The sequence below is a fragment of the Clostridioides sp. ES-S-0123-01 genome, assembly GCF_020658415.1.
Lineage (GTDB): Bacteria > Bacillota > Clostridia > Peptostreptococcales > Peptostreptococcaceae > Clostridioides.
Genome location: NZ_JACVWD010000007.1, coordinates 57,672 through 115,342 on the forward strand (window position 1 = coordinate 57,672; position 57,671 = coordinate 115,342).

General features: G+C 28.5%; 60 protein-coding genes and 4 tRNA genes (2 of these 64 cut by a window edge). 9 read left to right on the top strand and 55 right to left on the bottom strand.

Going from position 1 to position 57,671, the window contains the following annotated elements:
* Positions 1-733 carry the 5' portion of an amidohydrolase family protein gene (locus tag IC175_RS16135; RefSeq protein ID WP_227851725.1) on the bottom strand. The gene continues 452 nt to the left of window position 1, outside the view, so 733 of the gene's 1,185 nt are visible here — the first part of the coding sequence; the start codon lies at positions 731-733; its stop codon lies off the left edge, out of view.
* A 43-nt stretch (positions 734-776) separates the two neighbouring features.
* On the opposite strand from IC175_RS16135, the gene IC175_RS19725 reads away from it, so the two are divergent.
* Positions 777-884, top strand: coding sequence for a hypothetical protein (locus IC175_RS19725; protein WP_227436595.1), 108 nt, complete (start codon positions 777-779; stop codon positions 882-884).
* Here IC175_RS19725 and IC175_RS16145 read toward each other — a convergent pair.
* The 5 genes from IC175_RS16145 to IC175_RS16165 all read right to left on the bottom strand — a co-directional run bounded on the left by IC175_RS16145 (position 876) and on the right by IC175_RS16165 (position 5,074).
* Entirely contained in the window at positions 876-1,793 is a 918-nt protein-coding gene (locus tag IC175_RS16145) for a SufB/SufD family protein (protein ID WP_227436436.1), read from the bottom strand. The genes IC175_RS19725 and IC175_RS16145 overlap by 9 nt on opposite strands.
* A gap of 21 nt (positions 1,794-1,814) precedes the next feature.
* Positions 1,815-2,543, bottom strand: a complete 729-nt coding sequence (locus IC175_RS16150; protein WP_227825061.1) for an ABC transporter ATP-binding protein — start codon at positions 2,541-2,543, stop codon at positions 1,815-1,817.
* A 194-nt stretch (positions 2,544-2,737) separates the two neighbouring features.
* The gene (locus tag IC175_RS16155) at positions 2,738-2,938 is read right to left on the bottom strand and encodes a hypothetical protein (RefSeq protein ID WP_003420681.1); all 201 of its coding nucleotides are present in this window, start codon (positions 2,936-2,938) and stop codon (positions 2,738-2,740) included.
* 124 nt (positions 2,939-3,062) lie between these two features.
* On the bottom strand, positions 3,063-3,443 hold the full coding sequence (locus tag IC175_RS16160; RefSeq protein ID WP_227851726.1) for a VOC family protein: 381 nt from the start codon (positions 3,441-3,443) through the stop codon (positions 3,063-3,065).
* 272 nt (positions 3,444-3,715) lie between these two features.
* A complete protein-coding gene (locus IC175_RS16165) occupies positions 3,716-5,074 on the bottom strand; it encodes an MATE family efflux transporter (protein ID WP_227436441.1) in 1,359 nt (452 codons plus the stop codon).
* A 511-nt stretch (positions 5,075-5,585) separates the two neighbouring features.
* On the opposite strand from IC175_RS16165, the gene IC175_RS16170 reads away from it, so the two are divergent.
* Complete coding sequence (locus IC175_RS16170; RefSeq protein ID WP_227436443.1) at positions 5,586-6,038, top strand: staygreen family protein; 453 nt, start codon at positions 5,586-5,588, stop codon at positions 6,036-6,038.
* Positions 6,039-6,197: 159 nt separating this feature from the next.
* Here IC175_RS16170 and IC175_RS16175 read toward each other — a convergent pair whose 3' ends face one another.
* The 6 genes from IC175_RS16175 to IC175_RS16200 form a co-directional block, all read right to left on the bottom strand.
* Complete coding sequence (locus tag IC175_RS16175; protein ID WP_227483295.1) at positions 6,198-6,815, bottom strand: DUF488 family protein; 618 nt, start codon at positions 6,813-6,815, stop codon at positions 6,198-6,200.
* Positions 6,816-6,862: 47 nt separating this feature from the next.
* Positions 6,863-7,468 (bottom strand): hypothetical protein, encoded by a 606-nt coding sequence (locus IC175_RS16180; protein WP_227483296.1) that lies wholly within the window; start codon positions 7,466-7,468, stop codon positions 6,863-6,865.
* Positions 7,469-7,752: 284 nt separating this feature from the next.
* Positions 7,753-8,565 (bottom strand): MerR family transcriptional regulator, encoded by an 813-nt coding sequence (locus tag IC175_RS16185; RefSeq protein ID WP_227851727.1) that lies wholly within the window; start codon positions 8,563-8,565, stop codon positions 7,753-7,755.
* An 81-nt stretch (positions 8,566-8,646) separates the two neighbouring features.
* Positions 8,647-10,059, bottom strand: coding sequence for a potassium/proton antiporter (locus IC175_RS16190; RefSeq protein ID WP_227436450.1), 1,413 nt, complete (start codon positions 10,057-10,059; stop codon positions 8,647-8,649).
* Between the two features lie 473 nt (positions 10,060-10,532).
* Positions 10,533-11,441 (bottom strand): DUF2268 domain-containing protein, encoded by a 909-nt coding sequence (locus IC175_RS16195; protein ID WP_227825064.1) that lies wholly within the window; start codon positions 11,439-11,441, stop codon positions 10,533-10,535.
* Positions 11,442-11,719: 278 nt separating this feature from the next.
* Positions 11,720-12,124, bottom strand: a complete 405-nt coding sequence (locus IC175_RS16200) for a pyridoxamine 5'-phosphate oxidase family protein (protein WP_227436455.1) — start codon at positions 12,122-12,124, stop codon at positions 11,720-11,722.
* A gap of 232 nt (positions 12,125-12,356) precedes the next feature.
* On the opposite strand from IC175_RS16200, the gene IC175_RS16205 reads away from it, so the two are divergent.
* Positions 12,357-12,683, top strand: coding sequence for a winged helix-turn-helix transcriptional regulator (locus tag IC175_RS16205; protein WP_227436457.1), 327 nt, complete (start codon positions 12,357-12,359; stop codon positions 12,681-12,683).
* Positions 12,684-12,773: 90 nt separating this feature from the next.
* Here IC175_RS16205 and IC175_RS16210 read toward each other — a convergent pair whose 3' ends face one another.
* From IC175_RS16210 to IC175_RS16310, 22 genes are all read right to left on the bottom strand, one after another.
* The gene (locus tag IC175_RS16210; RefSeq protein WP_227851728.1) at positions 12,774-14,609 is read right to left on the bottom strand and encodes a glycerophosphodiester phosphodiesterase; all 1,836 of its coding nucleotides are present in this window, start codon (positions 14,607-14,609) and stop codon (positions 12,774-12,776) included.
* Positions 14,610-15,101: 492 nt separating this feature from the next.
* Positions 15,102-15,551: a GNAT family N-acetyltransferase gene (locus IC175_RS16215; protein WP_227436460.1), complete on the bottom strand. Its 450-nt coding sequence runs from the start codon at positions 15,549-15,551 to the stop codon at positions 15,102-15,104.
* 314 nt (positions 15,552-15,865) lie between these two features.
* A complete protein-coding gene (locus IC175_RS16220) occupies positions 15,866-16,270 on the bottom strand; it encodes a YmaF family protein (protein WP_227436462.1) in 405 nt (134 codons plus the stop codon).
* A gap of 116 nt (positions 16,271-16,386) precedes the next feature.
* Positions 16,387-17,253 carry a pentapeptide repeat-containing protein gene (locus IC175_RS16225; protein WP_227845252.1) on the bottom strand — a complete coding sequence of 289 codons (867 nt, stop codon included), beginning with the start codon at positions 17,251-17,253 and terminating at the stop codon, positions 16,387-16,389.
* Between the two features lie 350 nt (positions 17,254-17,603).
* Positions 17,604-17,843, bottom strand: a complete 240-nt coding sequence (locus IC175_RS16230) for a hypothetical protein (RefSeq protein ID WP_227851729.1) — start codon at positions 17,841-17,843, stop codon at positions 17,604-17,606.
* Between the two features lie 104 nt (positions 17,844-17,947).
* Entirely contained in the window at positions 17,948-18,292 is a 345-nt protein-coding gene (locus IC175_RS16235) for a zinc ribbon domain-containing protein YjdM (protein WP_227436468.1), read from the bottom strand.
* A gap of 326 nt (positions 18,293-18,618) precedes the next feature.
* On the bottom strand, positions 18,619-21,129 hold the full coding sequence (locus IC175_RS16240) for a diguanylate cyclase domain-containing protein (protein WP_227851730.1): 2,511 nt from the start codon (positions 21,127-21,129) through the stop codon (positions 18,619-18,621).
* Between the two features lie 1,000 nt (positions 21,130-22,129).
* The gene (locus IC175_RS16245; RefSeq protein WP_227483304.1) at positions 22,130-22,555 is read right to left on the bottom strand and encodes a helix-turn-helix domain-containing protein; all 426 of its coding nucleotides are present in this window, start codon (positions 22,553-22,555) and stop codon (positions 22,130-22,132) included.
* A gap of 283 nt (positions 22,556-22,838) precedes the next feature.
* Positions 22,839-23,471, bottom strand: coding sequence for a ketohydroxyglutarate aldolase (locus IC175_RS16250; RefSeq protein ID WP_227851742.1), 633 nt, complete (start codon positions 23,469-23,471; stop codon positions 22,839-22,841).
* A gap of 105 nt (positions 23,472-23,576) precedes the next feature.
* Entirely contained in the window at positions 23,577-24,482 is a 906-nt protein-coding gene (gene dapA / locus IC175_RS16255; protein ID WP_227851743.1) for a 4-hydroxy-tetrahydrodipicolinate synthase, read from the bottom strand.
* Between the two features lie 4 nt (positions 24,483-24,486).
* Positions 24,487-25,089, bottom strand: a complete 603-nt coding sequence (locus IC175_RS16260; RefSeq protein WP_227436474.1) for a KpsF/GutQ family sugar-phosphate isomerase — start codon at positions 25,087-25,089, stop codon at positions 24,487-24,489.
* A 63-nt stretch (positions 25,090-25,152) separates the two neighbouring features.
* The gene (locus IC175_RS16265) at positions 25,153-26,424 is read right to left on the bottom strand and encodes a PTS ascorbate transporter subunit IIC (RefSeq protein WP_227825068.1); all 1,272 of its coding nucleotides are present in this window, start codon (positions 26,422-26,424) and stop codon (positions 25,153-25,155) included.
* 27 nt (positions 26,425-26,451) lie between these two features.
* Positions 26,452-26,739, bottom strand: a complete 288-nt coding sequence (locus tag IC175_RS16270; protein WP_227436477.1) for a PTS sugar transporter subunit IIB — start codon at positions 26,737-26,739, stop codon at positions 26,452-26,454.
* 15 nt (positions 26,740-26,754) lie between these two features.
* On the bottom strand, positions 26,755-28,836 hold the full coding sequence (locus IC175_RS16275; protein WP_227825069.1) for a BglG family transcription antiterminator: 2,082 nt from the start codon (positions 28,834-28,836) through the stop codon (positions 26,755-26,757).
* Between the two features lie 494 nt (positions 28,837-29,330).
* Entirely contained in the window at positions 29,331-29,852 is a 522-nt protein-coding gene (locus tag IC175_RS16280) for a cysteine hydrolase family protein (RefSeq protein ID WP_227436482.1), read from the bottom strand.
* Positions 29,853-30,080: 228 nt separating this feature from the next.
* Positions 30,081-30,323, bottom strand: coding sequence for a MerR family transcriptional regulator (locus IC175_RS16285; protein ID WP_227851731.1), 243 nt, complete (start codon positions 30,321-30,323; stop codon positions 30,081-30,083).
* 15 nt (positions 30,324-30,338) lie between these two features.
* Positions 30,339-30,467, bottom strand: a complete 129-nt coding sequence (locus IC175_RS19490; RefSeq protein ID WP_255615864.1) for a hypothetical protein — start codon at positions 30,465-30,467, stop codon at positions 30,339-30,341.
* Positions 30,468-30,663: 196 nt separating this feature from the next.
* On the bottom strand, positions 30,664-31,518 hold the full coding sequence (locus IC175_RS16290) for an acetyl-CoA hydrolase (protein ID WP_227851732.1): 855 nt from the start codon (positions 31,516-31,518) through the stop codon (positions 30,664-30,666).
* A 31-nt stretch (positions 31,519-31,549) separates the two neighbouring features.
* Positions 31,550-32,062 carry a DUF1097 domain-containing protein gene (locus IC175_RS16295; protein ID WP_227436486.1) on the bottom strand — a complete coding sequence of 171 codons (513 nt, stop codon included), beginning with the start codon at positions 32,060-32,062 and terminating at the stop codon, positions 31,550-31,552.
* Entirely contained in the window at positions 32,055-32,324 is a 270-nt protein-coding gene (locus IC175_RS16300; RefSeq protein ID WP_227436488.1) for a hypothetical protein, read from the bottom strand. Before IC175_RS16300 ends, IC175_RS16295 begins: the two co-directional genes overlap by 8 nt.
* A gap of 50 nt (positions 32,325-32,374) precedes the next feature.
* Complete coding sequence (locus IC175_RS16305; protein WP_227851733.1) at positions 32,375-33,331, bottom strand: NAD(P)H-dependent oxidoreductase; 957 nt, start codon at positions 33,329-33,331, stop codon at positions 32,375-32,377.
* A 26-nt stretch (positions 33,332-33,357) separates the two neighbouring features.
* Positions 33,358-34,746 (bottom strand): LVIVD repeat-containing protein, encoded by a 1,389-nt coding sequence (locus IC175_RS16310; RefSeq protein WP_227483309.1) that lies wholly within the window; start codon positions 34,744-34,746, stop codon positions 33,358-33,360.
* 342 nt (positions 34,747-35,088) lie between these two features.
* On the opposite strand from IC175_RS16310, the gene IC175_RS16315 reads away from it, so the two are divergent.
* The 3 genes from IC175_RS16315 (at position 35,089) to IC175_RS19495 (ending at position 36,431) form a co-directional block, all read left to right on the top strand.
* Positions 35,089-35,970: a LysR family transcriptional regulator gene (locus IC175_RS16315; RefSeq protein WP_227851734.1), complete on the top strand. Its 882-nt coding sequence runs from the start codon at positions 35,089-35,091 to the stop codon at positions 35,968-35,970.
* A gap of 108 nt (positions 35,971-36,078) precedes the next feature.
* The gene (locus IC175_RS16320; protein ID WP_255606218.1) at positions 36,079-36,312 is read left to right on the top strand and encodes a transposase; all 234 of its coding nucleotides are present in this window, start codon (positions 36,079-36,081) and stop codon (positions 36,310-36,312) included.
* Positions 36,309-36,431 (top strand): hypothetical protein, encoded by a 123-nt coding sequence (locus IC175_RS19495; protein WP_413926954.1) that lies wholly within the window; start codon positions 36,309-36,311, stop codon positions 36,429-36,431. Before IC175_RS16320 ends, IC175_RS19495 begins: the two co-directional genes overlap by 4 nt.
* A 308-nt stretch (positions 36,432-36,739) precedes the next feature.
* Here the strand turns inward: IC175_RS19495 and IC175_RS16325 are convergent, their stop codons facing one another.
* From IC175_RS16325 to IC175_RS16365, 9 genes are all read right to left on the bottom strand, one after another.
* Positions 36,740-38,047, bottom strand: a complete 1,308-nt coding sequence (locus IC175_RS16325; RefSeq protein ID WP_227851735.1) for a M20 family metallopeptidase — start codon at positions 38,045-38,047, stop codon at positions 36,740-36,742.
* Between the two features lie 63 nt (positions 38,048-38,110).
* Positions 38,111-38,590, bottom strand: a complete 480-nt coding sequence (locus IC175_RS16330; protein WP_227831481.1) for an L-2-amino-thiazoline-4-carboxylic acid hydrolase — start codon at positions 38,588-38,590, stop codon at positions 38,111-38,113.
* A 46-nt stretch (positions 38,591-38,636) separates the two neighbouring features.
* The gene (locus IC175_RS16335) at positions 38,637-39,500 is read right to left on the bottom strand and encodes a PTS system mannose/fructose/sorbose family transporter subunit IID (RefSeq protein ID WP_227436499.1); all 864 of its coding nucleotides are present in this window, start codon (positions 39,498-39,500) and stop codon (positions 38,637-38,639) included.
* Positions 39,500-40,255, bottom strand: a complete 756-nt coding sequence (locus IC175_RS16340; RefSeq protein ID WP_227851736.1) for a PTS sugar transporter subunit IIC — start codon at positions 40,253-40,255, stop codon at positions 39,500-39,502. The genes IC175_RS16335 and IC175_RS16340 overlap by 1 nt, the downstream gene beginning before the upstream one ends.
* A gap of 27 nt (positions 40,256-40,282) precedes the next feature.
* A complete protein-coding gene (locus IC175_RS16345) occupies positions 40,283-40,771 on the bottom strand; it encodes a PTS system mannose/fructose/N-acetylgalactosamine-transporter subunit IIB (RefSeq protein WP_227845248.1) in 489 nt (162 codons plus the stop codon).
* A gap of 17 nt (positions 40,772-40,788) precedes the next feature.
* Complete coding sequence (locus tag IC175_RS16350) at positions 40,789-41,190, bottom strand: PTS sugar transporter subunit IIA (protein ID WP_227436503.1); 402 nt, start codon at positions 41,188-41,190, stop codon at positions 40,789-40,791.
* A gap of 2 nt (positions 41,191-41,192) precedes the next feature.
* Positions 41,193-41,690 (bottom strand): PTS sugar transporter subunit IIB, encoded by a 498-nt coding sequence (locus IC175_RS16355; protein ID WP_227831482.1) that lies wholly within the window; start codon positions 41,688-41,690, stop codon positions 41,193-41,195.
* A 23-nt stretch (positions 41,691-41,713) separates the two neighbouring features.
* Positions 41,714-42,118, bottom strand: coding sequence for a PTS sugar transporter subunit IIA (locus tag IC175_RS16360; RefSeq protein WP_227436507.1), 405 nt, complete (start codon positions 42,116-42,118; stop codon positions 41,714-41,716).
* A 230-nt stretch (positions 42,119-42,348) separates the two neighbouring features.
* Entirely contained in the window at positions 42,349-44,916 is a 2,568-nt protein-coding gene (locus IC175_RS16365) for a sigma 54-interacting transcriptional regulator (RefSeq protein WP_227851737.1), read from the bottom strand.
* A 165-nt stretch (positions 44,917-45,081) separates the two neighbouring features.
* On the opposite strand from IC175_RS16365, the gene IC175_RS16370 reads away from it, so the two are divergent.
* Positions 45,082-45,825 (top strand): PHP domain-containing protein, encoded by a 744-nt coding sequence (locus tag IC175_RS16370; protein WP_227834988.1) that lies wholly within the window; start codon positions 45,082-45,084, stop codon positions 45,823-45,825.
* A gap of 827 nt (positions 45,826-46,652) precedes the next feature.
* Here the strand turns inward: IC175_RS16370 and IC175_RS16375 are convergent.
* From IC175_RS16375 to IC175_RS16395, 5 genes are all read right to left on the bottom strand, one after another.
* On the bottom strand, positions 46,653-46,934 hold the full coding sequence (locus IC175_RS16375) for a hypothetical protein (RefSeq protein ID WP_227851738.1): 282 nt from the start codon (positions 46,932-46,934) through the stop codon (positions 46,653-46,655).
* A gap of 204 nt (positions 46,935-47,138) precedes the next feature.
* Positions 47,139-47,618, bottom strand: a complete 480-nt coding sequence (rlmH, locus tag IC175_RS16380) for a 23S rRNA (pseudouridine(1915)-N(3))-methyltransferase RlmH (protein WP_227436517.1) — start codon at positions 47,616-47,618, stop codon at positions 47,139-47,141.
* Positions 47,619-47,686: 68 nt separating this feature from the next.
* Positions 47,687-49,789 carry an EAL domain-containing protein gene (locus IC175_RS16385; protein WP_227851739.1) on the bottom strand — a complete coding sequence of 701 codons (2,103 nt, stop codon included), beginning with the start codon at positions 49,787-49,789 and terminating at the stop codon, positions 47,687-47,689.
* Between the two features lie 12 nt (positions 49,790-49,801).
* Positions 49,802-50,599 (bottom strand): MBL fold metallo-hydrolase, encoded by a 798-nt coding sequence (locus IC175_RS16390; RefSeq protein WP_227436522.1) that lies wholly within the window; start codon positions 50,597-50,599, stop codon positions 49,802-49,804.
* Between the two features lie 84 nt (positions 50,600-50,683).
* Positions 50,684-52,147, bottom strand: a complete 1,464-nt coding sequence (locus IC175_RS16395) for a M1 family metallopeptidase (RefSeq protein WP_227436524.1) — start codon at positions 52,145-52,147, stop codon at positions 50,684-50,686.
* Positions 52,148-52,271: 124 nt separating this feature from the next.
* On the opposite strand from IC175_RS16395, the gene IC175_RS16400 reads away from it, so the two are divergent.
* Together IC175_RS16400 and IC175_RS16405 are read left to right on the top strand one after the other, a co-directional pair.
* A complete protein-coding gene (locus tag IC175_RS16400; RefSeq protein WP_227436525.1) occupies positions 52,272-53,330 on the top strand; it encodes a DnaD domain protein in 1,059 nt (352 codons plus the stop codon).
* 8 nt (positions 53,331-53,338) lie between these two features.
* Entirely contained in the window at positions 53,339-54,331 is a 993-nt protein-coding gene (locus IC175_RS16405; protein WP_227436528.1) for an ATP-binding protein, read from the top strand.
* A 365-nt stretch (positions 54,332-54,696) separates the two neighbouring features.
* On the opposite strand, the gene IC175_RS16410 is transcribed toward IC175_RS16405, so the two are convergent.
* The 7 genes from IC175_RS16410 to dnaB all read right to left on the bottom strand — a co-directional run.
* Positions 54,697-54,771 (bottom strand) — tRNA-Thr (locus IC175_RS16410).
* Between the two features lie 26 nt (positions 54,772-54,797).
* A tRNA-Val gene (locus tag IC175_RS16415) sits at positions 54,798-54,873 on the bottom strand.
* A 4-nt stretch (positions 54,874-54,877) separates the two neighbouring features.
* Positions 54,878-54,952 (bottom strand) — tRNA-Glu (locus tag IC175_RS16420).
* A gap of 6 nt (positions 54,953-54,958) precedes the next feature.
* Positions 54,959-55,034: transfer RNA gene (locus IC175_RS16425), tRNA-Lys, on the bottom strand.
* A 308-nt stretch (positions 55,035-55,342) separates the two neighbouring features.
* Positions 55,343-56,632, bottom strand: a complete 1,290-nt coding sequence (locus tag IC175_RS16430; RefSeq protein WP_227436530.1) for an adenylosuccinate synthase — start codon at positions 56,630-56,632, stop codon at positions 55,343-55,345.
* Positions 56,633-56,713: 81 nt separating this feature from the next.
* Complete coding sequence (locus tag IC175_RS16435; RefSeq protein WP_227436532.1) at positions 56,714-57,022, bottom strand: hypothetical protein; 309 nt, start codon at positions 57,020-57,022, stop codon at positions 56,714-56,716.
* A gap of 204 nt (positions 57,023-57,226) precedes the next feature.
* A protein-coding gene (gene dnaB, locus IC175_RS16440) for a replicative DNA helicase (protein ID WP_227483326.1) crosses the window boundary here: on the bottom strand, positions 57,227-57,671 show its 3' portion. Its footprint extends 884 nt past the window's final position; 445 of the gene's 1,329 nt are visible here — the last part of the coding sequence; its start codon lies off the right edge, out of view — the gene reads right to left on this strand; it ends in the stop codon at positions 57,227-57,229.

Here is a 57,671-nt window from a genome sequence, read left to right on the forward strand (position 1 = left end):
TTAATACAGATTCTCTCAAACTGCCAGATTCATTAAATATTCCATTTGTGCTATTTCCATATACAGGCGTAACTACATCTCCCTTTCCCAAAATATTCATTACTTCATCTATATATGATGGATACTCCCCTATATATACCACTAATGGTAAATTTAATTTTTCTGCAATTTGCTTTGACTTCTTAATTATATCTATACCATCTGTACTAGATTGAAATTTACTTGCTTTTACTTTTATACCTTTTATCTTTTCCATGTTTTTTTCTACAATAGACTCAATGTTATCAAAATTTATAACATCTAAAGATGTTGATTCATTCAATATATTTAATCCCTCATTAGTTACATTTAAAAATGAATACACTTCAGTCTTACATTCATCCATATATTTTTTCTTAAAATCGTAGTAATTTACAGGACCTGCTGTACCTGCATCAAATATAACTGTTGAACCTTTTTCAATTCCAATTGAATCAGAATCCATACCTGTAGGTAATTTTCTCTTATAACAATGGGTATGAACATCTATAAATCCAGGAGAAATATACATGTTGTTAGCATTTATTATCTCAAACTCTTTGTTTATGAGTATTTTTTCTTTTCTTATCATTTCTTTAAGATTTAATCCAATATCACATATCTTTCCATGTAAAACCAAGATATCTCTTTTCTCAAATTTGATACCATCTTTTGGAGATATTATTGTGCCATTTCTTATAAGTAAGTTTTTCATTTATTCCACATCCTAATTACAGTATAATTTCTCTAATAGTTTTATCTTACATAAAGAAAATAAGTCTAAAAATAAAAAAATTTTAGACTTATTCATTATATTATACTATATTAATTATATTAAATTAAATAAAAACTTGGACTTACTTTAAAAAACAATTTAATATTTGTTGTTCTGCTTCTTCTTCTGTAAGTCCTAATGTCATCATCTTTAAAATTTGGTCTCCTGCAATCTTTCCAATTGCTGCTTCATGTACTAAAAGAGCATCTGGATGGTTTGCAGCAATTTCAGGTATAGCACTAATTTGAGAATTTCCCATAATTATTGAGTCACATTGAACATGTGCAGAGCAAAGAGAATCCCCAATAACACAAGGATTAAATTTTTGTTTAGAGTTGTCTTGACCAACTGTACGAGAAATTACTTGAGCAGAAGAATTTTCACCTTCCAATATAACCTTCATATTAGATTCTGCAACTTGATTTCCATGAGTTAACAACTTTTCAAATACAACTATCTTTGCTCCTTTACCTAAAGTGGCATCCATTTCTCTTTTAGTTGAATCAACGCCTTTAATCTGAATTGTTTCCATTTCACAATATGAATCTTCACCCATATTAACAATCGTAACTGGATTTAAAATTCTTTTTCCTTCTCCATCACCTTCGCCATAATGTTTTTCCACATATTTTAGACGAGCTCCTTTATGTAAGAAGAATCTATGTATTCCATTGTGTTCACTGTCATCATTACCACAATTATGTATACCACAACCAGCAATTATAACAACATCTGCATTTTCTCCAATTTCAAAATCATTATAAACCATGTCTTGTACACCAGCTTCTGTTACTATTACTGGTATATGAACATTTTCTCCTTTAGTGTTTGGTTTTACTATAATATCAATTCCAGGTTTATCAGTCTTTGGAGCTATAGTTACATTTTCAGTTGAATGTCTTTCTATACCTTGTCCATTTTTACGTATATTGTATGCTCCTAATGGAGTTCCACGAAGTTCAGCAACTTTTTCTAAAAGATTTAAGTCTATTTTGTTCATTTAATTTGCCTTCCTTTCTAATTAATTCATATCTTTCATTAATTCACAGTTTGAATTAACTTGGCACATGATTTCAGGTAATATAGCATCTTTTGTTCCATGGCTTTTTACTGAACCATCTTGTAAAACAATTATTTCATCAGCTAACTCTAGTATTCTTTCTTGGTGAGAAATTATGATTATAGTTTGGTCAGATTCCCCATGAATTTTCTTAAAACTTTCATTAAGCTTTCCAAAACTCCAAAGGTCTATACCTGCTTCAGGTTCATCAAATATAGAAACCTTTAAATCTCTAGCAAAAAGAGTTGCTATCTCGATTCTTTTCATTTCCCCTCCAGAAAGAGAGTTATCAACTTCACGATTTAAATAGTCTTTTGAGCACAATCCAACATCTGTAAGATATTGACAACACACATCAGTAGACAATGGTTTTCCATGAGCAAGAGTAAGCAGGTTTTCAACTGTCATACCTTTTATTCTTGGTGGTTGTTGAAATGCATATCCTATTCCTTTTTTTGCTCTTTCTGTGATGCTAAGATTAGTTATATCTTCTCCATCTAAAAGTATTTGACCGCTAGTGGCTTTTTCAATTCCCATAATAAGCTTAGCAATTGTGGATTTTCCTCCACCATTTGGTCCTGTGATAACAATAAGTTTGCCTTTTTCAAATGAAAGGCTAACATCATTTATTATTCCTAGCTCCTCATTGTTAGACTCAACATTAAAGGAAAGATTTTTTATTTCAAGCATAATACCCCTCTTTTCTGTAAAATATTACATTTATATCCATTCTTTTATTATATCAGTACTTTTTATATCTCAGCAACTCTAAGGGATAAAATATATATTAAATATAAAACAAAGTTATGAAAAAATAAAAAAGATGAGTTTTCATAACTCATCTTTAAAAATCAGTATTATTTAATTATATATGTATCTAAAAATTAACCTTCTATATACTCTAATATTATTTTTTGATTATCTTTTAACATGATTTCTTCTTTTTTAGATTCAATCCCATTCTTTTTTATTTTTACTTCAGCTACAAAAGCGTCATTACCTTCAACCATTTCTAATAATTCATACGCTTTTTTACGTCCTATTTTAGTTGCTATATCTTTTAGTACTGCCATTTTCTTAAACATTTTATCACCTCTACTCAAATTTTACAATTGATTTTTAATTATATAATTATCGTTTAATACTAAATTATAATAATTATTGTATCTAATTATATCAGATATTGAGTAAATTTAACACTTTGCAAAATTATTTATCTTCTCTGACTAAGTAAGAATTTCCATCTTGGTCTTTAAAAGAAAACATTCTTCCATAAGGCATCTCCATTAATTCCCCTACTTCAACTTTATTCTTTGCTATCTGTTCATAAGTTCCATTAATATCTCTTGTACTTAAAATTATTGATGGATGAAATAAATTTACATCTTGATTTTGCTTCATCATCAGATTTTTATCATACAATACAAATGTTGTAAATTCATTTTTACTTGGTGCTACTTCCACCCATTTCATATCTGGACCCATTTCTTTTTCATAAGTTACCACAAAATTTAATTTTTCTGTCCAAAACAATTTCGCATCCTCTTGATTATTTACATAGAGAGTTATTTTTCCTATTTTATTTATCATAAAAATACCCACCTTTATTATTAAATAAATATCTAATATTTTTTATATTTAATAATATACCCATATATATTATTAAATATAGATATATATTTCTAATATTTGTCGCCAAATTATGTAATTCTCTACAGTATATAATTTATAGTGTCCATATAATTATATACTTAATTTACATATTTTAATTTTTCTATATATCATACTTATAATTATGATATTCTCTAAATAAAAAATCACTTTTAAATAGAATTTACTATCTAAAAGTGATTTTTTATTTTCTATGCAACTTTGTGTTTTAGCCACTTCGTTCCTCTTAATCTCAAACAATATAATGTTCCTCTAACAAGCCAATCTGTATACATACCTATCCAAATTCCTAGCACTCCAAATTCTAATACAACCCCTAATACGTAACCTGTAAAAATTCTAAAAATCCACATTCCTATTACGGCTGTCATCATTGTATATCTAGTATCTCCAGCACCTTTCAGCCCTGCTGATAATACAAAGGATATAGGCCATATTACCATAGCTAAACAATCACTTCGAATCAATTGTGTTGATACATCAATTACATTCGAGTTTTGAGTATACATGCTTGAAATCCATGGTGCAATTGGTATAAATATAGCACCTACTGCAAATAAGCAAACCGTTGCAAATTTAGTTAGATACAATAAAGTACTCTTAGCCCCTTTGATGTCTCCCCGTCCTATATATTGCCCCACCAAAGTAGTAGCAGACAAGGCCAATGCATTTCCAATTACATTTATAATAGATGCAATTGACATTCCTATTGCATTTGATGCAATCGCTGATGTTCCCATAGTAACTATAAATATTTGAACAATCAATTTACCTGCATTAAAAAGTAATTGTTCAACCCCTGCTGGTATACCTATATTGAATATAGATTTTTGAGTTTCAACATCAATCTTAAATGGAAATATTTTACCTATAGATATAAATTCATTCCCTTTAAACAAAGCCCTTACAATAACTATACATCCGATTATTCTGGCTATGGCAATAGACATAGCTGCTCCTGTTATGCCATAAGAAGGTGTCTGTAAATTTATTCCTAAAGTATTTAAATCAACACCATATATAAGTATATATCCTAATGTTACATTTACTATATTCATAAACATAGTCACATACATAGGTTTCTTTACATCTCCACAACCCCTTAGAATACCATTTGCTATCTGCTGTGTTGCAATAAATGGATAGGTGAATAATGTAAACTCTATGTATAGTTTTGCATTTGATTTTACCAATTCTTCTGCTGAACCATAAAACAAATTGATTACACCTGTTCTAAAAATCCACATTAATACTGTTATTGTAAATGATAATATTACACCAGATATTAATGCTTGCTTGATAGTTTCATTTACTTTTTCATTATCTCTTTTCCCTATTTGTTGAGCTACAACAACAGTAGCACCAACAGATAGCGCAGCAAATACAGATATAAATATATTGTTGATTGAATCAACCATTCCAACTGCAGATACAGCCTCTTCCCCAATATGACCTGCCATCATTGTATTAAATACCCCTAAAAGCATAACAAATGTCTGCTCTATCATTATAGGAATTGCTAATCTTATAACATTCTTCCTTATAAACATTCCTTTTCCTCTTTTCCCTCTTTATATAAATTTAATTTTTAATTAGTTTATCAAACTATGAATTGATATCATAAGGTTTAGAATTGTATTTTCAACGTTATAATATACTGTATTCAAATAATATAAATCTTGTTTAATATCATTTGAACACAGTATATCTTTATAATTATCTTATGTTTATTATTCTTTATGGATACTAGATTTAAAATATTTATGAGTTAAATTAACCAGTTAATATAGCTGGACATCAAACGCAATCACTGTATTTCGATAATATTGTACCACTATTGTACAATAATAACAATTTCATAATATTATCACATATAAGTCCTGTAATAACAATTTGACACTATTACCAACCTGTACCTATTAGTGTAGAATATCTTATTAGGCTTGTTAATTCACTTTGTATCCTAATTCTAATCATTTATAAAATCTTATAAGATATCTGTAACAAAATCACATCAATTTAAATATTGTATCTTATAGACTATTTTTAGGATGTGATACTTTGGTTAATTTGAATGCGAATAATTTAAATGTAAATATGGTTTACCCTATTTCTGCCACAGCACCTATACGTTTCAGAAGATATACTGTTTCATACTTAGAAAACATGGAAAATATTTATTTAACTATAGCAACATACTTTGATACACTTGGTTTAGGTACAGTAAGTATTGACAAAGTTTATGGTCAATGGGCTTGGTTCGTTGATGATATATATGACTTAAATCTATTTGTTTTTGTAGGAAACTATCCTTATCAAATTGCTAAAAGTAGATATGATACATTTGTTGATATTTTACCAGTGGCTATTACTTCTATTGTCAATGGAGACAGAGTGTTTTTAACTTCGAATCCTTGTTTATTAAACTCAAAAATTACAGTTAGATTTATATCTAGCCATCCTACTCTTAATAGAACAGTTGATTATGGTAATATTAGAGATTTTATTTTTTAACAGTACAACATGATGTGCTATTTAAAACAATGTAACCTTTTAGATAATGATATTAATTTAACATAAAAACCTTAGCTAGTACATCATGTTTAACTGTTACAAATTTATAATAATTTTTCTTATCAAATGGTGTTTAAGTTTTTGGGTAGTTCATATATTTTACTTACCTATTTTTTCTGTTCTATATCCTATTTCTTTATTAGCTAATCTATAGCCTTCTTGTATCATATCTTCTCTTGTTAATGCATTTCCTAATAAATTATCAATACTCAGTTGTTTTCTATCACTAAAATACTTATCTAATAATGACTCTTCTATATCTTCTTGAGATGCTAAATGTCCTTCATGCATTATATATTTTACATTGAAACCTTCTTTATTTAATATTTTTCCTAGTAAAATACTTCTATGACACCTTATAGGCTCTTGCATTGCACCTAATAAAACTATTTTATAACCCATTTGACATCCCTTTTTTAATCTTTCGATTCCTTTTAAAAATACTTCTTCCTTTATTACCTCTTCAAAATCTGCATAACCTTCTTTTGTATATACATCTTTATTAGTTCTTTTTGCCCCAAATTCCTTGCCCATGTATATATATACAAATCCAGCCTTTCTCAAGGATTCATTGAATGCCTCCCTATTATACTGAATATTATATTTAGAATATGGTGTTTCTCTAATGTCAACTACACAGTTTATATTATATTTTTTTATCATATTAATAAGCTTATCAAATGGATAATTTGAATGACCTATTGCAAATATTTCCATACAATCACCTACTATTCTTAAAATTACTATTTTATACAATTGATAATCTATCTTACATACAAGCCCTCTACATTGCAAATATACTTAACTATATCTATACTTCCATTTAACCCTATATATACATTGCTAAATAATCCATTTATTTCTAATCCTATTCCCAAATCCAACATATATATAGAGAAATAAACTCTTTCTCTTAGTGCCAACTTCATAAGAGCATCAATTATATAGTAATTATACCCTATTTCTTTAAAATCAAATAAGGTATCGCTTAATTGTTCTAGATATGTACTCTCCTTTTTACTTAGTACTCTTTTTATATGTTTTTTATTTTCACTTACAAAATATTCACTTACAATTATTATTTCTTTACTGTAACTCATTATAATTAATAGTGCTCTTAAAAACTTATTTTCCTGTATAAAATACTTATCCTTTACTTTATCTAAATCCCAAAATACATCAAGGATACTATGTGGAGATTCCTTATCCATCGTTTTAGGAAAACTATCTATTTTAAAATACCTTTCATTTAGTATTATCTTGTCAGTCCTATCTAAATCTATATATGGTAAATCTTCATTTTCATAATCAATATAAAATCCATTAAATACTTGTTTTACTTTATCAGTTAATACTTTATATTTTTCCACTTTATCACCTCAACGAAAATATACAACTTTATAAATAAAATATCAATATATTTTATTTATAAAGTTGTATATTTTCATATCCTATCATTAATTAATTAAAATTAAACAATTAATTGTATTTCTTATGTTAGACCAGTTTTTCCAAGCTTAGTTGTATAAAACTCTATTTAAAATTACATATTTTAATACATAAAAATCTAGTAAAATATATTAAATATAAAAATAAGGTCTATCTTTTTATTTAGACAGACCTTACTTAATTACTTATATATTATTTTAATTTACTATAAAATATGTTTCACAGGTATCTGGATTTCTGTTAACCATTCTTCTTCATTTTCTTTATTCCATATACCATCTATATAAGATTCCCTAAAATGCCCTATTACTTCATATTTATTATCTTGTATCCATTTAAATGCATCTGCATAATTTTTTCCTAATGTTGAATATGGTCCATTATGCAATATACAAACTGCATTTTCAACTTCGTCTATTTCTTTAAATTTTAATAAATCTGTGTCTTCTTTTAGGTCATTTATCGCCTGACACATCTCAACATCCATATCTGTTTCTCTATATTCACCATCATGATATATATTAAAACAATAGTCTGGAACCATACATGTACACCCTGATTTCATCATTTCTCCAGCCATTACATTTGGAAACAAATTGAAAAGCTCATCATAATTCTTTAATACTTTTCTCATAGAAGCAATTTTAACTTTTGGTAGAGACTTAATAATTACATTATTCATATCGACTTCTCCTTTTAAGTTTTTAAGGTAATTACGTAGTTTAATAAGCTTATATTCTTCATTCCTCATTACATCTAATATCTCTTTTTCTTTGTTTATTAAAATCCTTTCCACTTCTTCAGGCTTTTCTATTATTTCTTTTATTTCAACTAGTGATATGCCCATTTGTTTTAAGGTGATTATTTGATGCAATTTTGGCAATTGTTCTGTTGTATAGTATCTGTATTTTGTAAATTCGTCTACGTATTCTGGCTCTAACAGCCCTATATCTTCATAATACCTTAATGTCTTTGTAGTTATTTTATTTATTTTAGAAAACATTCCTATAGAAAACATCTCATCACCTGCGCATTAGATTTGATTAATTTAAGTTTAAACCTTACCCTTAGGTCAAAGTCAATATTAAATAAATTATAATTATATTAATTCTTCAATTTTGTCTCCACTTAATACTAAAATATCCCCTCTTTTTATAACAGTTGACCCTTTAGGTACTAAAACCTGCTCTTTTCGTTTTATCATAACTATTAATATCTCTTCTGGTATATTAGAATCCATTATACTCTTGTTAACCCACTTATTATCATCATCTATATTTACTTCTATAAGTTTAGAACTAATTTCACCATCATAGTCATTAAATGTTTTTAATACAGGTGTATTATCATCAACTAAGTCTAACTTCCTTGCTACAGTTGGTATCAACGTACCTTGTAGTCCTACTGAAAGTAACGCTATGAAAAATATTATATGAAATATATCATTCTCTATGACTACTCCTTGAGTAACTGCATAAATTGCAAAAACTACTGATGCAGCACCTCTAAGACCTACCCATGATATAAACAATTTTTCTCTGTTTGAAAATTTAAATTTTGCTAGAGTTATAAATGTGGCTAATGGTCTTGCAATAATTATCATAAATACAGATATGGCCATTGCTATACCAAATACACTTGGTAGTTTTGAAGGGAAGGATAACAATCCTAACATAAAGAATAACATTATTTGCATAATCCATGAAATTCCATCAAAGAAATGAACTAGACTCCTTTTATGAGGTATCTTACTATTGCCTATAATAATACCTGAAATATATACACTTAAATATCCATTTCCCCCAACATATTCACTAAGTGCATAAGAAAGTAACGCAATAGCTGTAATAAATATAGTATAAAATCCTTCTATCTCAAAATTTGAATTTCTCAAAATATAAACAGATAATTTTGCCAATATAAATCCTATTGCCAACCCAAAAGTTATTTGTTTTATTACCATTGGAATAATAAGTTCTACACCAGAATTATTCATCAATGTCAAAATAATTAATGTTAACATATATGCTATTGGGTCATTACTTCCACTTTCAACTTCTAATAATGAAGCAAGAGAACCTTTTAGGTTTAGTTTTTGAGAACGTAATACAGCAAATACAGATGCAGCATCTGTTGAAGCTGCAATTGCTCCAATTAACAAACCTTCAAATAAAGTAGTTCCTATTACCATGTAACAAAATATACCTGTAACACCTGCTGTAATTATTACACCTAATGAAGACATCAGTATAGAAGGTACTGCAACTGGTTTAGCCATATTCCAGTTTGTTCCAAATCCTCCAAAAAACATTATAAATATCAATCCAATAGAACATAATTGTTTTGTTAACTCATAGTTATCAAAATAGATTCCTACCATTCCATCAGACCCAAATAACATACCCAATAAGATAAAAATCAATAATATTGGTACTCCAAATTTATATAATACCTTACTTGAGGTTATACAAATCAATAGTACTAACCCACTTACAATCATCAATTCTGTCATAGCATCATCTCCATTTCATATAAATTTTACAGATTAAATTATATCTATAATTATACTGATTCTTTAAGTATCAATATGATATAAGTTATATTGTGCAAAGTATAATTAAAATTTAACAATCTATTAAAAGTTGATTATTATGCTCAATTTCATATATTTACTTTAATTATATTCATTTAATCTTTATAGTTTGAATTTTATTTAATTAATATTTCATTTTTCAGTCGATTATTTAGTGTATTTCATATTTTTATAGTAAGTTTACAGGTAACTATGAAATACATAATATTTAGATAAGTAATAAGAAACTAGCATGTAGTATTAGATACACTAGATATGAAATCTTCAAAATTTTATCATTGAAATATTTCTTTATATATATTATTGTATATTTTTTACAAATCATTGTCAATTTATTTTTCTCAAAAATAGAATAATTGCATAATCTTTTTTAGATTATGCAACTTATAGATTTAATCCCAAAATTCCCTTACTTCCTCTATGATTTCACTATATGGTAATAAAGTAGCCTCCACTATTGACTTGTTTGTTTTTTCTAAATAATACTTAATCATATAGTAACCACAGGCATATCCTGCACAATAAGGTAGTCCTACTGGAAAATATCCTTGCATTTTAGCTATATCATCACCATAAAGATATGATATTATATTTTGAAATCCAGTTTCTTTTAAGCCACTTTTGATTATTGGCTTTATATAGCTATTCAGTGTCTCAATGTCAGTCTTACTAACCCAAGGCCCTACCATATCATCCCCAAACATCCATGTTGCAAAGTTTTCTGCAAGACCTTCATTTATCATCATTTCTTCTAAAGTTATGTTATTACTCCAATTTATAAATTGAAATCGAATATTGTGATTACATTCATGTGCTAGTGCTGCTGGTAACCTATTAATAGTATACTCATTTGGGACTATTGATAAAAATATATATCCTGGAATTCCACCATCACCAAAATATCCATCACTTAATATTGTATAAGGGTTTTCTGGATTTGCTAATAATATTGAAAATTTATACTCCTCAGTGTTCAATTTATACCCCTCTTTTATAAAAGGCTTTATGGAACTTTCAATAGTTTCTTTACACTTGTTCCAAAGTTTGTCATTGGATAGAATATCTATGTTATTTATTTGACTTTCATTAATATCTTTTGGAGATAAAACCCCCATCATATCACTTGCCATAATTACATCATATCCACCTTCTTGTTTTGCAGTGATTGGAACATTTATACACATCCATTTAAACTCAAAAGGCTTCATCAACTCATATCTGTATATATCCTCTTTCTTATTTGCAGGTGCATTCATTATTTTTTTATATATTTTATCTGAGCGTACCTCTACAATATTCATTTTTATCATCTCCTTTAAAATAAAGTATATAGAATTACGTAGCGTCAATGTCAATATATAAACTTATACAAATAAACAAGAGAATCATTTAATTTCATATAATATGACTCTCTTATATATTTGTAATGTGATGGATTTGTATAAGATTTTTAAACATTTATTTTATTTCTTAAAATTAATTATGTTAAAACAAGGATAATATTATCATCTAACTTAAATTCTATTTTAATGTTGTTAAAATAATATTGCTAGCTCTTGATATTAATTATTTTTTTGTATTAAATACTATATTCTTTTGGTGGCTCGCCTGAAAAATCTGAGATTACAGCCTTAGCGTCCTCAAGATAAAATATTTCAAAAGTAGGATTATCTTCATTCTTATAGATTGATTTAACAAGTTCACTAGATTCAATTATTTTTTTCTTTATATCCTTATTGTCTGAGAATATGACTTTTCCACATAGTCTTATCCAAGCAAATTCAGGAGTTGATGTAGTTATTTCTACATATGGGCTTTTTTTAACTTGTTTAAATACATCTTTTTCATTACTTGTACAAAAATATAATTTTCCACATTCTTCAATCATAAATTGGAATGGGCGAACTTTTGGCTTTCCATCCGCTCCTATTGTTGCAAAATATTGAACTGGATTTTCCTTTAAAAATTTTACTACTTCATTCATTTCATCTACCCCCTAAAATAATTTGTTGTATTTTTTATTTCTTTAATAATATAATAAACTCATTAGTATCTATTGTATAGTAAGCACTTTAAAGTACTATAGTTACCTAATAGAAACTATTGGCACAGTTTATTTTTTTAATACTTATATATTTAAAAGAAATTTTTATACATATTCCCTAAAATGATATAATACTTTAAAGAAGATTATTAAAGAAAGGATGTTGTGATTTATGAAAAAAGATTTACCTGAATGTCCTGTAGAGATTACTTTACAACTCATCAGTAATCGATGGAAGGTATTAATTATACGAGAGCTATTAGATGGTACTAAAAGATTTGGTGAAATCAAAAAATCTATTGGAGATATAACTCAAAAAGTTTTAACATCAAACTTAAGGTCTATGGAAGAAAGTGACTTAGTAACTAGAAAAGTTTATCCAGAAGTTCCTCCAAAGGTAGAATATACTCTAACAGAAACTGGTTATAGTCTTGAGCCAGTTCTAAATTCAATGCATGAATGGGGAAATGATTACAGACACAAAGTTATTAACAAATAAAAATAACCGTATCTCTTCACTATGATACGGTTATTTAAAAATATTATAAAATAAATATATTATTATTTTGCAATTTGCACATTTTTTAGTCTAATACACTTCAATTATATCTTTATCAGAATCATGCCTAAATAAATAATTAGCTACTCTATTTATGAATCCATTTTTCTGCCAATAAATTGCATCATCTACTAAAAATGGATTATCTGTAATTATACTATCTACATTTAAAATAATCATTTTTTTCATTAATTTACTGCTATTAATAGTCCATACAAAAACTTGTTTTCCTTTTTGATGTATGTTATCTACTACCTTTTTATTTATAAAGGTGGACTCTATTCCATATATGTCAACATAGTCCCAGTCATAAAAATTCCCATATGCAACTGCTGTTAAATAACAAGTTACCATATTGGGATTTAATTTTTTAACCCTTTTTAATACATTTTTATTCATGGATGCTAAAACGCATTGATTATCTATTCTATTTGATTTAATTAGCTCTAATACTCTTTTTTCTACATCAGTTTTTTCATGACCATTAAGCTTTATTTCTATTAGCAATTTTATTTTGCCTTTAGAATACTTCATTGCCTCATCAAGAGTTGGTATTTTCTCCCCAGCAAAATCTGACCTAAAATGACTTCCTACATCATATGTCTTAATTTCATCATAATTCACTTCCCAAACATTTTTATTTACACCAGCGACTCTTTCAAAATTAGAGTCATGAAATAAAATCAACTCTCCATCTTTAGTTTCTTGAACATCAATTTCAGCATATTCAGCTTGAGTTATGAAGGTTTCTTTAAATGCTGCTATAGTGTTTTCTGGAGCAACCAACGCTGAAACCCTGTGAGCCGTTGCTGTTGTGTTGTAAAAAAATGAAGTATTAAATAAAATATCATTATTTAAAGAGTACATCATTGACTCAATATGTAAGATAAATAAAATTACTACTATTTTCAAAGTAACTTTTAATACTGACTTTATTGAGTTTTTTTGTTTTTCTAGATTCTTTTTATAGACACGAATGTCATTATATTCATAATAAAATGCAGAAATAAATCCAGTACTAATTATAAATATAGCTATTGATGAAATAAATGCTGCATAATCATTAAACATAATGCATCTACTAATAAATATATCTTTTAAAAAGTTTGCATTTGTGTAATTTTTAGTCCATATTCCTATCAATATAATAATAACATGATAAATTATATACCCCATAACAGTAATTATTAGAGATAATCCTAAGGAATAAAGTATTAATTTTATTGCTTTTCCTTTTGTAAGGCTAGCACTTTTTTTCCTTGCTTCTTTAAAACTATTTGTATTTAGAGTTACCTCATGTATACTAAAAATCCATCTAATGACTGATATATATAATATTAAAATTAAAACCATATAAATTATATTCAGAACAATATTAGAACTTATATAATCCAATATATATTCAGGAAGTTTTATTTTCCCTATAAAGCCTGAGGTTAGGGCTATATTCGTTAATGGAACTATTAGTAATACAAACACAAATAATAATATATTTTTAGGATTCAATATGTTTATAGATTTTCTTAAGGATAATTTAATAAGTTTAAACAAAGTAATTTTTTCAGAAATTCGTGATTTATCAAAACAAATAATCACTGAAGTAAATTCAAAAAACATATAAAACGCCAATATTATAATTGACAGTATGGCTAATATTATTGATAGAGGATTCGTTAATATTTCTCCTATGTTATCAGTACTTAAATACACTATATTTGCACTTTTCATAGAACTACTTAATACAAGTTTGATTGATGGTAATATAATCAACAAAGCTAATCCTTTATGAAATAGCTCAAATAGAATTAATGTACTCCAGTTATATTTCACCAATTTTATAAAATTATTTAAAACTTTCTTTTTCATGATATCCCCTTAATCTTTTTATTATATTTTAACCTGTAAATCACTTAAATATATATTATCTTTTAATAATTTATAATTTAATATCTCTCAAATTATTATATTTACAACTATTCACAAATAAAAAAGCACTTTCTTCTTCTTAAGAAAGTGCTTTTTACTATTAACTTGTATTTGCTTATATATTTAATATAGTGCTGAATCTATAGAAAATAAAATAAATTATTTTCAAATTTAATTGCTAGAATTAAAATTATAAGGTCTATCATTTTATAATATTATTTTATTGGACATATCAAACAATAACTAAATATAACTTTCTTCCTTCTTTACAGTCATATTTTAGTGTATTATCATTTGTAAGTTCTGTAGCAAATATAGTATCATATTTACCCAAATAGATTAGGACAATTACAATTTTATTTAAGTTGTATAATTCTCTATATGCATATTTATATTTTCATATGCATATTTTTTCATTTAACTATATCTATATTAACTTAGCCTCATATGTAATATTGGAAATGGATTCCCTTGCCCATCTATTTCAGACCTATCAAACTCTTTAAATCCTAAGTGAATATAAAATCCCACTGCTTTTTTATTTTGTTCATTTACATCAACATATTTTATATTGTATTTATCTATAGCATATAATATTAGTTTTTTTCCAATACCATTACCCCTATATTCATCTTTTATAAATAACATTTCAATTTTATCTTTATCTATTCCCATAAAAGCTTTAATCATGTTATCAACTTTTAAACAAACCATAGTTTCTACTTGTGTCAAACCAATTTTAACTACTGGCTTCAAAGATTCAATATCTTTTTTTGTCAAAAAATCATGTGTTGATCTTACTGATGATTCCCAAATTTGTAACATCTCTTGAAGCTCTTTTGCACTCCTTTGTTTAACTTCAAAAACTATTTCAGAGCTCATAATAATCTCCTCTCCATAGTATATTTTAATTACATAGTACAACCTTATGTTAAGTATAATCACAATAAAATTTTATTTTGTAAATAGTTTATTATAATTTATAATCATGTATTTTGGGCAAATAAATTCACTGTTGAATACTAGTTAAAATGCCTCTGATACTTATAAATGAATATTCTTTTTTATCAAAGATAGAAGTTATAAAGGACTATGAAAGCTAATATCATAGTCCTCATTAAGTTTAAACATTGTATATAATACACTTTTATACTTTACTTACATTCAATAAATTTGCTACAATAATTTATCTTAGTTTATACTAAAGGTGCTTCTATTTGAGTAGTAAAAAGGAATTTATGGCAATGACCATCACTAACAGTAGTATTTCCACATACTAAGTGAACATGCTTATTAGTTCCTGGTATATTAATTGCTGGACCTGTTGTAACACATATCTTGTGGAAATGGTCAAGAAAATCTACATTATCATTTATTTTATGAACATGATTTGTTCCACCATTTATTGGTATAACTTCACCTGTAACTCCTGCAGCACGATGATTATGTCTATCTTCACATTCTTCTGCTAATTTAACACTTTCTGAGTATTCATGGACATGTGTCATTTCTTCATAGTCATTATAGCACTTATTACACTTATTATATTTATAATCCTCATACATATAATTTTTTTCACATTTACAATTTTGACAACTCATTTTTATATCTCTCCTATTATATTATATATTAAGAAATTCCTCTAAAGAATCTCTAATATATACTATGAACTGGAGTCAAAAAGGTTCATATTTTGTAAAGTTATGTAATAATTTAATTATTTATCCCAGTATTTAGGATGTACTAGTGTATCTGGTAACTTCGTATTAGAATCTCCCTTTGCAGTATTAATCTGTAATTGTGTAAGGAATACACTATTTTTAAGATTTGCCCCTCTAATATCGCAGTCTCTTAAATCTGCCCCTATCAAATTAGCACCACTTAAATCTGTTTCCCTTAAATTAGCCGCTATAAGAAATTTACCTTTTAAATCTGCTCCTATTAAATTTGTTTTTCTAAGGTCTACTCCTATTAAATCTATACTTTTACTTAATTTTTTCTTATTTTTAAAATTAGAAGTCTTTACAAAGGATTTAGCTTTTTCTAGTACAAAGTCACTAGTTTGTGACAATAATGAATTAACTTTTGTTCGATGTGATATTATATCTAAATCTATTAGTTGTTCTGGACTCATATTAGTTAGCTCATCAGTTTCTTCAATTATTAGATTGAGTTTTTCTTTGATTGAATTAGGTATATCTAATGTAGATGCTTCTTTAAGATACCATAACATTTCATGTAACTGCCTCATAATTAAAAATACTTCAAACATCTGGTTTGCTAACTCTGGCTCTTGTATCCAGTTTTTCCCCTGGTATGTTACCTGTGCTACCTTTTGACCCGAACCAAAGCAATCATACGTAGTACAGCCTCTAAATCCTTGATTTCTAAGATTTTTATGTACAGAACATTTAAAATCTGATTGTAAGTTAGTGCATGGCTTACCTGATTCCTTATCAGCAGGAAAACCTTCTGAAGCAGAAAAATAAAGTGCCACACAACAAAGTCCAAAGCACTTTTCACAATCAATTTTTAAATCTTTAAATAATTGATTATTATATGTATCTCTATGTATAGCTTTCATATTTACTCTCCTTTTATTTTTACATTTTATAATATAAATTAATATTTATTAACAAATCATTTTTAAACTATTTATACAAAATTACTTCTTCTTAATTATAAGTTAAAGTGTCCTTTATTCCAATAGTATACAGTAATCTATCAATATTAATATCTGTGACAATGCCTTTTTCATGCCAATAGTTTTTGCATCCACAATAGTCTAATATTACACATTGCAGAATAAACTAAAAATTTTTCGCTTTTTATTCTCCAATGTGAATTGATGTTTGTATTACATCATTAATTTTCTTTTCAAATATATAATCTAAAGTTGTCACAAAAAAAGAAAGAAATCATATGATTTCTTTCTTAACCAATAATATATTCTAGTAATGTATCTTTTTCTATGTGTTTATCCATTTCTAATCTTTCATTTGGGCCAAATGTTATCCATAACTTTGCTTCCCCATTTTCGTCACACCCAACTACTGCTTCTCCATCTTCACTATCTTCACAGCATCTGTATACTATAGGTACTACTTTTTTCATTTCTTCCATTACTTTATTTACATAATAATCTTGTTCTTCACCTTTTAAAAAATAACACATACGTTACCCTCCTAATGAATTTTCTATTACTACATTAAAGTCTTAAATTTATATTTGTATAATAGCTATATAGATTATTTCATAAATACCACAAATTTTTTATACTATGCTTTTTTGACAACAGAAGACTTTAGTTTCATAGCTCCAAAACCATCTATTTTACATTCTATATCATGCCCATCAGATGGATCATGAATTAAACGTATACTTTTTACTTTTGTTCCTATTTTTATAGATGATGAACTTCCTTTTACTTTAAGGTCTCTGATTACTGTCACAGCATCTCCATCATTTAACACATTTCCATTTACATCTTTAATAATGTTTGTATCTTCTTCTGTATCTAGTTCTAAAGTCCACTCATGAGAGCATTCTGGGCAAACTAGAAGAGTTCCATCTTCATAAGTATATTCTGAATTACATTTCGGGCAATTTGGCAAATTTTCCATATTCATATGTCCTCCATTTATTATTTTTAATTTTATTTTTAAATATATAAAATTTCTTTTGAGCCTATATGATACCACATTATACTTATATTGACAAATATAGCCTTGTACTTATAGTTTTAAATATTTATAAAAGAAAAAACAGTCAATCTGTTATAATCAACTGCCTCTAAAACTAATACTATTTTTTATAAATTGATATTTCAATATCATTACAAAATTTACCTAATTCCTTAAATAAGAACTCTAATATTTCCTATAGTCAACGAAAATATTTTGTCTAAAGTAAAATTTAATTTATGTCCAACATAGTACTTCTTTTACTACTAAATCATACTGACACATAAATATGCTTCCTTTTGATTCCATGTTATAGGAGTCTTATTAATATCTATAGAGTCATAATTACAATACTGCCCAATATGTAATTTAGGATATGTACTCTTAAATCTTTTATTTCCATACAATAACAAATTATCTTCCTTATCAACAACATAAATACATTGATCAATACTATCTATAATAGCCTGGTATTGCTGCATCTGTTGATTTAATTTCTTCTTTTTCTTACGTTGCAAAAATATTGATAGAACTTGAGAAATCAAAGCTAATGTACTGACTTCTTCTTGTGTCCATAGACGTAGACCAGTACATTCATCAAATCCAACAAATCCTCTGAATACCTCATCTTCTCTATATGCACATTGAAGTGTGGAATGTATATCTTGACTAGAAAACAATTCCTCTAATTCAGGACTTAATGTATGTACATCACGACAATAGAAAACAGAATCATCTTCAAAGAGTTTTTCATAATCTCCATAGTCCTCATAATCAGCATTTTGCAAGTATTCTATTTGAGGAATGATTCCCTCATTACACCATTCATAAGTATTAGAAGTGTATCGACCATCTTCTGAATTTTCAAAGATATAAGCACGACTCACATTAAACTGCTTACCAATAATTTCAAGTATCATATTAATCGTCTGGTCTATATTATCGGTCTGATAAAGGACACGGAATATATAACGTGTAAGATTATCAGAAGATTCGACGTATTTTTTTTCTGAATCAATAGCTGTCCCAAGAGAAGAGTAATTCAATTCTTCCAAGCCTTTAAAGGCATCATGATTATAGATGACATAATTATTTTTACCCAAACTTTTTGCCTGATATAAAGCCTTATCAGCTCTTGTATACATTTCCTTGAATGTATTACCATCTTTCGGATATATAGAGATTCCAATACTACAGGTTACTTTTACAGAGCTTTTTTCTTTCTGAAATAGATGACGGAACATATACAGCAATTCTTCTGCTTTCTTTTCTGCATCTTTAGTTGAAGAAATGTTCTTCATAAAAATTGCAAACTCATCTCCACCTATTCTGCCAACAACATCACTATCGCGCATTATTTTTTTCATGCCTGATGCCATCTCTGTGAGCACTATGTCTCCAATCATGTGACCTTCTGTATCATTAATATGTTTGAAATTATCTGTATCAATCATAAATAGCGCACCCATAGCATCTAAATTTTGTTCAACATATTCCTTAATCTGCTTTTCTGTTTCAGCACGATTATAAATTCCTGTCAATGCATCTTTCTCTGCTATGTATTGCAATTTCTCAATCTGTTTTCTTTCTTTTGTAATATCAAGTCCTACACTATAAAAAGATGGTATTCCATCCCAACTGTCTTCTCCACTAATATAACATAGAGTGATAGTCCATATACGTTCTTCTTTTGAGCGCGTATATGCTCTTGCTTCAAATACAACATTATCTCCAGACTCTTTTAAATCTTGCGCCATCATCTTCGCACGCTTATAATCCTCAGGATATAAATATAAACATTGGCTATTAAGTTCCTCTTTAAACTGCTCCTTTGTATATTCAATCATATTCAGAAATATATCATTATACCAAAGTATTGTAAGATAATCCCTTGCATCCATTCGAATCATTCCTGCTGGAATAGTTTTCAGGATTGATTCTCTTTCCTGATCTTTTTTTGCAAGTTTATACTCAGAACTGTACATATCATAAGACAACTCTATGCGTGCTCTGTGTCCTTCCCAATTTATCATACGATTTTTAATCATAAATGTTCGCTTCAACTTGGAATTGTAAAACTCCCATTCATATGTCTCATCTTTTTTTAAACATGAATTGGTACAGAATGGACATGGGGAAGTTCTACCTTGAATTACCTCATAGCATTTTTTCCCAATCACCTCATTTGCTGATGCCTGTAGAGTATTACATGACTGTTTATTTACGTACAACAACTCATATGTATCCATATCACTTATATATACATTTCCAGCATACTCTGACATCATCCACTTAAAACTCTCTGTACTTTCTTTTTCCATCTCATATAGTTTATTCTGTCTAATTTTTAACTCATCAATATTTGAATATATGATATAGACTATTGCTTTTCCATCCTCCTGTGGCTCAACTAATATACCAGTCATTATTACCCAAACATATTCTCCATGATTTACTGGAATGCAAGTTTGATATTCTACACTTTTCTTACCATTCTGATAAGCATCTAAAAAACGACTTTTCATAGCTTCAAAATGATAAAGATTATCTTCATAATAATGTCTAAGACTAGAAAAATGAGACAAAAATTCTTTCTCTGTATATCCCAACAACTGATAAAAAGCTGTATTTCCCCAGATAATTGTAAATGAATCATCTAAAATATGCTTACTAACTCCAATATCCATAGCTTTTAGCATGTCCTCTGAAATAACTTCATTATTTGTTACTTTCTCTTCTTTACACATTCGATGTGTCCCAGTATCTTCTTGCTTCATTTTTAATTATCCTCCTCTCTTTATACCCACTTCTAATCTATTGTGCTAATTAGCATAATGATAAAAGTGAATAATCAGTGTGCCAAATTATTTTATTTACAATATTGTTTTATTTAACTTTTAAATTTTCACACATCGTCCAGCTTGAATGCTAAAGGTATGGCTATTGTTGATTTCCCTAATGCTACAACTTCAAAAATTATACAAATTGATTTCTTCTAATTTAGGCAATAGGTTTGATTTATTGCAAACAAAACTTGATTAATTTTATATATAGGGTGGAACTTATTGTTTCTTAACCATAATTTTCTGATATTTATCTAAAATTTGCCTTCTTTTAATGAAATTATATCATAACTTGAACTTTAAATCAGTCCTTTTCTAAATAGAAAAATAAGATAAAACCATTGAAATTATGGAAAAAATAATAGAAAATCATATCAATTTAAATATACTATCTACAGTGTTTTGTATTAACTCTACAAGTCTGATTGACCATTGCTATTTTTAATACGTATTTTTAAATATTCTTCTAAATTATCTTATAAAACTATATGTTTTTCGAGTTAATTATATATTAATATTCATTTTTTTAAACTTAGAGATACTATCTATTCTTAAATTCTTTTAATATCAATTAAATATAGTATTTGTTTTTTATTCTATGTTATATACTATACACATAAAAACTGTATCTATTACTTATAGTATAGTTATTTGCTATACTTTTAAAAGTAATTTCTTCACTAAAAAATAACCACATAAGTAATTATCTTATATGGTCTATGTTAATTATTCATTATTATAAAGTTTTATTTTTAAGTGTACTACAGTAAATGTACTAAAATTGTTTAATAAATTTATTTTCTTTCTTATCAATAATTAAAAAGTAAGTGGTTATACCTAGATAATTATTATCTAATATAGCATCAGAAAAACTACCTCAATCTTCAACTAAAAGTAAATCTGTAGGTTTAACTTTTTTAAAATTTAATTTATTCTATTTTTTTACATAGTCAAGTATGTAACTAATTCCCATACCTATAAAACTACCAACTATCCCCCACATAAAATTACTTGTGACAAATCCAATTGAGATGCCAATTATAAAACCACCTATAATTAAATTATCTGATGGGTCATTTTCTTCCTCATTTTTATCATAATCTGCGATATTATCAGTAGGTAATTTACCTGGTACAATCGTATCTTCAGCTTCAGTTTTATTTGTATTAACTATCAAATCATCTAAAGTTACATTAAATAGATTTCTTAATAGTATTAAATTTTCTATATCTGGATATGTTTTATTGGATTCCCATTTTGATATAGCTTGCCTAGATACATTTAGCATTTCAGCAAGTTGTTCTTGTGATAGATTTCTTTCTTTTCTTAGTCTTTTTAAACTTTCCCCCAAGTTCAACATAATCACCTCATCTCAATTTAAATTATATTTATTTATTGATTTATTCACAAGACTTATATAGTTGCACCATGTTAACTATTAGTTGCATTGCTGAATTTATCTACATTTCAAATAAAAAAATAATAAAGGAGTTGCCTTAAAATTGATTTTTTTCTAATCAAATTTTAAATTCAACTCCTTTTTTGGAATTTTAAATGAAATTTATTTCTTGAAAATAAGCTACTCTTCGTAAAAAAAAAGCTGTTACACATCAATTTATAATTGTTCAGCAACAGCTCTAACTTTAAGCTTTTCTTATATTTTTAATTGTTTCACGAATCTTTCTGGCATTTTCAGCAATATCTTCAACACTACCCTTGGTTAATAACCCACCAAATCCACACACATCAACACCATTTTCCAACCATATATGCAAGTTATCAAGAGTAATTCCACCACTTGCCAATATTGGTATATCAGGTATTGGTGTTTTAAATACCTTTACTAGTTTAGGTCCATAGAAATCTGATATTGGAAAAGCTTTGATAAAGGTAGCTCCTAAACTCAATGCATCTACTGCTTCTGTTAGTGATGTACACCCTGGTGCGTAAGGAATTTGATATCTATTACAAGTTTTTGCTACACCTTCATTGTAATTCGGTGCAATAATGAACTGAGCTCCATGTAAAATGGCATGACGAGCTGTTTCACTATCCAAAACTGTTCCAGCACCCACACAAAGTCTTTTACCATACTTTTTGCTAAGCCCTTGAATGATTTCTCCAGCATTATTCAAGGTATAACTCATTTCTATAACTGGTACTCCACCTTTAATACAGCCTTCAGCAATCTCACATGCACGCTCAAGTGTTTCCACTCTTACAATTGCTAGAGCTCCACATTCTACCATTCTTTTAGTTATATTCATCTTTTTCATACCATTCACCTCTACATTCATCAAAGCATTTTGATTCTTCATTAATTCCAATCCCATTTTACAATACTATATTAGTTATATGTCAATGTGATGTCACTATCTGTGTTATCTATTCTCACAGTTTTTATTGAATAAAGTTTTATAATTTTCAACTACTTGCTTAATTTCTTCAAGCAATTCTCCCATTGGATCAATTACAGGAAGTCGTGCAGTCCCAACATTAATTCCATTCAATACAACAGTTTTCTTTATAACAGATGGAATAGTCCCAAATTTTAGGATACGACGAAGTTCTTCAATACTATTTTGAGCTTTTTGAGCTGCTCTTAAATCACCCTTAATAAAGTTATCATAAATAGCAATATCAATCTCTGTTAAAAAATTTGCTGTGGCTGCTACAGCACCTTGCCCACCAGATTTCAAAGTATCAAGAATAAGGGAATCTGAACCTGAAAATACACTAAAGTCTTCATTCCTAGTTATTTCAATATAAGCTTTTATATTATCAAGCTTACCACTACTATCCTTTATTCCAACAATATTCTTTACCTTAGATAATTCATGTACTGACTCAGGTTCAATATTAATTCCAGTCTTACTTGGCATGTTATACATCATAATTGGTAAGTTAACTGCATTAGCAATAGTTTTATAATGTAAAATTAATTCCTGTTGTGTTGGTGTTACAAAATATGGCGTAATAATTGATAATGCACTTGCACCTATTTCTTCCATTCTCTTGGATAAACTTATAACTTCACGAGTTGAATTACCTCCTGTTCCAACAAAAACAGGTACACGATTGTTAGTGTGATTGATAACAATCTTTGCAAATTCAACCTTTTCATCATCTGTAAGTACATGACATTCACCATTAGTTCCTAAAATAAATAATCCATAGATTCCTCTATCAATTAGATAATCAATCAATTCACATGTTGCGTGTGGATTGATATTTTGATTTTCATCAAATGGAGTTATCATTGCACATATAATACCTTTATATTTCATAAAATTATATTCCCTCTCTAATAGACTTTCCAAGACTTCCTCCTGGATGCCACTTTAAATACTGCTTTGCATCAAGACCTTTAGCGTACTGAAGTGCAACACTTAATGATTGTAATACTATAGTTTCAGCAAGAATTGATGCACGAGGAGCCTTATTAAGGCAATCTCCTTCCTGTTTAACGCCTGCAAATAGGAATATATCAGAAGAATTTTTTAAGTATGAATCAACATTACCACTCACCCCAATTATTTTTGCTCCATTTGCTTTTAATGTTTCAACAGTTGCTTTTAATTCTTGAGTTTCACCACTATTCGATATTGCAATAACAACATCACCCTCAAGTACTTGACCACTTGACCCATGTACTGCTTCTGTACCATGCAATACATATGCTGGTGTTCCAGTAGATGAAAGTAATGAAGAAATATACCCTGATACATGACCTGGTTTACCAATACCAGTTACATGCACACGTCCATAACTTCTTTCTGCTTCGAAAATTAAATCACATGCTTTGTTTATAGATACTTCATCTATTGAAGCAATGAACGTTGCAACTTCATTAGATAGATTCTCTAGAAATACAGGTAATGTATTTTCTACCATAGATTTATCCTCCTTAAAATTATAATAGGAATACCTATTATCCTTGTATAATATTAATATGTTTTAGATAGGTTTTATAAATTGTAAAATATTATGTAATATTGAACCAACCACGTTATAATCAATATTAGGGAAAGTTGCTCCTTCTATACCAAGTGTTCCATAAACTGGATATAGTATAACTGGTAAGAATGCAAGAAATAATCCTACAACGAATGAGCCAACAATAGCTCCTCTCCATCCTCCTGATGCATTACCAAATACCGCAGCTGTACCACCTGAGAAGAAACATATATGAGCAGCTGGAATAATTACTACAGGGAATATATTAGGAAATGATGCCATAATAACAATTGCTAATAGACCAGCAGCATATGCTGAGATAAATCCAATAATAACTGCATTTGGTGCGTATGGAAATACTGTTGGTACATCTAATGCAGGACGTGAACCTGGAATATATTTTTCTGAAATAATTACGAATGCTGCAGTTATTTCAGCCAAGAACATACGAACACCAGACATTAATATTGACATACCAGCTACGAATGTAAATGCTTCTATAAGAGGGAATACTAACCAATGTGTTGAGCCAGCAAGTTCCTGAGTAAATGCGTGTCCAGCTTTTAAAGTTGCTACATAGAATAAGATTAACATAACTATAGACAGACCCATTAAGAAATCTCTAAATATTGATAACCACTTAGGAAATTTAATCGTTTCTGTTGTTTCTTCTTTATGCTTTGAAAATAAACGACCAATATAACCTGATAAGCCATAACCAATCATGTTGAAGTGACCAATAGCTTGTTCATCCCCACCTGTCAGTTCACGCATAAATGGTTGACAGAATTGAGGTAATGCAGCAGACATAAATCCTAAGATAGTACCACCCACTAAAATAGTAATTGTGTTATCGAATCCATGTGCTTTCATAATCAAAACTAATACACAAGAAAAGAATAAACTATGACCTGTTGTAAAGAAAATATTTTTGAATCTTGTAATACGTGCAAAAACTAAGTTTAATATGAATCCAAGAATCAATGTACATGAAACCGCAAAACCATATGTACCTTGTGCAAGTGCAGTAGCTGCTTCTGGTGAAGCTATAACACCTGTAATTCCAAAACCTTGTTGAAATAATTTATTGAAGTTCTGTAATGCTCCAGTCATAGCTGAAGCACCAATACCAAATATCAAGAAACCTATAAGTGTTTTTGAAGCTCCAGTAAATACTTCAACAGCTGGTTTCTTTTGAAGAATCAATCCTATAAATGCAACTACACCAAGTAAAACAGCTGGCGTACTCAATAAACTAATAATAAACTCCATAAATAGCCCTCCTTATTCTATTAAATTTTATTTTTCTTTTGATGCAAGAAATTTTTCTAATGCTGTTTTAATTTCATTACGGTCAACAATGTTGTGAATTCCAATTATATCAAATTTCAAATTTTTATTTTTTAACTCTTCAGCAACATCAATTAATGTTTCTACAGCATCTCCATTGAATCCATTTAAGGAGTCTAATGAACCATGCTCTACTTCAATTGGAAAATTATTTTCCTTAATAATTTGTTGAGTCTTTATTTTTAACATCAAACTTGAGCCAACTCCTGCTCTACATGCGATTAAAATTTTATACATAATTAAATCCCCCTTTTATAATTCATGTGTTTTTATAAAATCAATAATTTCATTAGCTTCCTTAGCATTATCCAAAACTCTAAAGAATTCTTCTTCTTCCAATAGTTCAACTAACTCTGACATAGCACGTAAATGACTATTATTATCTATTGCACTTAAGCAAAATACATATTTTACAGGGTCATTATTATCATTTCCAAATTCAACAGGATTTTCTAAAGTAGCAATCCCTATTGCAATTTCTTTTGCCCCTGCTTCTGGTCTAGCATGTGGAAGTGCCACATGTTTTGTAATTACTATGTATGGTCCAGACGCTTTTGCTGAATTAACCATAGCATCTACATAGGCTTCAGTTACTTTATTATTTTCAACTAAGACAGAAGCTGACTGTCTAATAGCTTCCTCCCAATCTTTAGCTTTTATCCTTAGTTTTATTAGCGTTTCATTAGTAATGTCACTTAGCATAGGTCCTTCTCCTTCCTTAGACGTAAAATTTTCTATCTGTGTAAAATAGGCTAATAACTCACTTGAAAGCATACTTTCAGAAGTTACTTTCGCATATTTTTTTATTATATCCATAACCTCATCGATTTTAGGTTGCCTTAAAAAAATATCACCCAATTGAATGTACACTTCACGTGTAACCTTATATTTTTCTTTTGGGGTCATAACAGGACTAACTTTAATCACTGGCACATCTGTTTTTAAACCCTCCGCCTTATAATTAGTTGTAAACACAATGTCTACAGATTCACTAATATTTTCCAGTTCAGAGGATTCTAGTATTGGTAGAAAATGCAAATCAGGGAACAAGCTTGTAAGTTCTGCATGTAAAATAGCTGAACTGCCAACACCATTTGAACAAACTATCAATGCTCTCCTTTTTCTAGGTCCATCAAACTCTTTTTTATCTGAGAAAAGGGTTGCAAAATGCATAGTTAAATATGCCAATTCCTCTTCTTGAATGTCTTCTCCAAATAGCCCACAAAACTCTTTCATTGCATTACTCACAATTCTATAAACTAATCTATATTCTTCTTTTACCTTTTCACAAATTGGATTATAAATAGGTAATTTAAATAAAAGTCTGTAATAGGCTGGTCTAAAATGAGAATATAGTCTCTTAAATATTTTTTCTTGACTTATATAATAAACTCCACTTAAATATCCAAACTTTGTCATCATTTTATTTACAATTTTTGAAATAACAGCTCTATCTTCTGTATCTTCTTCATCATTTCCTACTGATATACCTAAAATCCAAGCACTAATATACATTATATTATGAGATTTTATCTTCTCTTTACTCTCATATACTTCTAATAGCTCCCTAGCAAATTTGTATTCCTTCATCGAACTCATGACTGCAATATTAGGAATATCTATATTTTCTTGAATAACTACTCTATTTGAATACATTCTTGCTTTTAGAAAGATAAAGATATATATAAACTCTATTAATCTATCTTCAACAAAAGTAATTTCATATTTTTTTACAAGCTTTAATATAATTTTTTTAGCTTCTTCAAAACTATCTAACTTATACTCTTCAATAAAAATATCAAATACTCTTGAACTTTTCTCATTAGATAGAGTTTCTATAATGTTTTTAATAAGTACTCTTCTAATTTCCATCTCATTCCCGACTAGGTAATATCCGTTTATACGATTGTTCTTAACTTTAATGTTCTTTTTTTCAAGTTCTGGTATCAAATCTTTAAAATCAAGATTTACAGTAGACCTACTTACTTTTATAGAATCTATAAAATGATTAATTGAAATATCCTCCAGATTAATAAAAAGCATTAAATACATATATAAAAGTCTTTCTGTTTTGCTAAAATAGTAAGTATTCTTAGAATAGTTTTTTTCGAGGATTTCTCTAATTGCATCTTTTGTATCTTTTTTAACAATAATATCTTTATCAGCTCTTAAATATATAAGTGGTACTTTTTTTACTTTAAGTATGTCATTGATTTTATTTATTCTATAAGTAATTTGCCTCTTTGATGCATTAGATTCTTCTTGTAGTTCGTCAGCTGTAATCAATGTGCTATTTAATAAAACCTGAAGAATTGATACAATTTCTTTATCCACTTCTATTAATCCCTACTTTCTTGTTAAGATTAGTCTTTGTATTATCACTAGATTTTCATCACCTCCACAATATTTATTTTATTTGATAATTTTAGCCTTTTCAATTTCATTTAAGTCTAACTTTTGTTTTAGATTAAGACAAAAATTAAACTTATCTAAAATACAAACTATAATACATGTATAGATTCTATAGATAAAAAAAGAGTTTCTTAAATAAAGAAACACAAGAAAAATTGATTTAAATAATAAAAATTATATTGATTATGAATAAATTACTACAACTAAAAAGCACATTAATTCAAAATAAAATTGATGTGCCTTATATATAACTCTAATATGTTAAGTCTGATTTTTAATTTGGAATTTAACATCCTTTGTTGGAACTTAAATTTGAAATCAACTTATGTAAATATAAATGTCACAGTCTATGTTCCTTATGATTTTAATATTTTAGACTAAGTAAGTTAAGTTTTTTCTTATGTAATAATCTATATTTATTTCATCCTTCTAAGTGTTTCGTCTACTGAAATACATTCTGCATATCTTTCATTCCAGATAAATTCATTGTAGTATTTATATGATTGTTCTGCTGACATAAATGAATTATCAACAGTTGTATTTGCATAAGCTGGGACTATTATGTTAAATCCATGTTCAAATCCACATTTTATAGTAGCATCAATACAGTAATCTGTTTGAAGTCCAGCAATAATTATATTTTTTTCACTAGTACTTTTTAAGTATTCTAATAAGCCTGTTCCCTTAAAAGCACTATTTACTTCTTTATCAAAGATTTTTTCTTCATCACATGGTTTAAATTTTTCATATATTTCAAATCCGTTTTTACCTTTAGTCAACTCATTTTCAACTCCATCATCATGACGTACATAGATTACTTCTATATTATTTTTTCTTGCTGTATCAATTAAGCTTTCTATATTTACTACAAATTCATGAAATTTATATAATTTTTCATTTGTTATTAGTTTTTGTGTATCAACAATTAATAAAACCATACCTATTCCTCCTTGAATATTCCTCTAATAATTTCTTTATATTTTACTATAAAAATAAATATTAGCCTATAAATTTTTATTGTGAAAAATCTATTAAAACTAGGCTCCAGCTTAAGAGAATATCTACAAGTAATTTTTACTTAAATTCAATTAATAAATAAGAGATAATCATATCACTCACTTAGCATATGATTATCCCTTACATTCTTAAAGAGTTTGTTCTTTCTCTTATAGCAAAAGTTCTAAATTGCTTATACTCTTGCTTTTTCTTATTTCTTGAATTTTTTTAATTTCGATATCAATCTCTCTATAAAAATTTATTGTTGTAATATCATATATATCAAACTGATTATATTTTCTATATCCATTTTCATCATTTTTCTTAGGATTTACTAATCCTTTATCCTCATAAAATTTTAGCGTGTCTCTAGACATTCCTAAAAATTTAGATACTTGTCCAATTGTATACATTGTATCCTCCTACTGTTATATAAGTTCTTTATGTTCATTAAATTTCTTCCTATTAACAATTACAACACCTTCTAAACCTTGAAGTATCAAAGTCATCATAGTGTTTGCAATCTTTGTAATTACTCTTTTTATTTCATAACTCAAGTGAAAACTTGTTAATATGATACGTTATAAATATTATATTGTCTACATGTATCTAACAATGATTCTTTACCTTTAAAATACTCTCTCACATATTTAACTTTTACTTCAAAAGTTTTTCTAGACACAAAAATGTTCCCTTCATGATAACAGTTTTATTATTTTAACTATCTGTCATCATAAAAGGAACATCTTAATTTTATCTCATTGGAATATATCCATGATACTGTGAATATACGTCCATAGTTGCTATATCACCTAAGAATACTGAAGCAATATTGAATTGTGGTTTTAAATATGGAAACTCCTCTTCTTGTGCCCATTCAGGCTTTTTGATAAATGATTTTGTCCCTTCAACTACAGCTTTATACCATTCTTCTTCTCCTTCAAACCATAGTTCTACTACACGATCAAAGGCAGTTGCTCCATAGTTAATCATGATTTTACTACTTACAAAACGATTAACATAACAGCAGTTTGTAAAGTATGGAACTACCTCATCATAGAACCATCCTTCTCCTTCTTCTTTAGAAATTCCATCTGGGTACTTAATCATAAATTGCCAACGATAGTTTGGTCCATCTTGTACAGTACGTCCTTTTCCTCTAAAATCTTCTTCCCAGTTTATTGGAACAAAAGCAAATATAAATGGTGGACATCCGTTATCCCCACCTACTGCACGTCCTACATCTCCACTTTCTGCATTCTCATGAACTTTTTTATTCTCCACATCTGGTATACACCCTTGCCAACGGAGAACATCCATAGGCATGTATTCTGTCATAATTCTATTTGCCATTTCAGGCATATGTTCATCTACAATCCAATAATGCTCTGTTAATTGCATCTTACGTACACCAAAACGTTCGCCTTCATCTGGTGTAGGATACGCTTGATAAAAAGCATATTTAGTACAATATGGTCCAAAATTACTAATACTATCTGGAATATGGTAGCGATATAACCAGTCCATTAATTTAGGTCTATACTCTTCCTTAGCAAGTCCTACATATATTAAACTTCTCATTATTTTAAATTCAAATCCCATAAACATTCTCCTATAATCAAATTATATTCATATGCTTTCAATTTCCCGTTTTTTTATCTTTCTCCAAAATACATACAGTAAATAAATCTACGCCTGCTCCTACATACCATACTCCTACTGCCATAGCCACAGCAACTTGAATACAAAGACTTTGTAAGTTAATAATACTTTCACCTGTCATAATAGTTAGACCTATGGCCCAACCACAAAGCCATGATGGTAAGAAAATTACTTTTTCAAATAAGGATGCAATTATAACTGCAAAAAAACCTAATATCCCAAGTGTTAAAAATAATTCTAGATTTGGGTTGAGATTTATGTATTCCATAATTATAATAGCCAACACTGCCCATAAATCTCCACACCAAAAACCAAACATTATTTTTAATCCATCTTTTCGTTTATTACCATTTGTTACATATAATCCTGCACAAATTAATGCTACTGCTCCAGTTTTTATTCCTATATAAGGTGCTAGCACTGCCCATAAAGGAGGTAGTAAAGCAATCCCTATGGATAGTGTTAATATTTCTTTTTTCTTTCTATCCATTTCCTATATTATAATTAGTAGTTTCTATAGCTTGATTCATTCCCACTAACCTTATTGTTATTGGATTTGCAATCATAGATACTACAAAACAAATTAAGTGTAGTGGTATAAACATAGCAATGAACACTGGAGCTAATCTAACATTGTAATATGCAGGTACTAAAGCAATAATTGCTTCTATAGTCGATATGATAAGTGCTATTTGGATATTATTTACTATATTAATAATTCCAATTTGTTTAAAGTGTGGCTTTTCATTCATATAATAAATCTCCTATAACACTAATTAAAATATGAGTCTTCATATTTTAATTATTCTCCTAATGAAAGTTCAGCATGCTTTTCTTTGGTTAATGGTTCTATAAAATTGTAAGCGGCTTTTCTTTCTTTAAATTCTGGTGTTTTACGAACTTCTGCATAATGACCTTCCATTTTCTTAATATCATCACCATGTATAAACTTACCTGCTAAAGTATCATGAGCATGACCTAATTGCTCTTCTGGGAAACTAAATACAGTTTTTCCACTTGCAGTATCTAATTCTCCAACTATACCACATAGAGCACATATTGATTTTTTAGTACCTGGCTCAAGGTAGAATAATCTATTATTACAATGTAGACAGACTCCTTCTTCTCCTTTGTATAAAGCTTTTTCAAAATCTTCTGCTGCTTCAACTATGTTTAAACCTATTTGATGAACTTGAGCAAGTTTTGAGCCATCCATTACTAATTCCTTTGCCCATGGGAACCAAGCATTATCTATAACTTTCCACATTGGTATTAATGCTAACATAGCATGCTCACATTGAACTCTTGTACCCCAGTCTGACCCTCCTATTCCCATGAATGATATTACTTTATCATTAAGAATTCTTGGGTCTGGAGTTTTTCCTCCTGTAGCTTCTGCAACTTTTATTCCTATAATATTATTTCCTCTATCTGCTCTTGGTCCAAAACGGTCCATTATAGTATGGAATAGACCTGATGCTCCTTCCTCAAATATAGGGTCTGAAACTACTATCCCATCTGCATCTTTCATTTTGTCAAGTAACCATTCAAAATCATCCTTTAATACACACATACTACCTTTTCCAGATAATAAAGTCTTAACACATGCACAACATCCAGTACAATGTTTAATGTTAAGAGATGACATTTGAATAAATTCTACTTCAGCTCCTGCTTCTTGAGCACCTTTAAGTGCCACTTTACACATGGTGTCATTATTTCCATTTTTTGTTCCAAAAGAAATACCTAGTATTTTCATTTTTAACTCTCCCTCTTTAGTGTTTATTAATCTTCTTTCATTTTTAATATATAGAATCCATCATCTAGGGCATCTATAATGATGTAACCTCTATCGTCAACAATAAGATCTTCTGTTACTGCCAAGCGTGGTCCAGGGAATCCTGGGAAATAAGATTCTTCTGGCGTTTTATTTGGATTTGGTGGTATAAAATATGCTAACTCTTTGATGTAATATGGATCTGATACATCATAAACCCTTAATCCTGCATGGAAATAACAGCAATATACTCTATCTCCTCTTTGCTCTAGCCATGGTTTATTATCCATTGGCTCATGAAGGTTATGTGGACCAAATGGCCCTGGTTTTCCTAGCCCTGCAACATTAAAGTTAGGATATGGGAAATCCTTTGGTACTTCAGGATATGGGAATTGAGCAATTAATGTTGGTCTTGTTGGATTACTAACATCAACCATATGTATATTATTCATAGCTTGAACATCTGTAATACTCTCTGGCTTAAAAAACTGGAAACGTTCTCCCTCATTTTGCACAACAACTAAATCTCTTCCTGGTAATGGTAGTGCTGTATGAGTTCTTGCTCCTGCGAGTTTACTAGAAAATGCAGGCATAAATGGTAATTCACCTAAGCATCTTGGTCTTGTTAAATCTTCAACATCTAATACAACTAAACCAGCTCCTCCATAACCACAATATGCTTTTCCATCTCTTACAAATGGAGGCCCATGGAGCCATCCTTTATCCATAAATTCTGGGCAATGAGGTGCTCCTGCATCAAAAGTTCTATCTGGATATCCATCTGCATATTGGTCTGGTCTCCACCACTTACCTATTTCCACTGGATTAGTTGGATCTATTATATCTATAACTCTATAAATCAGACCTTCAAATCCAACACAATCACTTGATAAATGTACATATCTTCCACCATTGTACATAAATCTATGAACACCCATTACATGCTTTAATCCACAATCCCAGTAACCTAAAAACTTAGGATTTAAAGGGTCTTCTTTTAAACTATATATTCTGATTCCTGCTTCACACTTAATACTTGCTAATTTAGCTTGATCTACAAGTGCTCCTGGTCCACTTCCACAACTCATAGCTACTATCATTAAATCATCTGCTATTTGAATTTTTGGAGTAGTTGTTGTAGGATACTCTTTTGGATTTAACATTTGAAAATGTTTTATAAATTGTGGATTATAAGGATCTGTCACATCACTAATCATTACTCCATTTTTTTTACTTCCCCCAAAACAACATCCATATAAATAGTATTTTTCATCTCTTTTGTACAGAGCCATCTGAAACATTCCACAAGTTCCATCTAAGTCATTAAAGGAACAAACTTCAAGATTTTTAACATATCCGTTATTTCCTTTTCCTTTTGCATAAAATTTATCTTCCATTTTTTCTCCCTTCTCATTTAAAATATTATTAATTGCTATACTTTCATTTTATGAGACAAACTTACTTAAATCCAATATCGTTTTCATGGGAATATATAAGTTATTCTTATTATTGAACTACTCCATATTAACTACCTTTCCAGCCTACTTATGTTGAGGAGGGAGTAGTTAATCTATCTTTGATAATTTTATAAAACCTAATATAGAAATATGTCTAAAACATATATTTTTATACAAATATTTTCCAATATTATTTAAAAGTAAATTTTCTTATACTATAATAAGTTTTAATTATATATGAATAAGTTCTACAAACAATAAAGTTTAAATAGGGGTGATTATTTGAATACTAAGCAATTGGAATATTTTATATCTGTAGCAGAAAATCTAAGTTTTACCAAAACAGCAGAAAAGTTTTATATTTCCCAAACTGCTGTTACACAACAAATAAAAGCTTTAGAAGAAAAAATAAATGTGACTCTATTTACAAGAAGTAAACGACATGTTGAGCTAACGCCAGCTGGAAAAGTTTTTTTATCTGAGGCTCGTACTATAATAAAAAATATCAATGACGCTATTGAAAAGACACAACAATTTGCACATGGTTCTTTTGGAACTTTGAGTATTGGAATCTTAATAGGATATGAAAAAAACAAATTCCAACAATATTTAAAAGAATTTTCTAATACATACCCTAATATATCTATGGAAATTTGTACTAACGAGATAACTGAACTTTTAAACTTAGTAAAAAATAATTTTATGGATCTTGCCTTTGTTATTAATCCAGAGAATCAACCATTAAAAGATTTTGAATATAAAACTGTAGAAAGATATTCTTTGGTAGCTCTTTTACCCCATGGTCATCCACTTTGCAATGAGGATTCTATTGATTTAATTGAGCTACAACATGAGAAGTTTGTTTTTGTAAAGGAAACAGGAGATGAGTATGGGCAAAAATCCATGATACAGAATAGATATCGTGAAGCGGGATTTGTACCTAATGTTGTACAACGTTCAAATGATTTTAATACTATTGAGTCACTAGTAGCCTCTAACATGGGTATATCCATTTTACCTTCATTTTGTGTTGTAGATACTATGATAAAACAGGATATTGCAATTGTACCTATAAATGAAGTACAAAATAGAATCGAGGTTGTAGTTGTATGGAATAAAAACAATACAAATCCAGCATTAGAAAAATTTATTTCTATAATATAAAATTAATTAATATTAACTTGGTCTTTAAAATAAAGTGTGTATTCTTCTAAAAAGTAATGATAATTAAAATATTAAATATCACTATATAAATGAAGGTGCACACTTTTTATGTTTAACAAAAACAAAATATTAAAAAAACTTATTGAAGAATATGATGTTAAAACAACTACAGATGTTCAAGACATGTTAAAGGATTTATTTGCAAGTACAATTCATCAAATGTTAGAAGCGGAGCTTGATGAGCATCTAGGTTATGATAGGTATGATAATAAGAATAAAAATACTAAAACTCTAGAAATGGATATAGAAATAAAAATGTTAAATCAGATTTTGGAGAAATAACTTTAAATATTCCAAGAGACCGAAATGGATATTTTGAACCAAAGGTAATTAGAAATTGGACTCAAATTTTAGCTCATTTAAGTATTTACTTTGAAGAAAGAATTTTAACTTTAAGTTAATAAAGAAATATTTCAAAAAATTCAAGAAATTTTCTTAAAAGGATAATAATTTTTGCAAAAATGGAAAAAATATCAAAATAAGCCTATGATTTTTAAAGCCATAGCCTTATCAATAAATATTTAATTATCACTTAAAAGATAAACTTTTATTTAAAGAATACACATAAATATTTCCAGACTCAAAAACCTTATTGTTTTAATAACACCACCAAGTCCAGCTGCTATTTTTATTCCTATTTTCCCAGTTCCAGGTATACCTACCTTTAATGTATTCTTAATTATATTTGCACATAAGTTCTATTTTCCTTTTACAATTCTAATAGTTTTATTAAAGCCAAGGTATATATCTCCATATTCTTTCGTATATGCTCTATTGGTACTCTTTCATCTGCTCCATGACCACCAGTTTTATACTCTAAGAACTTAGGTCCAAACGCCACCATATCTTTAAACCAACTTGCATATGTGCCACCACCCATAGCAATTGTATATCCATTTTCATCTGTTACTTTTTCATAGGCTTCTAATAACTTTTTAAGTACTAAACTACTCTCATCCACATAATGTAAGTCTTTATGAGCAATAATCTTTATTTTCCAACCATTACAAAAAAACTTTTTGAATCTATCTATTATATTGTTTAAAACTATATTTTTACCATACCTTATATCTAGCTCACATATGATTTTTTCTTCATTCACTTTTAATATTCCTAAATTTAAAGTAGTGCTTTTGAACACCTCATCATATTGATTAATTCCCAATGCATCTCCATAATAGTCACTACAAAGGTATTTTGAAACTAATTCTATATCTTCTCTATACTGAAAATCCATATTATCTTTAACTATCTTTATTATCATTTTAGATATAGCATTTTCTCCCTTTTCAGGATTACTTGCATGCACAGCTACTCCTTTAGTAGTTAATTCTGAAATAATTCCATTAATAATCTCTGCAGTACAATAAGACGGAACAACATTTTCTTTAGTTCCTCCATTTACTATTATGTAAGGTTTACTTTTATCAATTTTAATCTCTTTTTCTATCCTTATATGAACTCTTCCTTTTTCTCCATTAACCACTGGATACATAGCATCTGGAGTAAAGCCCATACTTGGAATTTCTTCACCTTTATCTAAGTAATATTTGATACACTTCATACCTGTTTCCTCATTTGTACCAAAAATTAATCTTATTCTTTTATTAATTGTAGGGTACATATCCTTTATGTTTTTCAATACATGTATAAGCATAGATACAGCCCCCTTATTATCTATGGCACCTCTTCCATAAATAACATTGTCAATTACTGCTCCCGAAAATGGATCTACACTCCAGCCATCTCCAGGAGGAACTACATCTAAATGCATTGGAATTCCTATTAATTCTTCTCCCTCTCCAATTTCTGCATATCCAATATAATTATCAATATTTTTAACGCTAAAACCCAAACTAGTGCAGTAATCTAAAGTTTTATCTAAAGATTTTTTAGGTCCGATACCAAAAGGACATTGTGAAATAGGTTCACCTTGTTGTGTATCAATTTTTATTAATTCTTTTAGGAATTCTACTGTTCTATTTAAACTATTATCTACACTTCTGCTTATATCCATAAATCAACCTACTTTCTGTTTTTTAAAGCCTGTTCTTAAAGAACAGGCTTTTAGCATTAAAAACTATTTTCTTGTGAATACTAATTCGCAAACTTCATCATCATGAGCACATTTTTGAGCAAACTCTAATCTAACACCTTGTGCACAATCAACTCTTCCATAATCACCGTAGCAAGCTAATCTACAAATTTCTTTTCTTTCTTCTTTAGTTAATCCATACTCTTTCCAAGCAGCATCTAATGGACAGTGATGGAATTTTAAAACTCCATTCTCATCTGTATTTTCTACTAATTCCATTTCAAACACTTTTTGTCCTTTACTGTTATATAACATTTCTGCCATTTTTCCTGGAGTATCTGCTACACTATATTTTTGACCTCTCATTTTGCCAAATCCATATATTGCTTCTTTACATATACCATCTGGATTAACTCCTAATTTTTCAGCTTCTTTCATAAGAAGATAGAACCATACTGCTCTTTCTCCTGTTGCTCCTCTAATTCCTTCTAAATATTCCTTCTCTGTATACATTTTTTCTGACATGTCTTTCTCCTCCTAAAATTAAATTCTATATTTTAATCATTGTAAATTAGAATATTCCAATTAATGATCCTACTAATGCTACTACAACTAAAATTACTAATAACTTAGTTATTGTCCACTTCTTGTATTTCATTCCCCAATATACGAAGAATACAACACCAAGTGGTAATAAACCTGGAGCAATCATATTTAATGTGTCTTGAACAACAATTGCTTTACCACCAATATCAAATGATAATGGAGTTGAAAGCTTAACTGTAGTTGCAGATAATGCTCCCATCATAAACATTCCTAGAATTGAAGCACCATCAATTATCTTATTGACAATACCACCTGATAGAATTTTCTTAATTGAATCTCTACCTAAAGAATATCCTAAATGGAATAAGTAATAACCTTCGCAAAATAGTAATATACTAAACATTATTGGGAAAAATGCACCTATAACACTTCCTTCTGCTCCAAATGAAGCACCTAAAGCCAAGAATATTGTTTGAAATGTACCAAAATCTAAAGTATCTCCAATTCCAGCCAAAGGTCCCATAAGCCCATTCTTAACACCTGAAATAACTTCTCCTGGGATTTTTCCTTCAGTAGCTTTCTCTTCTTCCATAGCTAAAACTGTACCATGAATTAACCCTCCCCATATAGCTTGAGTATTAAAAAATTGTAAATGCCTCTTTAACGCATCTATTAAATCTTCTTTTCTCTTATATAACTTTTCTAAAGCCGGAGTGAAACTTGCACAAACTGCTAATGCTTGCATTCTTTCAAAAGAGTTAGATAATTCTGCTGTCCACCACCATCTTAGATATGTTTTTGTTACATCTTTCTTCGTAAGTACTCTTGTCTTATTAACTTCAGTCGTACCTTGTTCATTTTTAACTTCTTTGTTTTTTATTTCTTGCATTATACTTCACCCACCCTTTTATCTTCTTTCATAAATGTAATTAAAAGAGCTATACAAACACCAAATATTGCAGCTGCAGTAATTGATATTTCAAAATATTGAACCATAAAAAATCCTATAATAAACATTGGTAAGAATTTATTTTTACCTATAGTAAATATTGTTGTTGCAAAACCTAATGCAGGTAATATACCACCCATTACTGTTAATCCATTCATTAACCATTGTGGTATAACATCTAATAATGATTGAACTAAATCTGCTCCAAAAAAGTTACATACAAAAACTATTGGAAATCTTAAAACAAACCCAAATATTAAAGAGTAAAGTGTTTCACATCTCCAGATACCTTTTGTATTACCTTCTTCGGCATACTTATCTGCCTTATGAACTAATACAGCATTACCAGTTCTTCTTAAGTTATTAACTAATACTCCTATAACACCTAAAGGTACCGCAATAGATACTGCAACTTCTGCATTAACACCAGTTTGAAGTGCTACTGGTATTGCAATAAGAGCAGCTAAACATTTATCTGATGGAATATTTCCTCCTGCTGCTACCATTCCTAGATAAACCATTTCTATACTTGCACCAACAATCATACCAGTTGTTACATCACCCCAAAGTAATCCAAGGCTAAAACCTATAAATAAAGGAGACTTTAGTGTTGAGAAAAGGGTATACCCTGCAAGACCTGCTGCAAACCAATACCATAATCCTGTTACAATTGCCAACATCAAAACAGATTCCATTTATAATTCCTCCTAATTTATAAATTTTTATTTAAATTTCTTTAACGCATTTTCATACGTCATAGATGATTCCTCTGGTATAACCTGTAGAACTATTTCAACCCCATTTTCATTAAGTTCATTTAGTTGTTCTACATCTTCATTTCCTAATGAAACAGCTGTAAATACCATCTTCTTTCCTGCTTCATTTGGAATACCTCCTAATTGAATCTTTTCATACTTAAGACCTGCCTTATACGCCTTATTTGCCATATCAACGTTCTTAAATAGAATAAATATATTTTTATCTCCTAAAGTATTGTTTTGGAATGCTTGCCCTGCATCTTCTACTGTTAAAATAGCCACTTCTACTCCTGATGGTGCTGCCATCCTATATACGTCAGCCATAAATTCATCTTGACCTAAGAAGTCATCAACTATTACTATTTTTTGAGCTTGAGCGATTTTCACCCATTTTGTTATAACTTGTCCATGAATTAATCTATGATCTACTCTTACTAATGTTATTTTTGACATTATATCCACCTCATAATTTATATTTTTTTAAATTCTTTAATTAGATCCACACAAAGGCTATTATTTTTTCTGACGATTCTTTCTGGTAATGTATGTACTTTATCTTCTTTGCTTAATTCTTCATCTACGATTAAAATTGTCTGTAAGCTAAGTCCATTTATTGCATCTATCCCTCTTCTTATAGCAACAGCTATTGCAACATTTGATGTAGATCCCCCATACAGATCTGATATTATAATTTTCACATCCTCTTTATCTACTATTTCTTCAACCTCTTTCATGAATACAGAAACATCTTTTTCAGGGCTTAGTGATAAAACTTCGTATTGATTTGACAATCCAAAGTTTTTATTTGCTTCTTCTACTAATACTTTTCCCCAAGTTCCATGGCAGAGTATGATTGCCTTATATTTATTCATTGCTAAACAAACTCTCCTTTATAGCGATTAATAATGTGATTTAACTCTACTTCGTCCTCGTCAGGTACCATTTGAATTGATACATTAATATTTTTTTTAATAAATTCATCTATTAAAAGAAATTCTTTTTTATTAATGTATACACTTTGAGATATTTTCTTTTTTCCTATCCCTGTAGGTATTCTTCCAATAATAAGTTTTTTAATATCAATTCCTTCTTCTCTCATTCTATTTGCAGTATCTAAGTTTTTAATTAATACAAAAACGTTATCATCAGCTTGGTTATTATAAAAATACCTCCTTGATTCACTTACAGTTAATATTGATAAATCAATATTCTTTGGTGCTGCCATTTTTATCAAACCTTTAGCAATAACATCATTGGTTGTTTCATCATCTACTACTACTATTTTTTTAACACCTAGATGCTTAACCCATTTATATATCACTTGACCATGTATTAATCTATCATCACATCTGCAATATTTTACTAAAGACATTTTTAATCGAACTCCTTTTTCTATTACATTGAACCAAGAACTTTATTAATATGGTTTATACCAGTTTTCCCCGCTTCAATACATGTCTCTGCTAACTCTTCTAAACTTTTTCCATCTCTATTAATTAAAGCTTCAAGTAGCATTGGAAGATTTACTCCAGTAAGTGCATGAAACTTTCCACCTTTTTTAAGGTTTAAACTTGCAACATTACTTGGTGAACCTCCTAATAGGTCAGCTAATACTAAAACTCCGTCACCTTCATCTAATTCATTTAACTTTTCTACAAAATTTCTATTTAAGTCTTCAATATTATCATTCCTATTTAGTTTAATTGCTGCTGTTCTTTCTGCTGGTCCTGCAATAAGTTCACAGCTTTTTATAACTTCTTCACTAAAATTCCCATGAGTCATAACTATTATCCCAATCACCAATCTCACCTCACTTTTCTTGTCACTTTTTATATAAGCAATTGTTGTGCCAACTTATGTGTATCAATAACAAATGGCTATTTTACAGGATTTAATCAAATCTTTTTACTTAATTTATAAAAAAAACTCACTTTTTCAATATGTATCAAAATCTTTTTCAAACCTGTATCAAATCTGTATCAAAAATAGGTAAAAAAAAGATAGCCTTTTGGCTATATTTAAATTTTGTATCAACTTTTGAATTTATCTGTATCATACTGTGATTCAAATATATCTAATATATTTGCATATTCCATATCTGAAATAATTATATCGAATGTCTCTTCTACAAGCTTAAAGCTTTCTTTTATAACTAAATATAATTCTTTACTTCTACTAATTCTTTCTTCATATAATTTATAAACTAAAGACTCTTTTATTATTACTCTTTCAATCATACATGAACAATGAAATATAAACTTTACTAAAAGCTCATCTTGAATTACTAAAGAATAATGTTCGCTAATTCTATTAATTATTTCTTTTAATATAAAATAAGCCTTTTCCCCATTTAAAAAAGTCAAAGTTTTACTAATATTATCAATTAGTAATCTATCAAAATATCTACCACCATTATCTTTTTCAGCATACATAATTTCCATATCTCCATAATGTTTCTTTATAGATTCTATAATATTAAAATATAATTTCTCTAATGTCATTTCCGGAGTTAAGGCCTTTCTAGTTGCTTCTATTACAATAGGTGTACTTACCATATCTATTGCTTTTACTTCTTTTCCAGTAGCATCATGAATAACTTTAGCAAATGTTAAAATAGATCCCATATCAGTTAGAATTAAAATTCCCTTTCCTTTGTCAATTTCATTGGCTATTTCTACAGCTTGGACTAAAATATCCTGAACTCTATCTTCTAATCCCATATTGATTGCCACCGCATGGTTACAATCCAGTAAAGTATTAGCTACATTCACCATGCTAGATGCCGTAGATTCACCATGCATTATAACTAATATTGCTATACTCTCCTCATTTAATCCCACATAAGATAAATAAAGAAACGTTGCTAAAAAAATTGCTTCATCTTCTGGAAACTCAACTCCATACATTAACGACATGCTAGATAATATTTCTTTTGCTATGTTATATTCATATGCTCTTTCCTTCATAATCTCATCTTTATTAGGATGCTTTACTATGTTCCCAATCTTTATTCTTTCAATTAAATTCTGAATATGTAGGGCTATAGCTTTTATTAATTTATCTAATCCTTCTCTTTTGCTCCATTTATCATGCTTTTGTAAAATATACTTCACAGTAGTTGCAATTGAATCATTAACAATATTGTTATAAGCTGTTTGATTACTACTATTATATATAAAAGTATTCATTAAATTATAGGAATACTTCTGTATATCTTCATCTATAACGCTTCTAATTTGTGACTCTTTAATCCCTTCCTGTTGAAGTTTATTCCAAGTTTCTTTTATCATTCCATAGAAATCTAAATCATATTTTTTATTTTCTATTAATAAATTTTCACTTTCAAAATTCTTTTCTTCTGGTAAAAAAATAATATCCTCTTTCCCAATAAAACTGAAGTTTTGTACAAACTCCTCTTTTCTATTATTTCCATATAATGATTCTCTAATATTGTTTGGTAGAAGAGAAAGTCTTACATATACACATTCTCTTTTATAGGTCATATAATCTAAAAAAGCTCTTGCACAAATTAATTGTATGTCGCTTTTTAATTGTCCTATATTTCCCTTACACTTATATAAAATAAATGCCTTAATAACTTCTTTTGAAACCTTTAACTTAACACCAATCCTAATACTTTCTTCTTTAAAAAAATAACATATAAGCTTCATTCTCTCTTGAAAGCCTCTTTCCTCTAAAGACGGAATCTTTATAGTTACAGGTATTCTTCTTAAAAACGTTTCCAACATTGCTATCTCTGGGTCTTCTGTAGTAGCTGCAATTATCATAACCCTACACCCATGTACCTTATTAGCCTCTCCTAATCTTCTATATATACCTTTATCCATAAGCAGAAATAACATTTCTTGTCCCTCTGCAGATAGTCGATGAACTTCATCTAAAAACAATATTCCATTATTAGCTTCATGTACAATACCATATTTATCTTTATCAGCTCCAGTAAATGCTCCTTTTACATATCCAAAAAGCTGTGCTAATAATAATTGCTGATTATCAGAATAATCAGCACAGTTAAATATGATAAATGGTGCATTATCACTATCTTCTTTTATAGTTAAACTATACTTATACATATATTCTGCAAATATAGATTTACCAACTCCTGTAGGTCCTATTATTAATGTACTCAACCCCTTAGGTGGATATATTACTGCTGCTTTAGCTTGCTCTATCTGGGACTTTAAACTTCCGTCACATCCTACTAAATTAAAAATATTGTTCTCTTTTTTTATACCCTCTACAATATACTCATCTTTGATAGAATCATTTTCACTATATTCGTTTATAGAGTTAATATTATCAAATATCCCTGTATTTAGTTTCTTTCCTAAAATACTCTCAATACGTTCTTTATATAAGTACTGAACAGGTTTTCCCTTTATCTTTATAATGATATTTTCCTTTATTAATTGATTTAATTCCTTACTAGCATTACTTCTATTTATACCTACTTCAGTAGCAATATGTTCTGCATCAAATCCAAATCTAATGCCATTATTAAGGTTCAAGTGTTCTTCTGTTAATCTTTTCAAGCAAATTAAAACTTTTTCTTTCCTTGATAGCTTCTTTTGTATCATAGTTAACCTCCCCTATAAGCAGTAATACTGTTAAATATTTATTATTAAGCTTAATTCTACAATATTTCAATATTTTTGTCTAATTGTGTAACTATTGATTTTCTTTCCTATTCATTTTATAATATAAATTACGTTACCCTCATCTTTTATAGAGGAGGAATTTATATGAATTTTTTATCAGATTTACACACCCACTCTATAGTCAGTGGTCATGGCTATAGCACTTTGTTAGAAAATATTAATTATTGTAAAGAAAATGGAATTAAGATACTAGGTACATCTGAACATGGTCCTAAGATGCCTGGTTCTCCCCACAAATGGTACTTTCACAACATTCAAAATATCCCAAGAATCATAAATAACATTATAATCTTAAGAGGATGTGAAGCAAATACACTAGACACTGAAGGAAACATAGATTTAGAACCCTTTGTCATTTCTCGATTAGATTATCTTATTTTGTCATTTCATGAAGCCGTTTTTTCACCAAATACATTAGAGAATAATACTAAAGCCTTAATAAATGCAATAAATAAGCATGATAATATTGAAATATTAGGCCACCTTGGAAACCCAAACTACCCAATCGACTATGAATTAATCATTAAATTAGCCATGGAAAAGAGTATCTTAATAGAAATAAATAATTGTTCTATCAAAGGAGTGTCAAGAAATGGTAGCTCAGATAATTGTAAGTATATTGCTACACTTTGCAAAAAATATGGTGCTAAAATCATACTAACTTCAGATGCTCACATTTGTTTTGATATAGGTAATTATGAGTATTCTGAGAATATCTTAAAAGAAATTAATTTTCCAGATGAGTTAATAATGAATTATCCTAAAAAACTTATTAATCATTTTCACCAAAAAGGTAAATTACTAGATGTTGATTATACAAATATTTAAGTAATAATACATGCTTGCTTTAACTCTTATAAAAATTAGAGTATTATCCTATTTAAAATGCCAATCTCATATTAACTACAAATAGACTATAATTTACGTATTTGTCTACTTTTTATATATTTACTTTTCAAATTTACACAATTTATTCCAAGTAAATACAAAAAGGATGGGTTACCTTGTTATTTAGGCAGCCCATCCTTCATTAAGTATATTATCACATCATCATTTATTTATATCTCTATGCTATCTATTTCTCTTTTCTTATTCATTATTACCTTTGAAACACTGCTCCATTATAAATCCAACAGAGCATATATTTTGCTACAATTTTATAAAATAATATTAAATTAGAGTTAATTGTTCATTGTTACTTGTTTCGTCAATATCTTGTTCTCTAAATAAATCATGTCCAGGTAAAATAGCTAAGTCATCTTCACACAATTCCTTAGCTTTTTTACTATTAATTTATTCTAGCTGTTATAAATCCAGCATAATCATCTTTTAATGCGTACTCATAGCTTTCTTAATCTATGAAGTTACTACTTAACACATCTTTTAAGTTATCACCTAAATTATTTTTAATTATTTTGAAATAATCACTAGGTACTTTATTTGATATAGTTCTACTGTTATTTAGATTAATTATACATATATTTCCATTACAGTTAATTTAATTTTTATTAAACCCTTTATTTTTCAAATAATCTTCTGGGAAAATGTGATGATATTCATTTTTATTGACTATAGACAGTACTGACTGTGTATTTATTGGAGCTCCGTCCAGTAAGCTTCTAAGGTTGTTCCTAGAAAGAATAAGAGCATATGTTTTACTTAATACATTTCTTAATGCAAATGAAATATGTTAACTGTAATGAATAAGGCAAATATCCATGACTAGTTAAAGGTAGTTCTGTTGTTATAAAGTCTACAGCATGTAAATATGCTTTCTTGCATTTCTCCGCAATATTTTTTAATTCCTCTGATGATAAATTTCTTAATTTATTCATTTCTTCTTTAGTTACACCTAAACCGACACAAGATGCTAAGTTTCTCAAAATTTCAACTTCAGCCACGTTTTCAAAGTTTTTTTCTTCTAAATCAGACCTCACCTAATTTATTCTATACTTCATTATTTAATCCCTCTTTATCTACTTATTTATCTATATTTTAATCAATTTCGATACTTTACTAAATCTAATCTGATAATTTATATCAAAATACTATATATTATTTGTACTTTAACTTATTATATGCCTGTAAAATAAAAGTAGCCTTAACCAACTTATTTCAGTGGTTAAGACTAACGTGCTCCCTTACTTATGATATGGTTCTCCATTATTTATCCTATAAGCCCTATAAATCTGCTCTAATAATATCAACCTCATCATCTGATGAGGAAAAGTCATCCTAGAAAAAGATAATCTATAATCAGCCCTAGCCAAAACATCATCAGAAAGCCCTAGAGAACCTCCAATTATAAAACAAAGACTACTGTTACCTCTAACTGCTAAATCACTCATAGTCTTAGCCAGTTCTTCGGAAGACAAATTCTTTCCATCAATAGCAAGAGCTATAACATAGCTGTTATGCTTTATCTTACCTAAAATCTTCTTTCCCTCTTTATCTTTTATAATTTCCATTTCCTTAGCACTTAAATTTTCGGGAGCTTTTTCATCATCTAACTCTATAATTTCCAACTTGCAATACTTAGAAAGCCTCTTTCTAAATTCATCAATACCTAACTTTAAATATTTTTCTTTAATTTTACCTACTACAACTATACTTATATTCATATACTTCTCCTAAACTTAATCTTATTACAAATTTATATACTAATATGACTTACAAACTATTAGTAAGACTATTTAGCAAGTTCTCGATTTGCATAATCTATAAACTCCTCAAAAGGTATAGCTTTACTATAATAATATCCTTGATATATTTCACATCCTAAGTCATACAACTTATCTCTCTGATTTAAATTTTCAACATACTCCACGATTATATCAAAATCTAGGTTTTTTGAAAGATTTACAATAGACATTATGATTTCACTACTTCTTTTGTTTGTAAGTATCTCTTTAACAAGTGAACCATCTAACTTAACTATATCAAAATTATTATTTTGGAGGTATACAAGGGAACTGTGTCCCATTCCAAAATCATCCATAATAAGCTTTATACCCAAATTATGTATTGCATTTATTCGATCTATAATTATCTGAGAACCTGACAATGCAACCTGCTCTGTGATTTCTATACCAAGCATATTAGGGTTGATATTATTATTCTCAATTATATTTTTTATTTGCTCTGGCAAATTAGGAGCATTAAGTTGGTCTGGAGATATATTTACAGAAAATTTAATAGGATTTATTAATAAGCTTTCACTTTTCTTTAAATCAACACATGTTTTATTAATAATATACTCTCCAAGTTCATCTAAAAAACCTTCTTCTTTAGCTAAAAGTATAACAAGTGGCGGATAAATAAATCCACCTATTGAATGTCTCCACCTAAGTAACCCCTCTGCTCCTACAATATTCCCATCATAATTAACTTGTGGTTGATAAAAAATCTCTATATCTTCTTTTTTCATAGCAAACTTTAAATCTGACGCTAGCATTTTTGATATTGAACCTATTTTTCCACTATGATTTAAAATATTTGGTTGTTCTCCTGTTAATTCACATCTTTTTACTAAATTTGTTAAATTTTCTATATTATTTTTAAACATGTAAATATATCTATTTTGTGACATCTTTATAAATGGAATATAAATCATAACTCCTACACACAAATTAAACAATTGCAACAAACTTCCTCTTATTGAATCTGTAGCCATATATCCACTTAAAAATATAGGTGATGTCCATTCTACTGCAGAAACTGTACAAGGTACAATACCTGTAGACATAGCTACATAACTTGTAATTGTTAGAATCATAGGTGTAATTATAAATGGTATAAACATGATGTAGTTAAAAACAATTGGAATCCCAAAAACTAGCATCTCATTTATATTAAAAAGAGCTGGTATTGAAGCAATTTTAGCCAGCTTTCTTACATTTATACGTTTCTCACTAAGAAAAATGGCAATTACTAAACACAACAAAGCTCCACATCCACCAAATAAAACCATTGTATCAAAAAAAGTCTTAGTAAAAATTTCTGTTGGTAATTGATTATTATTAACTAAATTTATGTTAATTGCCATCCCATTTTCAAATAAATTTTTTGCAACTGTGTCAAGTACATTACTTCCATGAATACCAAAGAACCACATAAAATGCATTAGAAATATAAATAGCAAAGCACTCATAAGGTTTCTTCCCATACTATTAAATATATTTGAAAATAAATTATAAAATATATCTTGAAAATTTGAACTTCCAATTAGATTTATTACTATTACACGCAAAATAGAAAATAAAAATACTACAGTTATAAATGGAATTATAGCTGAAACCACCATATTAAAATCAGCATCAGCCCCCTCTGTATGAAACTTTACACTTGTTATAAAAGACTCTGTGAGCTTTACAAATAACATAGAAGACGTTATGGAAACAATAATAGCTGTAAACAACCACTTTGTTTTAAATATCTCCACATAAGAATCTATTTCACTACCATGTGAAAATACTAAAAAAGAGCACATTGCAACTATAGGAACAAGTACTGTATACTTGCTCCCATAGATTTTTCCATAGCTATAACTTATTGTCAACAATATTATTAATGAGATAATTCCTAAGGTAGAATCATTTATAAATGTAAGCATATTTAAAATCTCACCATTAAATAAACTTGCTATATATTCTTGATAAATTTTTATTGGAAGATTCAAAATAACAAGTGCAATTGAACCAGTCATAATAGCAGGTATTGCTAAAATCATCCCTTGCTTTATAGAATATAAGATTTTATTATCCTCAACATTTTCGAAATTTCTTTTTAGCAAAGTTATTCACCTCTACTTCATCTTATAAACATTAGAAACATCATTGCGTGATAATACATCTAGTTTTACATCTTGCCCAACTACTATATCGTTTGATGCTAATACTCCCTTTGAAGTTTCATATGCCAATTCTGGAAAATTATTTTCTTTACTTAAATGTGCTAACAATATAGATTCTGTACCTTTATCAATAAGTTCAACACAGAAATTTGCTGCATCTTCATTAGATAAATGTCCTGTATCTGACATTACTCTTTTCTTTAAAGCATATGTATATGAACCCATCATAAGCATATTAGGGTCATAATTTGATTCTAATACCACTAATTTAGATTTATATAGATGTTTTTTTATATTTTCAGTTATACACCCTATATCAGTAGCTATAGACATTTTTTCATCGTTTTCTGTATAGAAATTATATCCAACTGGGTCAGCTGCATCATGTTCTATTGAAAAAGGTCTTACTATAACATCTCCTAATGAATAAGTTTTATCATTTTCAAAGACCTTCATATTTTTGTCCTTAATATCACCAAGCTTGTCTTTCATAGAACACCATGTCTTTATATTAGCAAACACTGGTATGTCAAACTTTCTTGACAATATACCTGCCCCTTTTATATGGTCAATATGCTCATGAGTTATAAATATCCCTTTTAATTTATCTGAATCTACTCCAATGTCTTTAAGACCTGTAGTTATTCTCTTTCCACTTAATCCTGCATCTACCAGTATATTAGTATTTTTATATCCTATATAGTGGCAATTTCCACTACTACCACTTCCCACTGAACAATACTTTAGCATTATTTCACCTCTTTTTCTGCCTTATAAATTATATTATACCAAAAAAACAGAGTATTAAATAAAATTTAATACTCTGTACGAAATTTACTTGTATTCACTTATAATCTTATTTATATCTACCCCTTTACTGTTCCATAACTCTACAAAAGCTCTTCCATTGGCATTTTTATGTTTGTATTTATTGTAATATTCATTTAGTGTTTCAAAGAATACCTTATCTCCAACTTCTTTTCTTACTTCATTAAAAGCTGTTGCTCCTTTTGTATAAACATTTAAACTGTATTCAGTAGAATTTTTATACTCATTTGATGGTTTAAATATGTTTTCACTCAAATAACTCTTTGTTTGTATTTGCATAGTTTTTATAAGTTTATTTGCCATTTCTTTTCCATATTTTTGTTCAAAATAAACTATTGTAGAATATTCAGTAAGTGCTTCATCTAACCAAGGTTCACTTATTTCATCATTTCCAACAGCAGAATACCACCATTGATGCGCTGTTTCATGTGCTATAACATACTCAAGTAAAAACTCATTTTTTTCATTATATAAGCTTTGGTCTATCATAACAAGCATTGGATATTCCATTCCACCTATAAAGAAATCACTTGCTACAACAGAATATTCTTTATATGGGTATTTGCCAAACAACTCACTAAATATATTTATTGAATCTTTTGCAATCTCTGTTGCTCTGCTAGAAAGTTTCTTATTTAAATTGTATGTACTAATAGCTACACCCTTTGAGTCAACTTTATTTACATCAAATTTACTACTTAATATAAATGCAAAATCCCTAACGTTTTCAGCTTCTATCTCATACAACATTTTCTTGTTATCATGTTTGTCATTAACAAGTTTACCTGTATGAGCAATCTTATACTTATTTGGAATCAATAGTTTCACATGAAAATCACTAGTTTCACTATAAAATGGGTCCCCAATAGTTTCATAACTCTTTAGATTCCATCCTCTTTCATCATTAACACAAGCTATAGGAAACCAATTAGTAATATTTATAGTGTTTTCTCCATATCCAAACCTTCCCACTGAGTTTGGTATTTTTACGTTATATTTTATATCCAGAGATATCTTTTCATTTGGCTTTAACTCTTTCCCCAATTCTATTTCTAGTATATCATTTTTATCTCCTTTGATTTTATATTCCATTTTACTGCTATTATTTAGTATGTTTTTTATATCTATATATCCTTCATTGAATCCATTAGGATAGGCTCTTGTCATCTCACCTTTTTCAAAAGGAGCAAATTCTTTTTTAGAAAAAGCATTCGGATATATATGGAAATATATTTTATCCATGTTTGATTTTGTCTTATTTATGTACTCAACACTCTGATTGCACATTAACCTCTTAGTTTCATCATCAAATATAACATCCATATTATATTGATTTATCTTTGAATTAGATTTTTCTTTGTACGTTTCTAAACTGTCATCCTTTTCTATGAAGCAACCTATTATTAGTACCATAAATAAAATTGCTACTGATAATGTTCTTCTTACTTTTTGGTTGAATTTTATAACCAAAATATCTCCTCCTTTTTAAAATGAATACTTTTAGAAAATATTTACATGCTAATCTTATGACCTTTTATTTGTTTACAACCAAATGTAATACAAAAAATGATATAATTTAATCTGAGGTGATAAAATGTTTTTCAAAGAAAGCAATGAAATAGATTTAGGTGAAATCACTATTCCCAATATCTTTATAGATATATTTATGCCAATGGCGGATGGGTTATACGTAAAAGTTTATCTTTTAGGCTATAGACAGGCATGTGATATTACTTCTAATCCTAAGTTTGACAATAGCTCAATAGCCAAGAACCTAAATATACCTTTGTCTGATGTACTATCTGCTTGGAAATTCTGGGAAGAAAAAAAGATTATAAAAATACATGATAATGGAGAATATGATAATTTTAATTATTCAATAGAATTTTTAGATTTAAAAAATTTCTATATCGAAAATATATTAGGTAATAATTCATCTGTAAAATCTAATACAGATAAAGTTGTATCTACTTCTGAAAATCCAAGTATTAGAAAGATGTTCAATTCTATAAATAAAATAGTTGGTCGATATCTTGACCCAAGTGAAAAAATAAGTATTATGGATATAATGAATAAATACAACATGGGCCCTGATATGATACTTTGTGCTTATGAATATGTTAAAGATAAAACTGGTACATCTAAACCAGTTAAATACATCGAAGGCATTATTAGAAACTGGTATGATTCAAATTTATATACCCCAAAAGATGTTGAAGACAGCTTCTTGATTAGAAGTGAACGATATATTTTATATAAAACTATTTTCAATGAATTGGGATTTTCAAGACAAGCAACGAAATCAGAAAAAGAACTCATGGATGCTTGGTTTGATAAATTTGACATGGATATGGACTTAATAGTAAATGCATGTTCTAAATCTAAGAATATACCAAACCCAAGTATATCTTATATAAATGGAATAATTAAAAATTGGCACGAAAAAAATATAAAAAATTTAAATGATTTAAAGCAAAAAGAGGAAGAACGTATAGTTAAGGAGAATATTAATAAGAAGCAGATTAATACTACTCAAAACAACAATACTTACAAGAAAACTAAGTTTCATAATTTCAACGAAACATTTACTCAATATACATCTGATGAACTCGATGAAATTATTAAAAAAAGTCAAAAAGAAAAGTTTAAGTAGGTGATTAAATGAATGAAGATAAAATAAGAAAAATACTGGCTAAATATGCCAATAAAAGAGATAAAAATGAGCTACTATTGGAACATAGAAAAAATGAGGTCTATAATAGAATTCCTGAGATAAAATCTATAGATGATGATATTTCTAAAATAGGTCTTAACTTAGCTAAAACAGTTCTTTTAAATCCTAAATCTAAAGATGAAATTGTAAATGAGTCTAAGAAAACTATAGAATCTTTAAAATTGAGAAAAGAAGAACTTTTAGTTAAAAACAACATATCTCTTGATTACTTAGAAATAAAGTTTCAATGTGACTCTTGTAAAGACAAAGGATTTTTACCTAATGGTGAAAAATGTTCTTGTCTAAAACAAGAAATTGTAAATGAGGCTTATAAGATGTCTAATTTAGATAGAATTTTAAGTCAGGAAAATTTTTCGAATTTTAACTTGAATATATTTTCTCCTAAGAAGAGTCCTGATGGAGAAATATCTCCAAGAGAAAATATGTTAAATAATCTAAGTATCTGCGAAAATTTTGTTCATGACTTTAAGGTAGATAATAGTGAAAACTTATTGTTTTATGGTTCTACTGGACTAGGTAAAACATATATGTGTAACTGTATTGCAAAAGAATTGTTAGACAAAGGTAATGTTGTAATTTATCAAACATCTTTTAGAATTTTAGATATTCTTGAAGACTATAAATTTAGAAGAGACCCAAACAATCAAATAAGTGAAGAAAATTATAAAAACTTGTTTGATTGTGATTTATTAATAATAGATGACCTTGGTACTGAACTTAATAATTCTTTTACTAGTGGAGAAATTTTCAATATTGTAAACACAAGACTTGTTGCTGGTAAAAAGATTATTATATCAACCAACTTAACACCATCTCAAATAGGAAATACTTATACTCAAAGAATTCTATCTAGGATTTTAGATAAGTTTAGAATTTTAGAATTTACTGGAGATGATTTGAGATGGGAGAGATTTAAATAAAGTAGCCCTTAAAAAACATTTTTTTATTTTTAAATAGAGAGGTAAGAACATACTTGCTTCTCTGTTTAAAACTTATACTATATAATCACATTATCCATTCAGTTTTTCTAATTATATTCCTAATATACCTTTTAATATACTAATCATTTATCTAGTTTGTAATTTTATATATATTAATATCATTCTTAATATATTGCATTATTTAAATTTATTATAGTACATTTATAGACTCTGTTTCTAAATATATGATATTGTATAATATTTAAAAATTTAATTATAATTAATTTTTGACGCAATTAAAAAAAAGATACCTAAAAGTATCCTGTAACATAGAAAATTATATTAATTTACATGTATGTATTTTGTGGAGCTGGTGATAGGAATCGAACCTACAACCTGCTGATTACAAGTCAGCTGCTCTACCGTTGAGCCACACCAGCATATATAGTATTTTTCATCTAAAAACTGGTGGGACTAACAGGGCTCGAACCTGTGACCCCCTGCTTGTAAGGCAGGTGCTCTCCCAGCTGAGCTATAGTCCCATATTGGTGACTCGTAGGGGAATTGAACCCCTGTTACCGCCGTGAAAGGGCGGTGTCTTAACCTCTTGACCAACGAGCCATGATTTGGTGATCTATCCGCGACTCGAACGCGGGACACCCTGATTAAAAGTCAGGTGCTCTACCGACTGAGCTAATAGACCACATTTTTTCGACTTTTTTCGTCGTTTCTTTCACTCACAAGTTATATTATAACTGCTGTATAACTTTTAGTCAACAGTTTTTTTTATTTTTTTTAGTATATAATTAAAATAATCCTGAATCATTGATTTTCAACAAAATCATCTAAATAAGACATCTAATTCAAGGGTATAAATTCGACCTTAATTTTATTAAAATATACATAAATAATTTTAACTCAATATAAAAGAGCATCTCTAATAATTGTAAATATTATCTTGAGATACTCTTTTTTTTAATCATTTATAATTTAAATCACTTACTTAAGATACTAAGCAAATATGTTTTTTCTTATTATAGTTTGAGCTCTATTAGGCCCAACAGAAACCATATCTACACTTACTCCAATCAACTCTTCTATTTTAGCAATATATTTCTTTGCATTTTCTGGAAGGTCATCAAAATTGTCTACTTGAGTTATATCTTCATTCCATCCATCTAATTCTTCATATATAGGTTCACATTTTGCTAAATCATCTAAAGAAGCTGGGAAATCTGTTATTATTTTATCGTCCATTTTATAAGATGTACAAACTTTAATTTTGTCAAATCCAGTTAACACATCTAATAACATAAATGAAATACTAGTTAATCCATTAACTCTAGCTGCATATTTTACTATAACAGCATCAAACCACCCACATCTTCTTGGTCTACCAGTAGTTACTCCAAATTCATGCCCTTGTTCTCTTATCTTATCACCAGTTTCATTTATTTGTTCTGTAACGAATGGACCTTCTCCAACTCTTGTAGTATAAGCTTTTACTATACCAACAACATCCTTTATCATATTTGGTCCTATACCTGCACCAATAGCAAATCCCCCAGATATTGGATGAGAAGATGTAACAAATGGATAAGTTCCTAAGTCTAAGTCTAATAAAGTACCTTGTGCTCCTTCAAATAACACTTTTTTACCTGCTTTTACCGCGTCATATACAATAACTGATGTATCTGCTACATATTTTTTTATTTGTTCTGCATACCCAATATATTCATTATATATAGCTTCAAAATCAAATAATTCTTCTTTTCCATATATGTTTCTAACTAATTTGTTTTTAGCTTCTATCTGAGCCTTTAATTTTATGGCAAATTTATCTTTATCCATTAAATCACATATTCTGATTCCAGATCTCTCTGTCTTATCCATATAGCAAGGTCCAATACCTTTTTTTGTCGTACCTATCTTTAAATCGCCTCTAGCTTCTTCTGATAATGCATCTAGCTCTTTATGGTATGGGAATATAACATGAGCTCTATCGCTAATTTTTATGTTTTCTGTATTTATATTATCTGCTTTAAACATTTCTAATTCTTCTAAGAATCCTTTAGGGTCAAATACTATTCCATTTCCGATTATGTTCACTGTCTTTGGATTTAAAACTCCAGATGGAATTAAGTGTAATGCATATTTTTTACCTTCAACAACTAATGTATGACCTGCATTATTTCCACCTTGTCCTCTTACTACTACATCTGCTTGAGTAGCAAGATAATCGATAACTTTACCTTTACCTTCATCTCCCCATTGAGAACCAACAATTGCAACTGTTTTCATGTAATTCACCTCTATATTTTATATACTCTCGAACGCTTTACTTATTTATTCTATCAAATATTCGTATTTTTTTCAACTTTTTTAACGTTCTCCAATATTTAACAGATACTCTTCTATTTTTGAAAAGTCATCTATTTTTTTAATTTCTGTGCTATTTTTTATAACTTTTTCTATAAACTTGTCCACGTCTAAAAGTTTTTCTAATTTACATACATTAATTATATTTCCAAAGTTTGTATTAGTCATGTTTATATGATATTGATTGTCCACAATACTAGCATAAACAACAATTGATTCTTTTAAATTATTATCAACTATCCTAAATAAGTTTATTTCATCAAGTACTTTAATTATATTGGGATATATACATTTTAAGCTTATTTTTTCCATATTATTCCTCCTGATAATTAATACTTATACACAGATAAAGCAAGCTAAAAGCTTGCTTTATCTACTTATTCACACTTATCAACAGGCTATCTGTGGATAGTGTGGATAATTTTTTAGCTAAATTTCAAGGTTTAGACATATTTAGTGACATGTATCCACATTTTTCCTGTAGAAAGAAAGGATGTTCTGTGGATATTAGTTAAATTATAGGTCTCTCAACTTATCCCCAAATCTTTGAACCTCACCAAGCCAAACTAGTTCCACAGAACCAGTTTCACCATGTCTATTTTTTGCTATTATTATTTCTCCTATATTTTTACTCTCAGAATCAGCATGATAGTATTCATCTCTATACAAAAACATAACTATATCTGCATCCTGCTCAATTGCTCCAGATTCTCTTAAATCAGATAACATAGGTCTATGGTCTGCTCTTTGCTCTGGGGCACGTGATAACTGAGATAATGCTACTACAGGACAATTTAATTCTTTTGCTAATACTTTTAATGACCTTGATATTTTAGATATTTCTTGTTGTCTACTTTCATTATTACCTTCACCTTCCATAAGTTGAAGATAATCTATAAGCACTAAATCTAGACCTTTTTCTATCTTTAACTTTCTGCACTTTGACCTTAATTCTGATATT

Coding starts and splice junctions, on each gene's coding strand:
- IC175_RS16145 (WP_227436436.1), bottom strand. CDS start 1,793: ATGAACAAAATAGACTTAAATCTTTTAGAAAAAGTTGCTGAACTTCGT.
- IC175_RS16150 (WP_227825061.1), bottom strand. CDS start 2,543: ATGCTTGAAATAAAAAATCTTTCCTTTAATGTTGAGTCTAACAATGAG.
- IC175_RS16155 (WP_003420681.1), bottom strand. CDS start 2,938: ATGTTTAAGAAAATGGCAGTACTAAAAGATATAGCAACTAAAATAGGA.
- IC175_RS16160 (WP_227851726.1), bottom strand. CDS start 3,443: ATGATAAATAAAATAGGAAAAATAACTCTCTATGTAAATAATCAAGAG.
- IC175_RS16165 (WP_227436441.1), bottom strand. CDS start 5,074: ATGTTTATAAGGAAGAATGTTATAAGATTAGCAATTCCTATAATGATA.
- IC175_RS16175 (WP_227483295.1), bottom strand. CDS start 6,815: ATGGAAATATTTGCAATAGGTCATTCAAATTATCCATTTGATAAGCTT.
- IC175_RS16185 (WP_227851727.1), bottom strand. CDS start 8,565: ATGTTTTCTATAGGAATGTTTTCTAAAATAAATAAAATAACTACAAAG.
- IC175_RS16190 (WP_227436450.1), bottom strand. CDS start 10,059: ATGACAGAATTGATGATTGTAAGTGGGTTAGTACTATTGATTTGTATA.
- IC175_RS16195 (WP_227825064.1), bottom strand. CDS start 11,441: ATGAATATTGTAGAGGTACGCTCAGATAAAATATATAAAAAAATAATG.
- IC175_RS16200 (WP_227436455.1), bottom strand. CDS start 12,124: ATGAATGAAGTAGTAAAATTTTTAAAGGAAAATCCAGTTCAATATTTT.
- IC175_RS16205 (WP_227436457.1), top strand. CDS start 12,357: ATGAAAAAAGATTTACCTGAATGTCCTGTAGAGATTACTTTACAACTC.
- IC175_RS16210 (WP_227851728.1), bottom strand. CDS start 14,609: ATGAAAAAGAAAGTTTTAAATAATTTTATAAAATTGGTGAAATATAAC.
- IC175_RS16215 (WP_227436460.1), bottom strand. CDS start 15,551: ATGAGCTCTGAAATAGTTTTTGAAGTTAAACAAAGGAGTGCAAAAGAG.
- IC175_RS16220 (WP_227436462.1), bottom strand. CDS start 16,270: ATGAGTTGTCAAAATTGTAAATGTGAAAAAAATTATATGTATGAGGAT.
- IC175_RS16225 (WP_227845252.1), bottom strand. CDS start 17,253: ATGAAAGCTATACATAGAGATACATATAATAATCAATTATTTAAAGAT.
- IC175_RS16230 (WP_227851729.1), bottom strand. CDS start 17,843: ATGTGTTATTTTTTAAAAGGTGAAGAACAAGATTATTATGTAAATAAA.
- IC175_RS16235 (WP_227436468.1), bottom strand. CDS start 18,292: ATGGAAAATTTGCCAAATTGCCCGAAATGTAATTCAGAATATACTTAT.
- IC175_RS16240 (WP_227851730.1), bottom strand. CDS start 21,129: ATGAAGCAAGAAGATACTGGGACACATCGAATGTGTAAAGAAGAGAAA.
- IC175_RS16245 (WP_227483304.1), bottom strand. CDS start 22,555: ATGTTGAACTTGGGGGAAAGTTTAAAAAGACTAAGAAAAGAAAGAAAT.
- IC175_RS16250 (WP_227851742.1), bottom strand. CDS start 23,471: ATGAAAAAGATGAATATAACTAAAAGAATGGTAGAATGTGGAGCTCTA.
- dapA (WP_227851743.1), bottom strand. CDS start 24,482: ATGAAATATAAAGGTATTATATGTGCAATGATAACTCCATTTGATGAA.
- IC175_RS16260 (WP_227436474.1), bottom strand. CDS start 25,089: ATGGTAGAAAATACATTACCTGTATTTCTAGAGAATCTATCTAATGAA.
- IC175_RS16265 (WP_227825068.1), bottom strand. CDS start 26,424: ATGGAGTTTATTATTAGTTTATTGAGTACGCCAGCTGTTTTACTTGGT.
- IC175_RS16270 (WP_227436477.1), bottom strand. CDS start 26,739: ATGTATAAAATTTTAATCGCATGTAGAGCAGGAGTTGGCTCAAGTTTG.
- IC175_RS16280 (WP_227436482.1), bottom strand. CDS start 29,852: ATGGTTTTATTAATTGTTGATACACAAAAACTAATAACAAATGAAAAA.
- IC175_RS16285 (WP_227851731.1), bottom strand. CDS start 30,323: ATGTATACAATTGGACAAGTATCTAAATTTTTAGGAATGTCTAGAGAC.
- IC175_RS16290 (WP_227851732.1), bottom strand. CDS start 31,518: ATGTTTATGGGATTTGAATTTAAAATAATGAGAAGTTTAATATATGTA.
- IC175_RS16295 (WP_227436486.1), bottom strand. CDS start 32,062: ATGGATAGAAAGAAAAAAGAAATATTAACACTATCCATAGGGATTGCT.
- IC175_RS16300 (WP_227436488.1), bottom strand. CDS start 32,324: ATGAATGAAAAGCCACACTTTAAACAAATTGGAATTATTAATATAGTA.
- IC175_RS16305 (WP_227851733.1), bottom strand. CDS start 33,331: ATGAAAATACTAGGTATTTCTTTTGGAACAAAAAATGGAAATAATGAC.
- IC175_RS16310 (WP_227483309.1), bottom strand. CDS start 34,746: ATGGAAGATAAATTTTATGCAAAAGGAAAAGGAAATAACGGATATGTT.
- IC175_RS16320 (WP_255606218.1), top strand. CDS start 36,079: ATGTTTAACAAAAACAAAATATTAAAAAAACTTATTGAAGAATATGAT.
- IC175_RS16325 (WP_227851735.1), bottom strand. CDS start 38,047: ATGGATATAAGCAGAAGTGTAGATAATAGTTTAAATAGAACAGTAGAA.
- IC175_RS16330 (WP_227831481.1), bottom strand. CDS start 38,590: ATGTCAGAAAAAATGTATACAGAGAAGGAATATTTAGAAGGAATTAGA.
- IC175_RS16335 (WP_227436499.1), bottom strand. CDS start 39,500: ATGCAAGAAATAAAAAACAAAGAAGTTAAAAATGAACAAGGTACGACT.
- IC175_RS16340 (WP_227851736.1), bottom strand. CDS start 40,255: ATGGAATCTGTTTTGATGTTGGCAATTGTAACAGGATTATGGTATTGG.
- IC175_RS16345 (WP_227845248.1), bottom strand. CDS start 40,771: ATGTCAAAAATAACATTAGTAAGAGTAGATCATAGATTAATTCATGGA.
- IC175_RS16350 (WP_227436503.1), bottom strand. CDS start 41,190: ATGAATAAATATAAGGCAATCATACTCTGCCATGGAACTTGGGGAAAA.
- IC175_RS16355 (WP_227831482.1), bottom strand. CDS start 41,690: ATGTCTTTAGTAAAATATTGCAGATGTGATGATAGATTAATACATGGT.
- IC175_RS16365 (WP_227851737.1), bottom strand. CDS start 44,916: ATGATACAAAAGAAGCTATCAAGGAAAGAAAAAGTTTTAATTTGCTTG.
- IC175_RS16370 (WP_227834988.1), top strand. CDS start 45,082: ATGAATTTTTTATCAGATTTACACACCCACTCTATAGTCAGTGGTCAT.
- rlmH (WP_227436517.1), bottom strand. CDS start 47,618: ATGAATATAAGTATAGTTGTAGTAGGTAAAATTAAAGAAAAATATTTA.
- IC175_RS16390 (WP_227436522.1), bottom strand. CDS start 50,599: ATGCTAAAGTATTGTTCAGTGGGAAGTGGTAGTAGTGGAAATTGCCAC.
- IC175_RS16400 (WP_227436525.1), top strand. CDS start 52,272: ATGTTTTTCAAAGAAAGCAATGAAATAGATTTAGGTGAAATCACTATT.
- IC175_RS16405 (WP_227436528.1), top strand. CDS start 53,339: ATGAATGAAGATAAAATAAGAAAAATACTGGCTAAATATGCCAATAAA.
- IC175_RS16430 (WP_227436530.1), bottom strand. CDS start 56,632: ATGAAAACAGTTGCAATTGTTGGTTCTCAATGGGGAGATGAAGGTAAA.
- IC175_RS16435 (WP_227436532.1), bottom strand. CDS start 57,022: ATGGAAAAAATAAGCTTAAAATGTATATATCCCAATATAATTAAAGTA.